Origin of the sequence: Aquabacterium sp. (assembly GCF_035476535.1) — a bacterium.
Lineage (GTDB): Bacteria > Pseudomonadota > Gammaproteobacteria > Burkholderiales > Burkholderiaceae_C > Pseudaquabacterium.
The window spans coordinates 1-41,690 of sequence record NZ_DATILJ010000221.1 but is presented as its reverse complement, the minus strand read 5'-3'; the positions used below and the strand labels follow the sequence as shown (position 1 = coordinate 41,690).

General features: G+C 69.0%; 41 protein-coding genes. 8 read left to right on the top strand and 33 right to left on the bottom strand.

The annotated features are described in order from the left end of the window. Positions 1-45: 45 nt before the first annotated feature. From VLK61_RS21880 to VLK61_RS21800, 17 genes are all read right to left on the bottom strand, one after another. Positions 46-546, bottom strand: a complete 501-nt coding sequence (locus VLK61_RS21880) for a CvpA family protein (RefSeq protein WP_325423908.1) — start codon at positions 544-546, stop codon at positions 46-48. A 6-nt stretch (positions 547-552) separates the two neighbouring features. After that, positions 553-1,332 carry an SPOR domain-containing protein gene (locus VLK61_RS21875; protein WP_325423905.1) on the bottom strand — a complete coding sequence of 260 codons (780 nt, stop codon included), beginning with the start codon at positions 1,330-1,332 and terminating at the stop codon, positions 553-555. Between the two features lie 72 nt (positions 1,333-1,404). Continuing rightward, complete coding sequence (gene folC / locus VLK61_RS21870; protein WP_325423903.1) at positions 1,405-2,700, bottom strand: bifunctional tetrahydrofolate synthase/dihydrofolate synthase; 1,296 nt, start codon at positions 2,698-2,700, stop codon at positions 1,405-1,407. A gap of 54 nt (positions 2,701-2,754) precedes the next feature. After that, positions 2,755-3,627 (bottom strand): acetyl-CoA carboxylase, carboxyltransferase subunit beta, encoded by an 873-nt coding sequence (gene accD, locus VLK61_RS21865; protein WP_325423901.1) that lies wholly within the window; start codon positions 3,625-3,627, stop codon positions 2,755-2,757. After that, complete coding sequence (gene trpA / locus VLK61_RS21860; RefSeq protein WP_325423899.1) at positions 3,627-4,454, bottom strand: tryptophan synthase subunit alpha; 828 nt, start codon at positions 4,452-4,454, stop codon at positions 3,627-3,629. The genes accD and trpA overlap by 1 nt, the downstream gene beginning before the upstream one ends. Beyond that, positions 4,451-5,728 (bottom strand): tryptophan synthase subunit beta, encoded by a 1,278-nt coding sequence (trpB, locus tag VLK61_RS21855; protein WP_325423897.1) that lies wholly within the window; start codon positions 5,726-5,728, stop codon positions 4,451-4,453. The genes trpA and trpB overlap by 4 nt, the downstream gene beginning before the upstream one ends. Positions 5,729-5,782: 54 nt before the next feature. Next, a complete protein-coding gene (locus VLK61_RS21850; protein WP_325423895.1) occupies positions 5,783-6,430 on the bottom strand; it encodes a phosphoribosylanthranilate isomerase in 648 nt (215 codons plus the stop codon). Between the two features lie 6 nt (positions 6,431-6,436). Next, the gene (gene truA, locus VLK61_RS21845) at positions 6,437-7,225 is read right to left on the bottom strand and encodes a tRNA pseudouridine(38-40) synthase TruA (protein WP_325423893.1); all 789 of its coding nucleotides are present in this window, start codon (positions 7,223-7,225) and stop codon (positions 6,437-6,439) included. Beyond that, positions 7,222-9,795, bottom strand: coding sequence for a FimV/HubP family polar landmark protein (locus VLK61_RS21840; RefSeq protein ID WP_325423891.1), 2,574 nt, complete (start codon positions 9,793-9,795; stop codon positions 7,222-7,224). The genes truA and VLK61_RS21840 overlap by 4 nt, the downstream gene beginning before the upstream one ends. 213 nt (positions 9,796-10,008) lie before the next feature. Beyond that, the gene (asd, locus tag VLK61_RS21835) at positions 10,009-11,136 is read right to left on the bottom strand and encodes an aspartate-semialdehyde dehydrogenase (protein WP_325423889.1); all 1,128 of its coding nucleotides are present in this window, start codon (positions 11,134-11,136) and stop codon (positions 10,009-10,011) included. A 95-nt stretch (positions 11,137-11,231) separates the two neighbouring features. Next, complete coding sequence (leuB, locus tag VLK61_RS21830; RefSeq protein ID WP_325423887.1) at positions 11,232-12,335, bottom strand: 3-isopropylmalate dehydrogenase; 1,104 nt, start codon at positions 12,333-12,335, stop codon at positions 11,232-11,234. 15 nt (positions 12,336-12,350) lie between these two features. Further along, positions 12,351-12,641: a hypothetical protein gene (locus VLK61_RS21825; protein ID WP_325423885.1), complete on the bottom strand. Its 291-nt coding sequence runs from the start codon at positions 12,639-12,641 to the stop codon at positions 12,351-12,353. 11 nt (positions 12,642-12,652) lie between these two features. Continuing rightward, entirely contained in the window at positions 12,653-13,300 is a 648-nt protein-coding gene (gene leuD / locus VLK61_RS21820; RefSeq protein ID WP_325423883.1) for a 3-isopropylmalate dehydratase small subunit, read from the bottom strand. Between the two features lie 12 nt (positions 13,301-13,312). After that, on the bottom strand, positions 13,313-14,737 hold the full coding sequence (leuC, locus tag VLK61_RS21815; RefSeq protein WP_325423881.1) for a 3-isopropylmalate dehydratase large subunit: 1,425 nt from the start codon (positions 14,735-14,737) through the stop codon (positions 13,313-13,315). A gap of 6 nt (positions 14,738-14,743) precedes the next feature. Then, complete coding sequence (locus VLK61_RS21810; protein ID WP_325423879.1) at positions 14,744-15,715, bottom strand: LysR substrate-binding domain-containing protein; 972 nt, start codon at positions 15,713-15,715, stop codon at positions 14,744-14,746. A 100-nt stretch (positions 15,716-15,815) separates the two neighbouring features. Next, entirely contained in the window at positions 15,816-16,604 is a 789-nt protein-coding gene (locus tag VLK61_RS21805) for a LytR/AlgR family response regulator transcription factor (protein ID WP_325423876.1), read from the bottom strand. Continuing rightward, the gene (locus VLK61_RS21800; RefSeq protein ID WP_325423874.1) at positions 16,604-17,776 is read right to left on the bottom strand and encodes a sensor histidine kinase; all 1,173 of its coding nucleotides are present in this window, start codon (positions 17,774-17,776) and stop codon (positions 16,604-16,606) included. Before VLK61_RS21800 ends, VLK61_RS21805 begins: the two co-directional genes overlap by 1 nt. A gap of 72 nt (positions 17,777-17,848) precedes the next feature. Between VLK61_RS21800 and argH the strand changes: the two genes are divergently transcribed. After that, the gene (gene argH, locus VLK61_RS21795) at positions 17,849-19,249 is read left to right on the top strand and encodes an argininosuccinate lyase (protein ID WP_325423872.1); all 1,401 of its coding nucleotides are present in this window, start codon (positions 17,849-17,851) and stop codon (positions 19,247-19,249) included. Positions 19,250-19,300: 51 nt separating this feature from the next. Here argH and VLK61_RS21790 read toward each other — a convergent pair whose 3' ends face one another. Together VLK61_RS21790 and VLK61_RS21785 are read right to left on the bottom strand one after the other, a co-directional pair. Then, positions 19,301-19,750, bottom strand: coding sequence for a YybH family protein (locus VLK61_RS21790; RefSeq protein ID WP_325423870.1), 450 nt, complete (start codon positions 19,748-19,750; stop codon positions 19,301-19,303). Position 19,751: 1 nt separating this feature from the next. After that, positions 19,752-20,081, bottom strand: a complete 330-nt coding sequence (locus VLK61_RS21785) for a hypothetical protein (protein WP_325423868.1) — start codon at positions 20,079-20,081, stop codon at positions 19,752-19,754. A gap of 117 nt (positions 20,082-20,198) precedes the next feature. On the opposite strand from VLK61_RS21785, the gene dinB reads away from it, so the two are divergent. Further along, entirely contained in the window at positions 20,199-21,311 is a 1,113-nt protein-coding gene (gene dinB, locus VLK61_RS21780; RefSeq protein ID WP_414636843.1) for a DNA polymerase IV, read from the top strand. Between the two features lie 65 nt (positions 21,312-21,376). On the opposite strand, the gene VLK61_RS21775 is transcribed toward dinB, so the two are convergent. After that, positions 21,377-21,790 carry a YbaN family protein gene (locus tag VLK61_RS21775; protein ID WP_325423865.1) on the bottom strand — a complete coding sequence of 138 codons (414 nt, stop codon included), beginning with the start codon at positions 21,788-21,790 and terminating at the stop codon, positions 21,377-21,379. A 78-nt stretch (positions 21,791-21,868) separates the two neighbouring features. On the opposite strand from VLK61_RS21775, the gene VLK61_RS21770 reads away from it, so the two are divergent. Then, positions 21,869-22,780 (top strand): LysR substrate-binding domain-containing protein, encoded by a 912-nt coding sequence (locus VLK61_RS21770; RefSeq protein WP_325423863.1) that lies wholly within the window; start codon positions 21,869-21,871, stop codon positions 22,778-22,780. A 65-nt stretch (positions 22,781-22,845) separates the two neighbouring features. Further along, positions 22,846-24,009 (top strand): alpha-hydroxy acid oxidase, encoded by a 1,164-nt coding sequence (locus VLK61_RS21765; protein WP_325423861.1) that lies wholly within the window; start codon positions 22,846-22,848, stop codon positions 24,007-24,009. Here the strand turns inward: VLK61_RS21765 and VLK61_RS21760 are convergent, their stop codons facing one another. Continuing rightward, the gene (locus VLK61_RS21760; RefSeq protein WP_325423859.1) at positions 24,010-24,948 is read right to left on the bottom strand and encodes a LysR family transcriptional regulator; all 939 of its coding nucleotides are present in this window, start codon (positions 24,946-24,948) and stop codon (positions 24,010-24,012) included. A gap of 75 nt (positions 24,949-25,023) precedes the next feature. Here VLK61_RS21760 and VLK61_RS21755 point away from each other — a divergent pair, with 75 nt between their 5' ends. Continuing rightward, positions 25,024-25,677, top strand: coding sequence for an NAD(P)-dependent oxidoreductase (locus tag VLK61_RS21755; RefSeq protein ID WP_325423857.1), 654 nt, complete (start codon positions 25,024-25,026; stop codon positions 25,675-25,677). Between the two features lie 79 nt (positions 25,678-25,756). On the opposite strand, the gene VLK61_RS21750 is transcribed toward VLK61_RS21755, so the two are convergent. After that, entirely contained in the window at positions 25,757-27,709 is a 1,953-nt protein-coding gene (locus tag VLK61_RS21750; RefSeq protein ID WP_325423855.1) for an acyl CoA:acetate/3-ketoacid CoA transferase, read from the bottom strand. A 111-nt stretch (positions 27,710-27,820) separates the two neighbouring features. Here VLK61_RS21750 and VLK61_RS21745 point away from each other — a divergent pair, with 111 nt between their 5' ends. Continuing rightward, positions 27,821-28,093, top strand: coding sequence for a hypothetical protein (locus VLK61_RS21745; protein ID WP_325423853.1), 273 nt, complete (start codon positions 27,821-27,823; stop codon positions 28,091-28,093). A 23-nt stretch (positions 28,094-28,116) separates the two neighbouring features. Here VLK61_RS21745 and VLK61_RS21740 read toward each other — a convergent pair whose 3' ends face one another. Both VLK61_RS21740 and dcd read right to left on the bottom strand, forming a co-directional pair. Next, positions 28,117-28,407 carry a hypothetical protein gene (locus VLK61_RS21740; protein WP_325423851.1) on the bottom strand — a complete coding sequence of 97 codons (291 nt, stop codon included), beginning with the start codon at positions 28,405-28,407 and terminating at the stop codon, positions 28,117-28,119. Between the two features lie 87 nt (positions 28,408-28,494). Then, the gene (gene dcd, locus VLK61_RS21735; RefSeq protein WP_325423849.1) at positions 28,495-29,064 is read right to left on the bottom strand and encodes a dCTP deaminase; all 570 of its coding nucleotides are present in this window, start codon (positions 29,062-29,064) and stop codon (positions 28,495-28,497) included. 129 nt (positions 29,065-29,193) lie between these two features. Between dcd and VLK61_RS21730 the strand changes: the two genes are divergently transcribed. Together VLK61_RS21730 and VLK61_RS21725 are read left to right on the top strand one after the other, a co-directional pair. Next, on the top strand, positions 29,194-29,730 hold the full coding sequence (locus VLK61_RS21730) for a DUF962 domain-containing protein (protein WP_325423847.1): 537 nt from the start codon (positions 29,194-29,196) through the stop codon (positions 29,728-29,730). A 32-nt stretch (positions 29,731-29,762) separates the two neighbouring features. Next, positions 29,763-30,770 (top strand): 2-dehydropantoate 2-reductase, encoded by a 1,008-nt coding sequence (locus VLK61_RS21725; protein ID WP_414636844.1) that lies wholly within the window; start codon positions 29,763-29,765, stop codon positions 30,768-30,770. Here VLK61_RS21725 and VLK61_RS21720 read toward each other — a convergent pair. The 9 genes from VLK61_RS21720 to VLK61_RS21680 all read right to left on the bottom strand — a co-directional run. Beyond that, complete coding sequence (locus tag VLK61_RS21720) at positions 30,709-33,546, bottom strand: CHASE2 domain-containing protein (RefSeq protein WP_325423844.1); 2,838 nt, start codon at positions 33,544-33,546, stop codon at positions 30,709-30,711. The two genes, VLK61_RS21725 and VLK61_RS21720, sit on opposite strands and share 62 nt — an antisense overlap. 58 nt (positions 33,547-33,604) lie before the next feature. Further along, entirely contained in the window at positions 33,605-35,260 is a 1,656-nt protein-coding gene (locus VLK61_RS21715; protein ID WP_325423842.1) for a FecR domain-containing protein, read from the bottom strand. Between the two features lie 626 nt (positions 35,261-35,886). Then, entirely contained in the window at positions 35,887-36,495 is a 609-nt protein-coding gene (locus tag VLK61_RS21710) for a nitroreductase family protein (RefSeq protein WP_325423840.1), read from the bottom strand. Beyond that, positions 36,492-37,097, bottom strand: a complete 606-nt coding sequence (gene mobA, locus VLK61_RS21705; protein ID WP_325423838.1) for a molybdenum cofactor guanylyltransferase MobA — start codon at positions 37,095-37,097, stop codon at positions 36,492-36,494. Before mobA ends, VLK61_RS21710 begins: the two co-directional genes overlap by 4 nt. Continuing rightward, positions 37,097-37,732 (bottom strand): TorD/DmsD family molecular chaperone, encoded by a 636-nt coding sequence (locus VLK61_RS21700; protein WP_325423836.1) that lies wholly within the window; start codon positions 37,730-37,732, stop codon positions 37,097-37,099. The genes mobA and VLK61_RS21700 overlap by 1 nt, the downstream gene beginning before the upstream one ends. 3 nt (positions 37,733-37,735) lie before the next feature. After that, the gene (locus tag VLK61_RS21695; RefSeq protein WP_325423834.1) at positions 37,736-39,946 is read right to left on the bottom strand and encodes a 4Fe-4S binding protein; all 2,211 of its coding nucleotides are present in this window, start codon (positions 39,944-39,946) and stop codon (positions 37,736-37,738) included. Next, positions 39,852-40,451, bottom strand: coding sequence for a DUF3306 domain-containing protein (locus VLK61_RS21690; RefSeq protein WP_325423832.1), 600 nt, complete (start codon positions 40,449-40,451; stop codon positions 39,852-39,854). The genes VLK61_RS21695 and VLK61_RS21690 overlap by 95 nt, the downstream gene beginning before the upstream one ends. A gap of 12 nt (positions 40,452-40,463) precedes the next feature. Continuing rightward, positions 40,464-40,943 (bottom strand): DUF3305 domain-containing protein, encoded by a 480-nt coding sequence (locus tag VLK61_RS21685; protein WP_325423830.1) that lies wholly within the window; start codon positions 40,941-40,943, stop codon positions 40,464-40,466. A gap of 43 nt (positions 40,944-40,986) precedes the next feature. After that, positions 40,987-41,690: sensor histidine kinase (locus VLK61_RS21680; RefSeq protein ID WP_325423828.1), on the bottom strand; the 704-nt coding region annotated here is incomplete at its 5' end.

Sequence of the window (41,690 nt, the reverse complement as noted above, 5' to 3'; positions counted from 1 at the left end):
ATGCCGCACATGGGATGGACCTGTCTGTGAACTGAAGATGAAGGATCAAGCTGCCGGCAGGTGCCGCGCCACCTCGGCCGGCAACATCGGTTTCAGGCCTTGCAGCGCCACGCCGAGCCAGACGGCACCCTGCGACGCCGTCCACTCGGGCGAGCGCGCCGCCGGCGTGAAGGCGATCAAGGTCGCGGCGACGAGCAGCAGCACCACGCCGCGCAGCACACCGAAGCCGGCGCCGAGCACCCGGTCGATGAAGGTCAAGGGCGTGGCATGGATCACCAGGCGCAGCAGCCGCGCCAGCAGCGACCAGACCACCAGCACCAGGATGAAGGCCACGACGAACGCTGCGCCCTGGTTCAGCGCTGAGCCGGGTTCGCCGATCCGCACGTACCCGCTCATCTCGGGCGTGTAGACATTGGCCAGCACATAGGCCACCACCCAGCCGACCAGCGACATCAGCTCGAACACCAACCCGCGCCACAGGCCCACGATCACCGACAGCAGCAGCACGCCCAGCAACACCATGTCGACCCAGCCGAGTGCTGCCATGGCCGCTCACAATGTCAGGATGGCAACCGGCAAGCCGGTGGCCTTGATGCGCGCCGCGGCCTTGTCGGCTTCGTCGCGGGTGGCGAACGGACCCACCCGCACACGGGTGCGTTTGCCGCCATCGGCATCGACCACTTGCGTGTAGGTCTTCATGCCGAGTTTCTCGACCTTCTGCCGGGCTTCACGCAGCTTGTCGACGTCGGTGTACGCGCCCACCTGCACGACGATGCGGGCCTCCGCGTTGTCGGAGGCCGCGGCGGGCGGCTTGCCCTCGAGCAGCGCCTGCGCACGCTGGCCATCGGCGGGCCGCGGCGACACCGCGGCAGCGGCCGATGCGGGCTTGGGCGCCGAAGCCAGCGAGGCTGGTTTGGGCGCCGAAGCAGGCGCGGAGGGCTTGGCGGCCGAAGCTGCTGCCGCCACGCGCGGCGCGGGCGGCGCCACTTCACGGCCCTGTTCGGCTTCACGCTCGGTGATCACGGCCGGCATCGGCGTCGCGGGCACCGGTTGCGGCGGCGGCGCCATGGCAGCGGAGGCCGACCGGACGGCCGGCGGCAGCGCCAGCGGCGGCGCGGCTTCGCGGCGCGGGATCTCGATCGGGATGTCCACCGGAATCGGCCGCGGCTGGGTTTCGAACAGCAGCGGAAAGCCGATCACGCCGATGCCCAGCAGCACGGTGGCGCCGATCAGCCGGCGCCGCGCGCGGGTGCGGGCATGGGCCACCGCATCGGGCGCAGCGGCTTCGCCGGTGGACTCGTCGTGACGCTTGAAAAAGGACAGCAAACCCATGCGAGCCAGGTAGGGCCGCCGCGGTGCTTCAGAAGGGGCTTGCGGCGGAATCGGGCCGCCGGGCAACCGGGCTCAGCCCAGGTGCCGGGCCGTCAACCGGGGCAGGCCGTCCTTCAGTACACCACCGACGGTGGAGAACGAGCCGAAGACGACGATTCTATCAGCCGGGTCTGCCGCGGCGGCCGCGGCGCGCAGCGCCAGCTCGGGCGAAGCATGCTCGCTGACAGGCACTGGGCGCGAACCACTGGCCACGCGCACTTCGGATGCTAGCTCCGACGCCTTGGCGGCGCGCGCCGGTGGCAGGTCGGTCAGGTACCAGCGGTCGACCAGCGGCGCCACATGCTTGAGAAGCGCCGTGATGTCCTTGTCGCGCATCGCGCCGAATACCGCATGCGTCACCGGGAAGAAGCCCATCTGGTCGAGGTTCAGCGCCAGCGCCGCCACGGCCTGCGGGTTGTGCGCCACATCCAGCACCAGGGTCGGCTGGCCCGGGATGATCTGGAAACGGCCCGGCAGCTCGACCATCGCCAGGCCGTTGCGCACGGCCTGCGCGGTGATCGGCAGGCGATCGCGAATGGCCTCGAATGCGGCCAAGGCGCCGGAAGCATTCAGCAACTGGTTGGCACCGCGCAGCGCCGGGTAGGCCAGGCTGTTGAAGCGCCGGCCGCGGCCGCTCCAGGACCATTGCTGCTTGTCACCCTGGAAGTTGAAATCGCGGCCGATCAGCCACAGCTCGGCGCCGATCTCGGTGGCCCGCTCCGCCAGACTGGCCGGCGGTTCCGGATCGCTAACGATCACCGGCCGGCCGGTGCGCATGATGCCGGCCTTCTCGCGGCCGATGGCTTCGCGGTCCGGTCCGAGAAATTCGGTGTGGTCCAGTGCGATGCCGGTGATCACCGCGCAATCGGCATCGACGGCGTTGACGGCGTCCAGCCGGCCGCCCATGCCCACCTCCAGGATCACCAGGTCCAGTGACGCCTGGGCCAGCGCCCGCATGATCACCAGCGTGGTGAATTCGAAGTAGGTCAGCGTGACGCCCTGGCGCGCCGCTTCCACCGCCTCGAAATGCGGCAGCAGCGAGTCGGCCGAAGCCATCTCGCCATTGATGCGGCAGCGTTCCTCGAAATGCACCAGGTGCGGCTTGATGTACAGGCCGACGCGGTAACCTGCCTGTAGCGCGATGCATTCCAGCATCGCGCAGGTCGAGCCCTTGCCGTTGGTGCCGGCAACACTGATCACCGGCACGTCGAAGCGCAGGCCCAGGCGGTCGCGAACGGCCGCCACCCGGTCCAGCGTCATGTCGATGGTCTTGGGGTGCAGGTGCTCGCAGCGCGCGAGCCAATCATCGAGGGTTTGCGGCGGGCTCATGAAGGCAAACCGGGCCGCGAGGGCCCGGCGTGGAGGAGGAAGGCAAAGTCCGCGTCAGGCCACCGCATCCGCGCTTTGACGCTGAAGCATGGCCAGCATCGAGGCGATGCGCGGCCGCAGCTGGCGTCGATCGACGATCTGGTCGATCGCGCCCTTCTTCAACAGGAACTCGGCGCGCTGGAAGCCTTCGGGCAACTTCTCGCGCACGGTGTTCTCGATCACCCGTGGGCCGGCAAAGCCAACCAGCGCCTTGGGTTCGGCCATCACCACATCGCCGACGAAGGCGAAGCTGGCCGAGACACCACCCATGGTCGGGTCGGTGAGCACGCTGATGTAGGGCAACCTGGCCTTGGCCAGGCGCGTCAGCGCGGCATTGGTCTTGGCCATCTGCAGCAGGCTGAACAAGCCTTCCTGCATGCGTGCGCCGCCGGTGGCGGTGTAGCAGACGAAGGGCACCTTCTGCTCGATGGCGGTCTCGACACCGCGCACGAATCGCTCGCCGACCACCGAGCCCATCGAGCCGCCCATGAAGTCGAATTCGAAACAGGCAGCGACCAGCGGCACGCTCATCACTGCGCCGCCCAGTACCACCAGCGCGTCGGTCTCGCCGGTGGCTTCGAGCGCGTCTTTCAGCCGCTCGGGGTACTTGCGACTGTCCTTGAACTTCAGCGGATCGACCGGCACCACTTCCTGGCCGATTTCGTAGCGGCCCTCGGCATCGAGGAAGGCATCGAGCCGGGCCCGCGCACCGATGCGGTGGTGGTGGTCGCACTTCGGGCAGACGTTCAGGTTCTGCGCCAGATCGGTGTTGTACAGCACCGTTTCGCAGGCCGGACACTTGACCCACAGGCCTTCCGGCACCGAGCGGCGCTCGGTCGGATCGGTCTGCTGGATCTTCGGCGGAAGGAGTTTTTCAAGCCAGCTCATCAGGATGCTCCGGTTGGCAAGGCATCGAGCGCCGCGCGGATCTCGGCCATGAAGGCCTTGCCGGCGGCGGCGACCGATTCGCGCGGCTGCTCGTGCAGGATCTGCACCAGCCGCGTTCCGATCACCACCGCGTCGGACACCCGGGCCACGGCCTGGGCGGTCAACGCGTCGCGAATGCCGAAGCCTACACCCACCGGCACCTTGACATGCTGGCGAATGCGTGGCACGGCTTCGGCCACCGCGCTGGTGTCCAGGTGACCGGCGCCGGTGACGCCCTTCAGCGACACGTAGTAGACGTAGCCAGTGGTCAGGCGGCCGACATCGCACATGCGCTGCTCGGTCGAGGTGGGCGCCAGCAGGAAAATCAGATCGAGACCGGCGGCCTTCAGCGCCGCGGCGAAGTCTTCGCACTCTTCCGGTGGATAGTCGACCACCAGCAGGCCATCGACGCCCGCTTCACGCGCCGCGGCGACGAAGCTGCCGGCGCCGTGCTTCTGGTCGTAGCGCTCGATCGGGTTGGCGTAGCCCATCAGCACCACCGGCGTGCTGTTGTTGCCGCGCCGGAAGGCCTTCACATAGCCCAGCACCTGCGTCATGCCGACGCCCTGGGCCAGCGCCCGCTCGGAGGCCTGCTGGATCACTGGGCCATCGGCCATCGGGTCGGAAAACGGCACGCCCAACTCAATGATGTCGGCACCGCCATCGGCCAGCGCCTGCATCACTTCGACCGTGGCATCGGGATAGGGGTCGCCGGCAGCGATGTACGGGATCAGCGCCTTGCGGCCGCTGTCCAACAGGGCCTGCAGCGTGGGAGCGATGCGGCTCATGACTTGTCTCCCGTCATGTGCACCGCAACGGGTTGTGCACCCTTGACCGACTGGCCCTGGCAGGACGGTCGACAGTAGAAGCCCGCGCCGGACAAGTCGGCGACGGTGCCGATGTCCTTGTCGCCGCGTCCGGACAGGTTCACCAGCAGGTGCTGGTCGGGCGTCATCGTGGCCGCGAGCTTCATCGCGTAGGCCACCGCATGGCTGGATTCCAGCGCCGGGATGATGCCTTCGGTGCGGCACAGGCGGTGGAAGGCGCTCAAGGCTTCCTCGTCGGTGATGCCGACGTATTCGGCGCGGCCGATGTCCTTCAGGAACGCGTGCTCGGGGCCGACGCCGGGGTAGTCCAGGCCGGCGGAGACAGAGTGCGTTTCGGTGATCTGGCCGTTGTCGTCCTGCAGCAGGTAGGTGCGGTTGCCGTGCAGCACACCGGGCGAGCCAGCCGACAGGCTGGCCGCATGCTTGCCGGAATCCAGGCCATGCCCGGCGGCTTCTACGCCGATCAGGCGCACCTTGTCGTGCTGGATGTAGGGGTAGAAGATGCCCATCGCATTGCTGCCGCCGCCGACACAGGCGATCACCGCGTCGGGCTGGCGGCCGATCTGCGCCGGCATCTGCACCATGCATTCGTCGCCGATCACGCGCTGGAAGTCGCGCACCATCATCGGGTAGGGGTGCGGGCCGGCCACCGTGCCGATGATGTAGAAGGTGTTCTCGACGTTGGTGACCCAGTCACGCAGTGCTTCGTTCAACGCATCCTTCAGCGTGCGGCTGCCGGACTCCACCGGCACCACGCGCGCGCCGAGCAGGTTCATGCGGTAGACGTTGGGCGACTGGCGCTTGACATCCTCGCTGCCCATGTAAACCACGCATTCCATGCCGTAGCGCGCACAGATGGTGGCGGTGGCCACACCATGCTGGCCGGCGCCGGTCTCGGCGATGACACGCGGCTTGCCCATGCGCTTGGCTAGCAGCGCCTGGCCGATGGTGTTGTTGACCTTGTGCGCGCCGGTGTGGTTCAGGTCCTCGCGCTTGAGGTGGATCTGCGCGCCACCGATCTCGCGCGACATGCGGGCAGCGTGGTAGACCGGGCTGGGCCGGCCGACGAAGTGCTTCAGTTCGTTGCGGAATTCGGTCTGGAAGGCCGGATCGATGCGGTACTTCTCGTAGGCTGCTTTCAGCTCATCGAGGGCATGCACCAGGGTTTCGGCGACGAAGGTGCCGCCATACGGTCCGAAATGCCCGCGGGCATCGGGTTGGTGGTAATCGAACATCGGGGTCTTTCTGGAGAAGCCTGCCGCGGCACGGCAGCGCGCAAGGCAGGTGGGTCAGGCGTCGGCATCGGCCATGCGCGCATCGGCTTCGCACACCGCCTCGCAGAACCGGCGCATCAGCGTGGCATCCTTGATGCCTTTTGCGCTTTCCACGCCGGAACTCACATCAACGGCCCAAGGCCGGATGTGCATGACCCCATCGATCACGTTTGCAGGATTCAACCCACCAGACAAAACGACCGGACGGGGCACGTTGGGTGGCACGAGTGACCAATCGAACGCCTTTCCACCACCGCCGTAGCCTTCGACATGGGCGTCGAGCAGGATGCCGGCGGCACTCGCATATGCGGTGGCGAAGTCTAACAAAGCGAAGCCGGGCGTCATGCGCGCGGCCCGCAAGTAGGGGCGTTCAAAGCGCTCGCAATCAACGCGCGTCTCGTCACCGTGGAACTGCAGCAGTGCATTCGGAATGGCCTGCAACAGCTCAAGCACCTGTTCCGGCGGCGCATTGACGAACAGGCACACCGGCGTCACGAACGGGGGCAGGCGCCGCGCCAGTTCGGCCGCGCGGGCGATGCTGACGGCGCGCGGGCTGCGTTCATAGAGAACCAGGCCGATCGCGTCAGCACCGCACTCGACGGCGGCATCGACATCGGCCTCGCGTGTGAGGCCACAGATCTTGATGCGGGTACGGGTTGTCATGCGTGGTCACACGAACCAGTCCATGGCCGCAGTGTGCTCGGGAATGTGGTGGTGGGCATCGTACTGCGGGCCGACGAAATACAGGCCATCGGGCGCAAAGGTCGGCGCCGCGGCGTCGCGGTTGCGCGCGGCGAGCACCTCGGTCAGCCAGTCCGCCGGCTGGCGGCCGCTGCCCACCGCGACCAGGCAGCCCATGATGTTGCGGATCATGTGGTGCAGGAAGGCGCTGCCATGGAAGTCGAAGCACCAGTAGGCCGTGCGGCGGCTGACGGTGATCGCATACAGCGTCTTCACCGGGCTCGCCGCCTGGCATTCGGACGATCGGAACGAACTGAAGTCGTGCTCACCGACCAGCAGCGCCGCAGCGCGCTGCATCGCATCACCGTCCAGGGGGCGAAACACCCAGCCGACCTGCCCGGCTTCCAGCGCCGGGCGCACCGCCGATTCCAGCAGCAGGTAGCGGTAGCGGCGGCTGCGCGCGCTGTTGCGGGCGTGGAACTCGTCGGCCACCGGCTGGCACCACTGCACCGCGATGTCACGCGGCAGGTAGCGGTTGGTGCCACGGATCCAGCTGAAGGCATCACGCTGCACCGGACTGTCCAGGTGCACCACCTGGTTCAGGCCATGCACGCCGGTGTCGGTGCGGCCGGCACACAGGGTGCTGACAGGCTGGTCGACGAAGGCGGAAAGTGCATGCTCCAGCTTGTCCTGCACCGTGCAGCCGTCCGGCTGGCTTTGCCAGCCGTGGTACGCGGTACCGCGGTAGCTGATGCCGAGTGCGACGCGTGAACTCACCCGAGTTGGTCGAGCATCCCCTGCGCTTTGGCTTTCAGCGAACCGGTGCTCTTGCCGATCACTTCTTCCAGCAGATCGCGTGCGCCTTCCATGTCGCCGATCTGGCGGAACTCTTCGGCCAGTTCCAGCTTGCGGGCGATCGGGTCGGCATCGTCGGACGGCAGCTCGCTGTCGTCATGCAGGGGTGCCGAGCCTTTGCCTGGCAAGGTCGCCGGCTCGGACAAGGCAAACTCGCCGAAATCCAGCAAGGCGTCGTTGCGCGCCGGTGCCGGCGCGGTGGTCATTGGCAGCGTCGCCTCGGAGGTCGGCAGCGTGGCCTCCGTATCGTCGAGCGACAGGTCATCGAGGTTGAAGTCCATCGACACCCCCGACGGTGCCGGCGCGGAGACCTTGCGCTGGGAGATCGTCGTCGGCTCGGCCGAAAAGTCGAAATCGATGTCGCCGCCGCTGGCCGCCGGCACGGCACTGGTGGCCAGCGGGCGGGTCATGTCCATCGTGCCTTCGGCTGGCTCCAGGTCGAAGTCGAGGTCCAGATCCACCGGATGCGGCTCGGCCGGCAGGGTGGGCGCGCCACCATCGGTCGGGAACATCGACGGCGTGGGCATCACCGACTGCGGCAAGGTCGTTGCACTGATCGGGTCGGGGATCACATGGCCGTCGCGAATGACCTCTTCCGGCCGGCCGCCTGGCTGGTACAGCGGGTTTTCGGGGTCGATCTGCCGACCCATCTCCTGCGCCTTCTCCCAATCCGCACCACTGCCCTGGGTGATGGCGAAGAGCTGCGTGGCCAGCAGCTCGAAGCCCTTGGTGTCGCGGCGCTTGGCGTAGACCTCGAGCAGCTTGGTGCGGATGGCCAGGCGATCCGGCGTCGTGCGCATCGCCTCCTTCAGGATTTCCTCGGCCTGCAGGTCACGGCCATAGGCCAGGTAGACATCGGCCTCGGCCACCGGATCGACATCGCCGATGGCGTCCAGCTGGCTCAGCGAGAAGCCCATCGAAGAGGAGCCGGCCGATTGGTCGCTGGTGTCGATGCGCTGGCCACCGCTGGCGCCGAAGAACGAGTCCGGTTGCACCCGGCTCTCGAGGAACGAGGTCTCGGTGCGATCCTTGCGGCCGCCCCGGCCACGGAACTTGTAGTAGCCCAGGCCGGCCAGCACGATTGCCAGCAAGCCGGCGCCCGGCAAGGCCAGCGGGTTGTCGAGGATCGAATCGAGGAAGCCGGGCTCCTGGGCCGGCGCCGCTGCTGGCGGGCGAGACGCGGGCAAGCGCGGTGCCGACGCCGCCGCGGCCGGCGCACTGGCCTGAACTGCCGGCGCGGGTGCGGAAGCCATCGCCGCCGGGGCCGGCGCGGGTGCCGCAGGCGGCGGCGCAACCGCGGCGGGCGCGGGTGCCGGCACTGGCACGGCCACCGCCGGTGCGGGGGCCGGCGCGGGCGCCGGTTGAGCGGCCGCCGTGCCCTGCTGCAGCTTCTTCAGTTCTTCGACGTTGCGCGTGAGTTCGGCCACCCGCGTGGCGTTGTCCTTGCGCTCGGCTGCCTTGGAGATCTGCGCTTCCGGAGCCGATGCCTTGGCCGCGGCGCCGGACAGCTTGAGCTTGTCGGCCGATGCTGCCGCGGCCTGCTTCTTGTCGTCGACCGCCGCCTGGACCTTGCCCTTGTCCTGGCGTGCCGGCTCGACCGTGCCGGCCTGCGGCGCGCCTTCGGCCAAACGGCTGCGATAGGCGCCGAAGTCGGCGCTCTGCGCGGCGATCACCTCACGCGCTTCGCTGGGTGCAATGCCCTTGACCGTGTCGGCCGACGGCACCGACAACACGACACCGGACTTCAGCCGGTTCATGTTGTTGCCGAGGAAGGCGTCCGGATTGGCGCGGAACAGGCCGACCAGCATCTGGTCCAGCGCCACACCCGGGCGCTGCGTGCGACCGGCAATGCGGGACAGGGTGTCGCCACTGCGCACGCGGTATTCACTGGCACCCGCGGCATCGGCCGCAGGCCTGGGTGCAGGCGTCGGCACCGCAGCAGGCGGCGGCGAGGCCGGCGCACGGGGTGCCGCAGCCACCGGCGGCGGCGCAGCCGGCGCAGCAGCGGGTGCGGGCGCCGGGGCGATGGCCGGCGCAATCGGCGCGGCGGCTTGCACCGGCGGCGCCACGCGGTTGCTCGGCGGGTCGAGCAGCAGCGTGAATTCGCGCACCAGCTTGCCGGTGGACCAGGAGACTTCGAGGATCACATCGATGAACGGCTCCTGCACCGCCCGGTCGCTGACCACGCGCAGGTAAGGGCGGCCGTCAGCGCGCCGCGCCAGCACCGCCTGGGTCGACGACAGCACACTGTTGTAGTCGACGCCGGCGGCGCGGTAGGACTCGGGCGACGCGATGCGCACCGCCAGCGTCGAGGCTTCTTCGGGCGTCAGACTGGTGATGTCGATCTCGGCGCGCAAACCCTCGCCCAGCGCAGACTGCACGTTCAGCCGCCCCAGACCCAAGGCCCAGGCGTCAACGGTGGTGGCGCCCAGCGCGGCGGCCGCGGCCAGCGCCAGGGTTGTGCGGGCGGTGAGGAACGAGCGTTTTTTCAAGGCGTCTCCACAATGGCGTCGGCAGGCCTCTTCAGGGCCCACCGCCAGGGGCAAAACTCAGGATCCGGCATCACGCCTGGCTGTCAGCTCAAATGCTCGAAACCACAATAGCATCAAGCATATAGGCTGACAAGCTCATGCAAAGCCTGACATTCGGTTGTATCTGATCCGTTGTAGCGACTGGTTGCCAATTGTTGCCGCCGGACAACGCGATCACTGCTCCAGCAGGATTCGCAGCATGCGGCGCAGCGGCTCCGCAGCTCCCCACAAAAGCTGGTCGCCGATGGTAAACGCTCCAAGGTAGTCCGGACCCATCGCCAGCTTGCGCAGCCGGCCCACGGGAATCGTCATCGTGCCGGTCACGGCCACCGGCGTCAGGTCGCGGATCGTTGCTTCCTTGGTGTTCGGCACCACCTTCACCCAGGCGTTGTCGGCGGCGATCATTGCCTCGATGTCGGCCAGCGGCACGTCCTTCTTCAGCTTGAAGGTCATTGCCTGGCTGTGGCAACGCATGGCACCGACGCGCACACAATAACCGTCAACCGGCACGGCGGCGCTGCCGAAACCTTCGCCCTGACCGAGGATCTTGTTCGTCTCGGCCATGCCCTTCCATTCTTCCTTCGACATGCCGTTGCCGAGGTCCTTGTCGATCCACGGGATCAGCGAGCCGCCCAGCGGCACACCGAAGTGCTGAACCGCGTCGGCCGGCAGATTGCGCTGCGTCGTGGTCAGCAGGCGGTCGATGTCGAGGATCGAGCTCTTCGGATCGTCCAGCAGCGCTTTGACCGATGCATTCAGCGTGCCGTACTGGACCAGCATTTCGCGCATGTGCTGCGCGCCGCCGCCGGAGGCCGCCTGATACGTCTGCGTGCTCATCCATTCGACCAGGCCAGCCTTGTACAGCGCACCGACACCCATCAGCATGCAGCTGACGGTGCAGTTGCCGCCGATCCAGTTGCGCCCACCCTTGGCCAACGCGTTCTTGATCACCGGCATGTTCACCGGGTCGAGGATGATGACCGCGTCATCCGCCATGCGCAGCGTCGACGCCGCATCGATCCAGTGGCCCGTCCAGCCCGCGGCGCGCAGCTTGGGGAAGACTTCGCTGGTGTAGTCGCCGCCCTGCGCGGTGATGACGATGTCGCAGCGCTTGAGCGCGTCGATGTCGAACGCGTCGTACAGCTTCGTTTCGTTCTTCGCCTGGCTCGGCGCGGCGCCGCCGGCGTTGCTGGTCGAGAAGAACATCGGCTCGATCAGGGCGAAGTCGTTCTCCGCCTGCATGCGCTCCATCAGCACGGAACCGACCATTCCGCGCCAGCCAACCAATCCTACGAGTGCCATTTCGGTACGCCTTTCCAGTTGTGTTCTGGACCCCCGGGTTCCCCGGCTCGTATCGCCGGGGTCCAGAGTGATGGGGCGAGACGATCCGGAGCTGACTAGCTCTTGGTAATCGTCTTGGTGGTGTTCAGGGCGGCAACAACCGCATCGCCCATCTCGCGCGTGCCCACCTTCCGGGTTCCCACTTGGCCCTCGGACCAGATGTCGCCGGTGCGCAGACCCGCGGACAGCACCGAACGCACCGCGGATTCGATCCGGTCGGCGGCTTCGGCTTGGTGGAGGGAGAAGCGGAGCATCATGGCAGCGGACAGGATTGTAGCCAAAGGATTGGCCACGCCCTTGCCGGCGATGTCCGGCGCGCTGCCGTGACTGGGTTCGTACAGGCCCTTGTTGTTCTTGTCCAGCGAGGCCGAGGGCAGCATGCCGATCGAGCCCGTGAGCATCGCCGCCTCGTCCGACAGGATGTCGCCAAACATGTTGCCGGTGACGACAACATCGAATTTCTTGGGCGCCTTGACCAGCTGCATTGCCGCGTTATCGACATACATGTGGTCGAGCTGAACGTCCGGGTATTGCGCATGCACCTCGGTGACCACGTCCTTCCAGAACTGGAAGGTCTCCAGCACGTTGGCCTTGTCGACGCTGGTCACCTTTTTGCCGCGCTTGCGAGCCGCCTGGAAGGCGACGTGGGCGATGCGCTCGATCTCGGGCTTCGAATAGCGCATCGTGTCGAAGGCTTCTTCGGCACCGGGGAAGTGACCGTCGGTTGCGATGCGACGGCCGCGCGGCTGGCCGAAGTAGATGTCGCCGGTCAACTCGCGGATGATCAGGATGTCCAGGCCGGCCACCAGTTCGGGCTTCAGGCTCGATGCGTGCGTCAGTTGCTCGTAGCAGATGGCCGGGCGGAAGTTCGCGAACAGGCCCAGGTGCTTGCGCAGGCCCAGGATGGCCTGCTCCGGCCGCAGCGGGCGGTCGAGCGTGTCGTACTTCCAGTCGCCGACGGCGCCAAACAGCACCGCGTCGGAAGCCTTGGCCAGATTCAGTGTGGCCTCGGGGAGCGGGTGGCCATGGGCCTCGTAGGCGGCGCCGCCGACCAGCGCGGTCTCCATCTCGAACGGCAGATCCAGGACCTTCAGTACCTTGACGGCCTCGGCCATGATTTCGGTGCCGATGCCGTCACCCGGCAGGATTGCAATCTTCATGTCATTTCTCTCGAATCAATGGGAATCTCGGGGGTCGCCCAGCCAATGCACCAGCCGGTACTCGCAGGCCTTGAACACAAGGTACGCGGCCATACCGAGCAGGCCATTGGTAAGCAGCTCGACCAACTGCGCCGCACCGCCGTCCATCAGCGCCTGCCATCCGTGGTCCAGCAGCAGGCTGCTGTTGGCGCGCAGCAGGTAGAACAGGTTCAGCGTGCCGATGCCGAAGGCGAAGAAGCTCAGCGTCATCACGATGAAAGTCAGCCAAAGCCGGCTGAGCACCACGCGATGGAACCAACGCTTCATCGCTCCGCGGCTCACAGCAAGCGTTGCGCAAGCCAGGGCATCTTGGCCAGACGCTCAGCCTCGAAGGCCTTGATCTTGTCGGCATGGCGCAGGGTCAGGCCGATGTCGTCGAAGCCGTTGACCAGGCAGAACTTGCGGAAGGCCTGCACTTCGAACGGCAGTTCGGTGCCGTCGGGCTTGATGACCACCTGGGCGGCCAAGTCGATCGTCAGCCGGTAGCCCGGGAAGCCCTTGACCTCGTCGAACAGCTGGGACACCTGGGCCTCCGGCAGCACGATCGGCAGGATGCCGTTCTTGAAGCAGTTGTTGAAGAAGATGTCGGCGTAACTCGGTGCAATCAAGGCGCGGAAGCCGTACTGGTCCAGCGCCCACGGGGCATGTTCACGGCTGGAACCGCAGCCGAAGTTCTGGCGCGCCAGCAGGATCGATGCACCCTGGTAACGTGGCTGATTCAGCACGAAGTCGGGGTTCGGCTTGCGTGTGCTCGGGTCCTGCCCGGGCTCGCCCTTGTCGAGGTAACGCCATTCGTCGAACAGGTTCGGGCCGAAGCCCGAGCGCTGGATCGACTTCAGGAACTGCTTCGGGATGATCGCGTCGGTGTCGACATTGTCGCGGTCCATCGGGGCCGCGAGGCCCTGGTGCACGGTGAATGCTTGCATGGTGGGTTCTCCTCAGCTGATACGGCGAACGTCGACGAAATGGCCGTTCAGCGCGGCCGCCGCGGCCATCGCCGGGCTGACGAGGTGGGTGCGGCCGCCGTTGCCCTGGCGGCCTTCGAAGTTGCGGTTGCTGGTCGACGCGCAGCGCTCGCCGGGCTCCAGCTTGTCGGCGTTCATCGCCAGGCACATCGAGCAGCCGGGCTCGCGCCATTCGAAGCCGGCGGCCTTGAACACCTCGTGCAGGCCCTCGGCCTCGGCCTGCGCCTTCACCAGGCCCGAGCCCGGCACCACCATCGCCAGCTTGACATTGCTGGCCACGCGGCCGCCGATGCGGCGCACTACCGCCGCGGCTTCACGCATGTCCTCGATGCGGCTGTTGGTGCAGGAGCCGATGAAGACCTTGTCGATGCGCACATCGGCAATGGCCTTGTTCGGCTCCAGGCCCATGTAGGCCAGTGCGCGCTCGATGGCACCACGCTTGACGACGTCCTTCTCCTTGTCCGGATCAGGCACGCGGCCGTCGATGGACAAGACCATCTCCGGCGAGGTGCCCCAGGTCACCTGCGGCAGCAACTGGCTGGCATCGAGCTCGACCACCTTGTCGAAGTGCGCGCCAGCGTCGCTGTGCAGCGTGCGCCACAGCGTCGCGGCCTGTTCGAATTCGACGCCCGAGGGGCTGAACGGCCGGCCCTTGACGTAGTTGATCGTCGTTTCGTCCACCGCCACCAGGCCAGCCCGGGCGCCGGCTTCGATGGCCATGTTGCACACCGTCATGCGGCCTTCCATGCTGAGTGCACGGATGGCCGAGCCGCCGAACTCGATGGTGTAGCCGGTGCCGCCTGCCGTGCCGATCTTGCCGATGATGGCCAGCACGATGTCTTTCGCGCCGCAGCCGCGCGGTGCCTGGCCATCGACCTTCACCAGCATGTTCTTGGCCTTGCGCGCCAGCAGCGTCTGCGTGGCCATCACATGCTCGACCTCGCTGGTGCCGATGCCATGGGCCAGCGCACCAAACGCGCCGTGCGTGCTGGTGTGGCTGTCGCCGCAAACAACCGTCATGCCCGGCAAGGTGGCGCCCTGCTCCGGCCCGATGACGTGCACGATGCCCTGGCGCTTGTCCAGGAACGGAAAGTACGCCGCCGCGCCAAAGGCCGCGATGTTCGAATCCAGCGTGGTGATCTGCTGCTTGCTGATCGGGTCGGCAATGCCGTCGTAGCCGCGCTCCCAGCCGGTGGTCGGTGTGTTGTGGTCGGCGGTCGCGACGATCGAGCTGACCCGCCAGACCTTGCGGTTGGCCAGGCGCAGCCCCTCGAAGGCCTGCGGGCTGGTGACTTCATGCACCAGGTGGCGGTCGATGTACAGCACTGCCGTGCCGTCGTCTTCGGTATGGACGACATGGTCGTCCCAGAGCTTGTCGTACAGGGTACGGGCGGTCATGGTGGGTCACCTCTTTCGAGCACGGGATTGTCGCGCCACGGGTGGCGCATCGGAAAGTGATTCGGGCGTGGCCGCCGGCACGTCGGGCAGCACCGCGGCCGGGCTCAGCGCATCGACAAAACGCTGCACCACCGTGGGCAGCACCTCCTGCCGGCGCACGGCCAGCAGGTAAGGCCGCTGCGCCCAGGGCTCCTGCAGCGTCAACGGCAGCACCGCGAAGATGCGGGCAAAACGTGCGGCGACGACCGCTGGCAGCACAGCCACACCCATGCCGGCCTCGACCAACTGCGCAATCGCGTCGAAGCCGTGCACCTGCACGCGGGTGTTCAGCGTGCGACCCAGCGCCTGGGCGCGTTCACGCATCTGCTCGTGCACGGCAGCGCCGCCGTGCAGGCCGACGATGTCGAAATCCAGCAGCGCATCAAACGGCACGCCGCGTCGCTTGGCCAGCACATGGCCCTGCGGCACCAGCACCGCCAGTTCGCCCTCGCGGTACGGCCGGCAATCCAGCGCCGCTTCATGCTGCGGCGGCACGAAGATGCCGACGTCGGCGTGTCCAGCAGCCACTGCTGCCTGCACCTCGGCGCTGGTCAGCTCTTCCAGGCTGATGCGGATGCCGGCGTGGGCGCGCGCAAACGCCGCCAGGTCCGCCGGCAGGTGTTCGGCAATCGCGCTGGCATTGGCGGCAATGCGCAGGTGGCCCTTGATGCCGCGCGCGAACTCGACCACCTCGCTCTCCAGCGCATGCAGCGAGGCATTCAGCGAGCGGATGTGCCTCACCAGCGCACGACCGGCTTCGGTGAGTTCAACGCCGCGCGCACGCCGCTCGAACAGGCCGACGCCCAGCCGCGACTCCAGATCGGACAGCCGCTTGCTCGCCGCTGCCAAGGCCAGATGCTCCCGTTCGGCGCCGCGCGTGATGCTGCGCGTCTCGGCAATCGCGAGCACGAGGTTGAGGCTGAGCAGATCGAAGCGCATGGTGAGCCCTGGATGATGCGCGAAGGCTGAGCCCAGCGTCCACGGCAATCATCAAGCAAGGCTTCGCATACCACGAAGCCTTGACCCCGATCGGCTTGGGTCAGCCCTCGGGGAGCGGCCGCCCGGCGGCCGGGGCAGCATCGGCCACCACCGCCACCGCCTCGCGCACCGCCGCCAATTGCCGGCGCGACACCGCCAGCCAGTCGCCATTGCTGACCTGCACGGCCCAACCCTCTTCGCCATCGTCATCGCCGCGGCGCTCCAGCGTGCGCACCGCTGTCAGCGCGACGACGGCATTGCGGTGGATGCGCAGGAAGCCTTCACCCAAGCGCTGCTCCAGGTCGGCCAGCGCGTCGTCCAGCACCCAGCGGCCGCGCGTGCTGCACAGGCTGACGTACTTCTGCTCGGCCTTCAGGTACAGCACCTCGGCGGCCGGCACCCGCAGCACGCGGCCCCGATCACTGACCACCAGCATCGGCCCTGCGGGTGCGCTGTCGACCCGGGTGCCGCGCCGCTCGTCCACGCGCATCAGCGCCGCCTGCAGGCGCTCGCGGCGCACCGGCTTGGTCAGGTAGTCGGTGGCATCGACTTCGAAGGCCTTCAGCGCATGGTCGGCATGCGCGGTGACGAAGACCACCCTCGGCGGCGCCGGCTGGCGGCGCAACTCGTCGGCCAGCTTCAGGCCGTCGCGGCCCGGCATGGCGATGTCCAGCAGCACGACGTCGCAGGCCGTCTGCGCCAGCAAGGCCAGGGCCTCCTCGGCGTCACCGGCCTCGCCCACCACCTGCGCCGGCGGCTCGCCGCAGGTCTCGACCAGCGAGCGCAGGCGCAGGCGGGCCAGCGGCTCGTCGTCGACGATCAGCACTTGCAGCGGCGCGCGCTCGGCCATCACAACGGCACACTGATGCGAGCCTGGAACTGGCCGTCGACCACGCCCGTTTCCAGCGTCGCGGCCAAGTCATGCAGCAGGTGCAGGCGTTCACGCACGTTCTCCAGCGCGATGCCGCTGCCGGGCGGGCCCGGCTCGTCGGGCAGGCTGTTGCTGACCAGCAGTTCCACCATGCCCAGGCGCGCGCGGCTGCGCACCAGCACACGACCGCCGCCCACGGCCGGCTCGATGCCGTGGCGCACGGCGTTTTCCACCAACGGCTGCAGCACCAGCGGCGGCACACGTGCGGCGGCGGCGGCCGGGTCCAGGTCCCACACCACTTGCAGGCGCTTGCCGAAGCGCAGCTGCTCGATCGCCAGGTAGCGCTGCGCCAGCTCGATCTCTTCGTCCAGCGACACCGCACTGCCGGTTTCGGCCAGCGCCACGCGGAACAGCTGCGACAAATCCTCGAGCACGCTTTCGGCCCGGGCGGGGTCGATGCGCACCAGCGCCAGCGCGGTATTCAGCGCGTTGAACAGGAAATGCGGCCGGATGCGCGACTGCAGCTCGACCAGCCGCGCGCTGGCCTCCACCGGCAACGCGGCCACCGAGCGCATCGTCAGCCATTGCCAGACCAGCGCCGCCAAGGCCGCGCCGCTGAGCGCCGCAGCCACGGCGGCAAACGGCGTGACCGGCGCGAGCGCCAGCAAGGTCATCAAACCCCAGCCGGCCAGCGACGCGAAGGCGCCCAGCATCACCACCACCGCCCGCACCACACCCGCCGGCCGACGGGACAGCACACCGCGCAAGGCGCAGACCGCCGGCACCCAGATCAGACCGCCGCCGAGTCCGGCAAAGGCCAGGCTCACCGCGCGGAAGGCCCAGTCGTACCAATGGTCGGACGCCGGCAGCGCCACCACCAGCACCACCAGCTGGATGAAGATCAACACGCGCAGGCCCACCGCGGGCCGGCACAGGTCGAACGGCGTGCTCAGGCGCTCGCGCTGGCGCTGCTGCTCGTCGTGCAGCGGGTCGAAGCGGCTGGGGTCGAAATGCGTGTTGGCATCCGCGTGCGGTTGGCGCGTGGTTGCCGGCCACAGGCTGGCCGGCCGCGTGTCGGCTTCAGCCGGCGCTGCGGGCACGGGCGCGCCCGGTGCGGTGGCAGGCGGTTCAGGCGTGGCGGGTGTGACCATGGGGATGCGGCCCGGATAATACGGTCTTCGGTGGCGCGCCCGTGCCGCCTTTGCTCTCCTTCTTTGCATCCCATGTCCGGCAACCAACTCGACAAGAAGTCCCAGGCCTGGTCGGCCCTGTTCTCCGAACCGATGAGCGAGCTCGTCAAGCGCTACACGGCCAGCGTGAACTTCGACAAGCGCCTGTGGCGCGCCGACATCGACGGCAGCCTGGCCCACGCGGCGATGCTGGCGTCACAAGGCATCATCGGCGCGCAGGACCTGGCCGACATCCAGCGCGGCATGGCGCAGATCCGGGCCGACATCGAAGCCGGCACGTTCGACTGGAAGCTGGAGCTGGAGGACGTGCACCTGAACATCGAGGCCCGGCTGACCCAGCTGGTCGGCGACGCCGGCAAGCGCCTGCACACCGGCCGCTCGCGCAACGACCAGGTGGCCACCGATGTGCGGCTGTGGCTGCGCGGCGAGGTCGATGCCCTCGCGCTGCTGCTGGCCGACATGCAGCGCGCACTGGTCGGCGTCGCGGCCCAGCACACCGACACCGTGATGCCCGGCTTCACCCACATGCAGGTAGCGCAGCCGGTGAGCTTTGCGCACCACCTGCTGGCCTATGTGGAGATGTTCGCGCGCGATGCCGAGCGCCTGGCCGATGTGCGCAAGCGCCTGAACCGCCTGCCGCTGGGCGCTGCCGCACTGGCCGGCACCAGCTACCCGCTGGATCGCGACGCGGTGGCGCGCGCGCTGGGCTTCGACGGGGTTTGCGAAAACTCGCTCGATGCCGTGAGCGACCGCGACTTCGCGCTGGAGTTCTCGTCCTTCGCCGCGATCACGATGGTGCACATCTCGCGCCTGGCCGAAGAACTGGTGCTGTGGATGAGCCAGAACTTCGGCTTCATCGACCTGGCCGACCGCTACTGCACCGGCTCGTCGATCATGCCGCAGAAGCGCAACCCCGATGTCGCCGAACTGGCGCGCGGCAAGAGCGGCCGCGTGGTCGGCCACTTGATGGGCCTGATCACCTTGATGAAGGGCCAGCCGCTGACCTACAACAAGGACAACCAGGAAGACAAGGAGCCTTTGTTCGACACGGTGGACACCTTGTCCGACACGCTGCGCATCATGGCCGAGATGGTGGCCGGCATCGTCGTGAAGAAGGAGGCGATGGAACGCGCCGCGCTGAAGGGCTACGCCACCGCCACCGACCTGGCCGACTACCTGACCAAGAAGGGCCTGCCCTTCCGCGATGCGCACGAGATCGTCGCCCATGCGGTGAAGCTGGGGCTGCAGCGTGGGTTGGATCTGGCGGCGCTACCGCTGGCCGAGCTGAAGGCCTTCCACCCGTCGATCGACGACGACGTGCTGCAGGTGCTGACGCTGCGCGGCTCGCTGGAAGCGCGCAATGTGCGCGGCGGCACGGCGCCGCAGCAGGTGCGGCTGCAGATCGAACGGCACCAGTCGCGCCTGGCGGGCTGAGTTCGCCGCATCCGATCTGGGGCCTGGCGCTGCTGGTGCGGCAGGCACGCGTCAGGGCAGCTTCTTGTCGGCCTCGGTGAGCGGCTGGCCCTTGTCGAAGATGATGCGCCAGACGCCCGGGCTTTCCTGGCGCCACACCGAATTGAAGCGCGAGATGCGCTTGCCGCTCTCATCACGCACCGGGCCGCTGGAATGGGCCAGCGTGCCGTCGGGCAGCACGTCCACTTGGTCGGGCTCCCACGAGAACGGCGCCTTCGGGCCGTCGTAGAAGCCCTTCCACGCGGCCAGCACCGCCGCCTTGCCGCGCAGCACGTCGCGGCCGTAGAAGATGGTCTGCTCGGACAAGTGCTTGCCGAAGGCCGCGAAATCACGCTCGGCCATCGAGCGGGCAAATGCGCGCTCGGTCTCGGTGACCTGCTTGCGCAAGGCCTCCAGATCCGCTTGCGCGAAGGCCGGGCTCATCAGCAGGGCCAAACCTGCGGCGAGCAGCGCGCTTCGCATGTCAATGGCTCGCCGCGGGCAGGCCTTGCGGCTCTTCATGCGCCAACCAGCTCAGCAGGATCAGCGCTGCCGCGCCGCCCACCGGGAACAGCAGCACCGCGCAGGCCACCCAGCCCACGACCGAGCGTTGCATGCGGTGCGCGGCCATGCCCAGCAGCACCCAGTGCAGCGGCAGCGCCACCGCGATGGCCAGGCCCAGCGCGACGATGCGCAGCACCGAGCTGACGGTGGACTCGAGCATCGGCGGCAGGAACATGGCGATCGCGCCGCAGCCAGCCGCCAGTGCAATCGCCGAATCGGCCAGCGCGCGCCTTGCAGTCTTGTGGGTCATCACCCGCTCCAGCAGTTGCTGCGCCTATCGTAGTACGAACCACGTCGGCGGCCCACAATGACCGGCATGAGCCGCCAGAACCGTCAAATTCAGAGACGCTGGATTGCGCACCTCGACATGGATGCGTTCTACGCCTCCGTCGAATTGCTGCGCTACCCGGATCTGAAGGGCCAGCCGGTGGTCATCGGCGGCGGCCGGCGGCACCAGCCGGAGTTGCTGGCCGATGGCACGCGGCGCTATTCAAAGCTGGCCACCTACACCGGCCGCGGCGTCATCACCACCGCCACCTACGCCGCGCGTGACCTGGGCGTGCATTCCGGCATGGGCCTGATGAAGGCCGCGCTGCGCGCGCCTCAGGCGGTGCTGCTGCCGGTGGACTTCGAGCAGTACCGCCACTATTCGCGCCGCTTCAAGGCCGCGGTGGCCGAGTTGACGCCGGTGATCGAGGACCGCGGCATCGACGAGATCTACATCGACCTCACCGAGCACCCCGGCGCCCAGGACAGCGTGGCGCACGACCCCTTCGGCGGCGTGCGCGCGATCGCGCTGGACATCAAGAACAACGTGCGGCGGGCCACCGGCCTGTCCTGCTCGATCGGCATCACGCCGAACAAGCTGCTGTCCAAGATCGCCTCCGACCTGGACAAGCCCGACGGCCTGACGCTGCTGACCCATGAGGACCTGCCCGATCGCATCTGGCCGCTGCCGGTGCGGCGCATCAACGGCATCGGCCCCAAGGCCGCCGCGAAGCTGGCAGCGCTGGAAATCCACACCATCGCCGAACTGGCCGCCTGCGAGCGGCCATGGCTGGTGGCGCATTTCGGCCGCAGCTATGGCAGCTGGCTGCACGACGCCGCGCATGGTGTCGACGAGCGGCCGGTCAGCACGCGCAGCGAGCCGGTGTCGATGAGCCGCGAAACCACCTTCGATCGCGACCTGCATGCCAAGCGCGACCGCAGCGAGCTGTCCGCCGTGTTCACGCAGCTGGTCGAGCAGGTGGCGGTGGACCTGCAGCGCAAGGGCTACGAGGGCCGCACCATCGGCATCAAGCTGCGCTTCGACGACTTCAAGACCGTCACCCGCGACATGACGATCGCGCTGCCCACCGCCGAAGCCACGACGATCCGCCTGGCCGCCGGGCTGTGCCTGAAGCGCGTGGACCTGAGCAAGCGCATCCGCCTGCTCGGCGTTCGCGTCAGTGCACTGCGGCGTGCGGCGGCCATGGCCTGAACTCGTCCGCGCTGAACGTCAAGCCCGCGCCGCCGTGCGGCCAGCCGCTACAGCGCCGACAAGGACTATTCCGGCCGCTGGCGCGTGGGCAGGCGCCACAGCCAGATGCCGACGACCAGGCAGCACAGCGCCGGCAGCCAGGCCACGCGCAGCGGCAGCGTGAAAGCGGCCCAGGCCGAGCCCACGGTCATCATCACCGCCGAGGCCTGCTTGGCGCGCAGCGGCACCGCACGGTGTTCACGCCAATCGCGCACCGTCGGGCCGAAGCGCGGGTGCGTGAGCAGCCAGCGCTCGCAGCGCGCACTGCTGCGAGAGAAGCAGAAGGCGGCCAACAGCACGAAAGGCGTGGTCGGCAGCAGCGGCACGAAGATGCCGACGATGCCGGTGGCCAGGCTCAGCACCCCCGCCACCAGCCACAGCATGCGCCGCCACAGCGGGCGGGTGAGCGGAGGCGATGCGGGGGGCTCGGGCAGCGTCATCGGCTGCATCGTAGCGGCGGTTGCCGCCGCTGAACCGGTCTCATGACCCGCCACCGTCAGCCGCTACAGTCGGCGGCCATGGCCGCTGACCCGCACGCGCTGCGTTTTCCGTCGATCGACGGCCTGCGGGCCTTCGAGGCGGCGTCGCGGCTGGGCACCTTCGAACGCGCCGCCGACGAGTTGGCGATCACCGCCAGTGCCGTCAGCAAGCGGGTCGCGACGCTCGAAGAACTGGTCGCCACGCCCTTGCTGCTGCGCACCGGCAAGACCCTGGCCCTGACCAGCGCCGGCAAGGAGTACCTGGGCCAGGTGAGCGCCGCACTGGGCCTGCTGGCGGCGATGCCGCTGCACCAGCGCGCAGTGCAGCGCATCGCGCGGCTGCGTGTGACGACACCGCCGACCTTTGCGCGCCAGATCCTGGTGCCGGCGCTGGAAAGCTTCACGGAAGCGCATCCCGAGATCGAGCTGGAACTGCTGCTGTCGATCCCCTTCCTCGACAGCTCGCCGCACGACGCCGACATCGAGGTGCGCACCGGCGCCGACAAGGGCCAGCCGCTGCTCGACGACCGCGTGCTGCCGGTGGCTGCGCCGGCACTGATCGCCCGGCTGCCACCGCTGCGCGAGCCCGCCGACCTGCAGCACGCGCCATTGCTGCGCAGCCCGCTGGAGCCGTGGACACCATGGTTCCGCGCCGCCGGCCTGGCCTGGCCCGAGCCGAGCAGCGGCCCGCGGCTGGTGGATCTGGGCATGACGATGGAGGCAGCCGTCTCTGGCCAGGGCGTGGCGCTGGCCCGGCCCACGCTGGCCCGCCACTGGCTGGCCACCGGCACCTTGCAGCCGCTGTTCACGCTGACCGTGCCAGCCGCCAATCCGTACTACCTGGTGCTGCACCGGTCCGAAGGCGCGGCCTCGGTGTTCGCGCATTGGCTGCAGGACGTCTGCCGGCAAGCGGAACAGCAATCGGCCGCCTGGCTTTCCGGCCTGGCCTGACGAAGTTTCCGGCTGCGCGCAACGACCCGCCGCTAGCATCGTCTCCGTTGAGGAGACACAACGACATGACCGTGATCACCACCATCGAAGACCTGCGCGTGCTGGCGGAAAAACGCGTGCCGCGCATGTTCTACGACTATGCCGATTCCGGCAGCTGGACCGAGAGCACCTACCGCGCCAACAGCGCGGACTTCCAGAAGATCAAGCTGCGCCAGCGCGTGGCGGTGAACTTGGAGAACCGCAGCACCGCGACGCACCTCGTCGGCCAGGCCGCCAAGATGCCGGTGGCCATCGCACCGGTGGGCCTGACCGGCATGCAGCATGCCGACGGTGAGATCCACGCTGCCCGCGCAGCCGAGAAGTTCGGCATCCCGTTCACGCTGTCGACGATGAGCATCTGCTCGATCGAGGACATCGCCGAGCACACCAGCGCGCCGTTCTGGTTCCAGCTCTACATGATGCGCGACCGCGAAGCGATGGCGCGCATGATCGAACGCGCCCGTGCCGCGCGCTGCAGCGCGCTGGTGCTGACGCTGGACCTGCAGGTCATCGGCCAGCGCCACAAGGACCTGAAGAACGGCCTCACCGCGCCGCCACGGCCGACGCTGCGCAACATCGTCAACCTGCTGGGCAAGCCGCGCTGGTGCCTGGGCATGGCCGGCACGCGGCGTCACACGTTCCGCAACCTGGTCGGCCATGTGAAAGGCGTCAGCGACATGAGCTCACTGGCCGCCTGGACCAACGAGCAGTTCGACCCGCGCCTGTCCTGGGCCGATGTGGCCTGGGTCAAGGAACGCTGGGGTGGCAAGCTGATCCTGAAGGGCATCCTGGACGTCGAGGACGCACGCCTGGCGGTGCAAAGCGGCGCCGATGCCATCGTCGTCAGCAACCACGGCGGCCGCCAGCTCGACGGCGCACCGTCGAGCATCGAATCGCTGCCGGCCATCGTCGCCGAGGCGGGCTCCCGGATCGAGGTGCACATGGACGGCGGCATCCGCTCCGGCCAGGACGTGCTGAAGGCCTGGGCGCTGGGCGCCCGCGGCTGCTGGATCGGCCGCGCCATGGTCTACGGCTTGGGCGCGATGGGCGAGGCCGGCGTGAGCAAGGCGCTGCAGATCATCCACAAGGAGCTCGACGTGACGATGGCCTTCTGCGGCCACACGCAGATCGGCACCGTGGACCGCGGCATCCTGCTGCCTGGCAGTTTCGTGGGCAGCTTCCCGGGCTGATCATTCGCCGGCGCCGGGCAGCGCGCGCAACGCGGTCTGCAAGGCCGCCAGCGCATGCCGCACCTTGGCCGGCTGGCTGTCACGCTGCGGCGTGACGCCCCACACCGGCGTCGCCGGCAGCTGCCAGTCGCTCAGCAGCGGCAGCACGCGGCCACTGCGCAAGTCGTCCTCGGCATCGGGCCGCACCAGCAGCGCCAGGCCCAGGCCGGCGGCGCACATCTGGCCGACCGTCAGCTGGTTGTTGCTGACGATGCGCGGCTCGACCCGCACACGCTCGAGCGCACCGTCGCCCGCGCTCAGCTCGATCGCCAGGCCAGCGGCGCCGGTTTCATGGGCGATCCATTCATGCATCAGCAAGTCAGCCGGCTGCCGCGGCGTGCCCTTGCGCGCCAGGTAGGCCGGGGCCGCGCACAGCGCCCAGTGAAAGCTGCACAGGCGCCGCGCGACCCAGCTGGAATCGGCCAGCTTGCCGGCCCGCAGCGCCAGATCGACGCGGGCATCGATCAGGTCGATCATGCGGTCGTCGACCAGCAGGCGCAGGCGCAAGGCGGGATGCTGGACCAGCAGCGGCGCCAACGCCGGCGCCACGTGGCGCGCAAACCCCACCGGGGCGGACAGGCGCAACTCGCCGCTCAGCGTGTCACGCGCCAGCTGCATCTGCTCGCGCGCGGCGTCGGCCGCCTGCACCACCGCTGCGCAATGCGCGTGCACACGCGCACCCACCTCGGTGAGCGTCAACTTGCGGGTGGATCGGTGCAGCAGCGTCACGCCATGCGCGGCCTCCAGCGCACGCACGCGCTGGCTCACCGCCGAGGGCGTCATCGCCAGCTGTCGCGCGGCGCCGCTCATCGAGCCCTGCTGCACCACCGCGGCAAACACCGCCATGGCCTGCAGATCATCGACTTTGGCGTCCGCTTTGAAGTCAGGCTTCAAAGACATAGTGATTCCGACCGTCTAGTCGTTCGATTGTGAAGCCAGCATCATTCGTTCATCCACCAACCCCCTGGAGTTCACATGAAGATCGCATTGATTGGCGCCACCGGTTTTGTCGGCTCGGCGCTGCTGGACGAATTGCTGCAGCGCGGCCACCAGGTCACCGCGCTGGTGCGCGACCCGGCCAAGCTGGTGGCACGCGATGGCCTGCGCACCGCCACCGCCGATGTCTACGACGCAACCCAGGTCGCGCAGGCCGTGGAAGGCCATGAGGTCGTGCTGAGTGCCTTCAACCCGGGCTGGACCGACCCGCAGCTGCATGACCGCTTCCTCGCCGGCAGCCGCGCCATCGTCGCCGCTGCGCAGAAGGCCCACGTAGCGCGGCTGGTGGTGATCGGCGGGGCCGGCAGCCTGTATGTCGCACCGGGCGTGCAGTTGGTCGATACGCCGGCCTTCCTGGACCATGTGCCGCCGAACATCGTGCCCGGCGCGCAGGCTGCCCGGCAGGCGCTGAACGAGCTGCGGCAAGAGACCGTTCTGAACTGGACCTTCGTGTCGCCGCCGGCGATGCTGCAGCCCGGCCAGCGCAGCGGCGCCTACCGGCTGGGTCAGGATCAGTTGCTGATGAACGGCGATCAGCCGGCCGGCATTTCGGTGCAGGACCTGGCCGTCGCGGTGGTGGATGAGCTGGAAACGCCGAAGCACCCACGCCAACGATTCACCGTCGCGAACTGAGCGCCGCAGACCTGTCGCTTCGCGTCAGGCCCCCCGAGGAGGTCAAGCAAAGTGGCAGAGCCACATGTGCTTGAGAAGCTCACCCAGCACTGCGCAACTGGGCCTGCGCTTCGCCGGCGCTTTCGAAGATGTGCGGCGCCACGCCGCGCGCCGCCAGCGCCGGCCCGAGCTTGGCCCGCAGGAAGCCCGAGGTGCTGTAGCGCACGACATTGAGGTAGAACCGGTCGACCAGCGCGCGCACCGTGGCAGCCCAGGCGTCTTCCACCTCCGGGTCGAGCACGAAGTGGTCGTAGTTCACCACCGCATACACCTTGCGGCCCAGCGGCACGAGATGGCGCTCGACCTCCTGGCGCACGGCCTCCACGTCGTCTGCCGTGCGCAGCGCCAGCCGCTCGAAATTGATGAACATGGTGTTCTGCGCCGCCAGGTAGATGAAGCGGTCGGCCAGCGGCAGCATCAGCAGCCGGGCACGCAGGCCCATGCTGTCCTGCCCGAAGATCGCAGCGTCCATCAGCGTGGGCGGCCGCTCGATGACCGGCATGAAGTCCATCAGCGCCAGGATATCGCGCTGCAGGTCCACGCCGGGCGCGATCTCGGAGAGCTCCAGGCCCTGTTCGTGCAAGCGGAACACGCAGCGCTCGGTCACGTAGAGCACCGGCTGGCCGCGCCGCCAGGCCTCGCGGCCGGAGAAGGTGCGGTGCTCGACCTCGCGCACGAACTTGGGCACGCACGAACCATCGGGGCCATTGGCCAGGAAGCTGCCGACGAAGACCACGCGCTTGGCGTTCTGGCTGATGTTGATGAAGCCGCCCGCCCCGGCCAGTCGCGGGCCGAACTTGCTGACATTCAGGTTGCCCTGCGCATCGGCCTGCGCCAGGCCGAGGAAGGCGATGTCCAGCCCGCCGCCATCGTAGAAATCGAACTGGTAGGGCTGGTCGATGATGGCCTGCGTGTTCACCGCCGCGCCGAAATTCAGGCCGCCGGCCGGGATGCCGCCGATCACGCCCGGCTCGGCGGTCAGCGTGATCAGGTCGATCACACGCTCTTCGGCTGCGACGGCCGCCACGCCCTCGGGCATGCCGATGCCGAGGTTGACCACGCTGTTGGGCTTCAACTCCAGCGCCGCTCGGCGCGCGATGGTCTTGCGGTCGCTGGGCGGCATGGTCGCCACATGCCCGGCCGGCACGCGGATCTCGCCGGCGAAGGCCGCGCTGTAGGGTTCGGCGAAGGTCTGCTGGTGGTATTCCGGTTTTTCGGCGACCACCACGCAATCCACCAGCACACCGGGAATCTTGACCTGCCGCGGGTGCAGCGACTGCGCCTGCGCCAGCCGCTCCACCTGCACGATGACGATGCCGCCGGAATTGCGCGCGGCCATCGCGATGGCCAGCGCTTCCAGCGTCAGCGCCTCGCGCTCCATCGTGATGTTGCCGTCGGTGTCCGCGGTGGTGCCGCGGATGAAAGCCACGTCGATCGGAAAGGCCTTGTAGAACAGGTAATCCTCGCCGTCGATGGGCATCAGGCGCACCCGTTCTTCGGTCGATCGATCGTTGATGCGGCCACCACCGAAACGCGGGTCGACGAAGGTGCCCAGGCCGACCCTCGACAGGTGCCCCGGCTTGCCCGCCGCGATGTCACGGAACAGGTGCGAGATCACGCCCTGCGGCAGGTTCCAGGCCTCGATCTCGCCGGCCACGGCCAGTTTCTGCAGCGCCGGCACCAGGCCCCAGTGGCCACCGATGACCTTGCCCACCAGGCCGGCATGGCCCAGATGGTTCAGGCCCCGCGTCTTGCCATCGCCCTGCCCCGCGGCATAGGCCAGGCCCAGCTGGCGCGGCGTGCCGGTGGCCAGGAAGCGCTCTTCCAGCGCCACCGCCAGGTTCTCAGGAAAGCCGATGCCGACGAAGCCGCCGGTCGCCAGCATGTCGCCGTCGGCCAGCAGTTGCACGGCTTCGGCGGCGCTGACCACCTTGCCCTTGTCGGCGGCGCGCATCGCGGTCATGCGCTCCTGGGCGCGGGATGCAGGGGTCATGGGCGTGTCTCCTCGGGCGTTCCACATGACGCCACTGATCCCCTCGATTTTGCTGACACGAAGCTGACAACAAGCCTAAGATCAGGGCAAGCCCTGATCCGTGAGGCCGCCATGACACTGCAGCAGCTGGTCACCGTCAAACGCTGGTATCAGACCCACCACCGGGAACGCACAGTGGAGTATCAGCTCTGGGACGCGATGCTGACGTGCTGGATCCTGGGCTGGATGGGCGTGCCGGCGGCCGTGCTGCTGGCGCCGGAATTCGGCGTGGCCACCTGTGTGGCGCTGTACTTCGTGCCGTCGCTGTACGTCACGCTGCGCAAGCGCCTGCACCGGCGCGGCGTGCTGCGCTGCGATTGGCTGGACAGCGCCTTGCGGCAGTGAACAATGCCCCGGGCCAGCGCCACTCAGGCGGGCGCGTTGCCCTGGTAGATCTCGAACAGCAGCACCGCGATGCGGCGCGCCACGGGATCCGACATCGCGTGGCCCATCGCGATACGCTCGATCGCGTAGATCCGGTCGTAGCGCATGCGCTGCACCTGCACCGGCTCACCGCTCGCTGCCATGCGGTCCTGGAAGCTGGCCAGCAGCCCCATGTCGACGCAGCAGGCCGGCACCAGCGCCGGCAGCTTGCGGCCGCCGCCGAAGAATTCGCGCGGCAGGCGGTCGAGTTCGGTGACTTCGGGGTTCGGGATCATCAGGGCACTCCCAGGAGGGAACGCTGCTGATCATCCGCTTCGGCCTGCCGCGCAAAGCCCCGAGAAGCGGCACGCGGGCAGCGCAGTTCAGGTCTTGGGCAAGGTAACGCCGCGCTGGCCCTGGTACTTGCCGCCGCGGTCCTTGTAGCTGGTCTCGCAGACCTCGTCGCTTTCGAAGAACAGCACCTGCGCGCAGCCTTCACCGGCGTAGATCTTGGCCGGCAGCGGCGTGGTGTTGCTGAACTCCAGCGTCACGAAGCCTTCCCATTCGGGCTCGAAGGGTGTGACGTTGACAATGATGCCGCAGCGCGCGTAGGTGCTCTTGCCCAGGCAGATGGTCAGCACGTTGCGCGGGATGCGGAAGTACTCCACCGTGCGGGCCAGGGCAAAGCTGTTGGGCGGGATGATGCAGACATCCGCATGGATGTCGACGAAGCTTTTTTCGTCGAAGTTCTTCGGGTCCACCACCGTCGAGTGGATGTTGGTGAAGACCTTGAACTCCGGCGCGCAGCGAATGTCGTAGCCGTAGCTGGAGGTGCCGTAGCTGACGATCTTCTGTCCATCCGCCGATTGCCGCACCTGGCCGGGCTCGAAGGGCTCGATCATGCCGGTCTGCTCGGCCATGCGCCGGATCCACTTGTCGCTCTTGATGGTCATTGCCGGTAGTCCCTGAAGTTGGGCAATTCTATGAAGCCCGGCATGACGCCATGGGGACAGCCCGCTTTGACAGAAGCAGGGCCCTGTGCTGAACTGTCCAACCATCGGCAAACACACTGGATGCACGCCATGGCCGCCACGCCTTTCCGCCCCGCCAACGACCTGATGGTGCAGTACGCGATGTACCACCGCGACCGCCGCAACATCGCCACCCACTTCCTCGGCATTCCAATGATCGTGTTCGCGATCGGCGTGCTGCTGGCGCGTGCCAGCGTGATGGGCGTGAGCGCGGCCTGGATCGTCTGGGCGCTTGCCACCGCCTGGTACCTGACGCGCGGCAACCTGGTGCTGGGGCTGGCCACCAGCCTGGTCAACGGCGTGCTGATCGCCGCGGCGCACCCGCTGGCGGCGGGTTCGATGGCCAGTTGGCTGGGCTGGGGCTTGGGCATCTTCGTCGTCGGCTGGATCCTGCAGTTCATCGGCCACTACTACGAAGGTCGCAAGCCGGCCTTCGTCGACGACCTCGTCGGGCTGCTGGTCGGGCCGATGTTCGTCGTCGGCGAATGGCTGTTTGCCGCCGGCTGGGGCCGCGAGCTGCTGGCCGAGATCGAACGCCGCGCCGGCCCGACGCACCTGCGTGACCTCGCCGCGCCACTGGCCCGGTGATCGATACAGGCCCGACACCCGGCATTCTGGTGATGGGCGCCGGCAGCATCGGCTGCTGGCTCGGCGGCCGCCTGGCCGCCGCTGGTACGGCGGTGCAACTGGTCGGTCGGCCGCGGGTGCTGGATGCCTTGCGCCGCAACGGCCTGACGCTGACCGACCGCGAAGGCGGCCGGACCGAGGTGCCCGCCGATCGGCTGCAACTCTTCGACGAGGTGCCTGCCGGCGCCAGGCCCTCGCTGGTGCTGCTGTGCGTGAAGAGCGGTGCCACCGCCGACGCCGCGCGCCAGCTGGGCGACTGCCTGCCGGCCGGCACGCCGGTGCTGTCGATGCAGAACGGCTTGTCGAACGTGGCCACCGCGCAGCAGGCGGCGCCGTCGCTGCAATGGCTGCCGGGCATGGTGCCTTACAACGTCGCCGAACTGGGGCCGGGCCGCTTCCACCGCGGCACCGAGGGCGTGCTGGCTGCGCAGGACCACGCGGCCTTGCGCCACTGGCTGCCGCGTTTCCACGCCGCCGGGCTGCCGATGGCCTTGCACGCCGACTTGGCACCGGTGCAGTGGGGCAAGCTGCTGCTGAACCTGAACAATGCCGTCAACGCGCTGTCGGGCCTGCCGCTGCGCGCCCAGTTGCTGGACCGCGACCTGCGCGGCTGCACGGCGGCCCTGATCGCCGAGACGCTGGCCGTGCTGGGCCGCGCCGGCATCCGGCCGGCAAAGATGTCGCCGCTGCCGCCGGCCTGGGTGCCGTCGGTGCTGCGGCTGCCGACGCCGCTGTTCCGCATCGTCGCGGCGCGCATGCTGCGCATCGACGACAAGGCCCGCTCCAGCATGGCCGACGACCTGGCGCTGGGCCGGACCACCGAGGTGGATGCCTTGCAGGGCGAGGTGATCCGGCTCGCGACTTCGTTGGGCCTGGCCGCCCCGCAGAACGCGTGCATCCGTGCACTGGTGCTGGACTGGCCGACGCGGCGCGAGCGCTTCACGGGTGTCGCCCTGCAACAGGCGATGGGGCTGGCCGCGGGACCTGGCACCAGCGGCTGACCACCGCCACCAGGTCGTCGGCGACCACCGGCTTGCTGAGGAAATCGTTCATGCCGGCGGCCAGGCAGGCCGCGCGGTCCTCCGCGAAGGCATTCGCCGTCAAGGCCACCACCGGCACGTGGCGCCCCGCCTCGCCGCCGTCGCCCGCGCGCAGCCGGCGCGTGACCTCGATGCCGTCCATGTCCGGCATTTGCCAGTCCATCAGCAGCACATCGAAGACCATCTCGGCGCAGCGCTGCAGCGCCTGCCGGCCGTCGGTCGCCAGCTCGGTGTAGAAGCCGGCCTGGCCGAGCATCGCACTGACGATGGTCTGGTTCACCGGATCGTCCTCGACGATCAGCACGCGGCCCACGGCGCGCGGTGCATCGGCAGCGGCCAGGCGCTGCGGTCCGGTGGCCGCGCCCTCGAGCCGAGCCGCGGCACCGAAGCGGCTGACCAGGGCCGAACGCAAGACCGGCTTGATCACGCTGCGCGGCAAGCGCACCCGCTCCCGCGCCGATTCGGCGGCGTACCAGCTGAGGCGGTTCATGCCGATCACCCGCTCGGGATCGACCCAGTCGACCGCGGTCTCCATCAGCGCCAATGCCTCGGGCGCATCGGTGGCGACCAGCAGCCAGGCGGGGCGGCCTTGCGCGTCGGGCCAGGTGCAGGCAGCGTGCAGCGCCTGCGCGGTGCTGCAGCGCAGGGCCTGGCAGCCCATGCGCTGCAGCAAGCACGTCAAGGCCTGTGCGCTGGCTTCATGCGGCTCGACGACGGCCACGCGGTAGCCCAGCGGCTCGGCCTCGGCATGCGGCTGCAGCGCCGCCGGCAGCGACAGGATCACCGTGAAGCACGCGCCCTGCCCCGCCGTGCTGTCCACGGTGATGCGGCCACCCATTGCCAGCACCAGCTTGCGGCAGATCGTCAGGCCCAGGCCGCTGCCGCCGAAGCGGCGCGTGGTGCCGCTGTCGGCCTGTGCGAAGGGTTCGAAGATGCGCTCCTGCGCCGCCGCATCGAGACCGATGCCGGTGTCGCTGACTTCGAAGCGCAGCTGCTCCGGCGCATCGCCGGCGGCCACGCGCAGCACCACCTCGCCTTGCGGTGTGAACTTCACCGCATTGCCCAGCAGGTTCAGCAGCACCTGGCGCAGCCGGGTCACGTCGCCATGGCGCCAGGACGGCAGCTGGGGGTCCGGCACGCAGGCCATTTGCAGCCCCTTGCTCCGCGCCGGTGCCGCGGCGGTGGCCATCACGGCCTCGATCGCGTCGATGAGGTTGAAGTCCTCGCGCACCAGTTCCAGCACACCGGACTCGATGCGCGCCAGGTGCAGCACGCCGTCGATCAGGCCCAGCAGGTGGTTGCTGCTGGCGCGGATGATGTCGAGCAGCTCGCCGCGCCGCTGCTCGTCGCCGCCATGGTCCTGCAGCAGCTGGCAGGCGCCGATCACGCCGTTCAGCGGCGTGCGCAGCTCGTGGCTCATGCTGGCCAGGAACTCGCTCTTCGCCGCGTTGGCGGCCTCGGCCACGGCACGCTCATAACGCAGGTGTTCAGCGGCCAGGCGGTTGTCGCGCTGCTGCGCGGCCAGCGCCAGCAGCAGGCCGGCGGCCAAGGTGGCCAGCGGCAGCAGCGCCGGCAGCTGGGTCTGCGCCAGCACCAGCGCGGCGCTGCCGCCGCCCAGCACCGCGGCTGCAGCCAGCAGCGTGGCCAGCGCATCGGGCAGCAGCACCGGGCGGCCGCGGCGCCACAGTGCCAGCGCCGGCAGCAGCGCCAGCCCCAGCGCGGCAGGCAGGCTCCAGCCCGGTGGCGGGCGGATCACGCGGCCGGCCGCCAGCACGGCATGGCTGGCCGCCAGCCATTCGGTGCCGGTGAGCTGGCCGGCCGGCGTCATCACGCGATTGCCGAGGCCGGCGCTGCTGCCGATGAACACCACCCGATCCGCCAGTTGTTCGCGCAGGCCCGGCACCGTGGGCTGGCCCAGCGCGGCGCCGGCCACGGCGTGGAAGGGCAGGCGCGGCAAGGCCTCGGCGGCCAGCGGCGGCAGGCGCAGTCGGCCCTCGGCATCGGCTGGCCAGCGGCTGCCGGCCAACTGGAATTCATCGTCCGACCCACGCCACGCCAGCGGCACCGCGCCGGCCAGCACCTGCTGCACGACGATGGGCAAGGCCGCCAGGCGCTGATCACCGGCCCGGTGCAGCACGGCCAGGCGGCGCAGCATGCCGTCGCCGTCCAGCGGCATCGAGACCAGACCGATCGGCGCGCCGCGCAGGCCTTCGGCCGGCAGCAGCCAGCCCGGCCACGCCGTGGCGGGAGCCTGGGCCGGCCAGGGCGGCAGCGCCGGGGCCGATGAGACCGGGTCGCGCGGAGTGACGGAAGCCGTCGGCATGGCGTCAGCCGGCGAGCGCCAGGCCGCCGCGGCCAGCACCACCGGCATCGCGCCCTGCACCAGCGCGCGCTGCAGCGCGGCATCGCCGTTGCGGCCGTCGGCCATCACCACGTCGATGGCCACCAGCCGGGCGCCGGCTTCGCGCAGGTAATCGATCACCAGCGCATAGGCATCGCGGCGCAGCGGCCAACCGCCCAGCGTGGGCGCCAGGGCGCGCAGCGAGGCCTCGTCGATGTCCAGCACCAGCACCGGGCCGGGCGGCACCGGTGGCGCCAGCCAGCGCAGCTGCGCGTCGGCGAGCGCATCGTCGGCGCGGCGCAGCACCGGCGCCTGGCTCATCGCCCAGGCCAGCAGCGCGCCGAGCACGGCGGTGAGCAGCGGCACCCAGGCCAGGCCCGGAGGGATGCCGCTCACCGGCCAACGCGCTGGGGCCGGCATCTGGGTAGGGGTTCCGGTGGCAGCAGGCCGGCGCTCAGAGCACCAGCAACAGCAGCAAGGCCGGCAGCAGCAGCCACCAGCGGCTCTGCGGCACGTCGATCAGCTGCACGCCGCCCCAGGGCCCGGCCTGGCCGTCGGCATCCACGGCCCGCACCCGCAGGTAATAGCGGCCGGGCGGCGGCAGCGCCAGCGTGGCCTCGGGCTGGGCGCTGGCCTGCTCCTGCACGAGATCGGTGAAGGCGGCGTCACGGGCCACCTGCAGCGCGTAGGTCTGGCCGGCCTCGCCGGCGGCCCAGCGCAGCACAACGCCGGCTTCCGACAGCCGCGGCGGCTGCAACGGCGGCGCGGGCGGGACCGGCCGCACGGTGAAGGCCTGGGCATCGCCGAAGGGGCCGGCGTCACCGTCGGCGCGCACGCTGGCCACGCGCCAGTGGTAGCTGCCGGGCGGCAGGGCGATGTCGTGCTCGGTGCCACTCAGGCCGGCGAGATCGGCGCGCGGCGCGCTGAAATCGGCGCTGTCGGCCAGTTGCAGACGGTAGCTGGCCACGCCTTCCGCGCGCGTCCAGGCCAGCCGGGTCGGTTCACCGTAGAGGCGGGCATCGGCCCGCGGCTGGCGGGTGAACGGCGGTTCGGGCCGCGCTTTCAGCACGAAGCTGCGACGTGCGTCGCGGCCTTCCAGACCTTGGGCGTCGACGCCGCGCACCCGCAGCTCGTAGCGGCCATCGGGTAGGTCGCGCCAGCGTGCGCCGGGCTCCTTGAATCGGCCGTCGAGCAGCAAGCGGCCAGCCGCATCCACGCCTTCGGCGGGGAAGACCTGGGCGCGGTAGTCGCTGGCCCCGGCCAGCGGGCTCCAGGCCAGGCGCAAGGGCACACGCTCCAGGCGGGCCGGCACGGGGCCTAGATCCGGCGCATCAAGCAGCCGGCGTGGCGCGGCCACCGGCTGGCCCAGCGCCACCACGGTGCCGAAACCAGCGCCAATGGCCGCCGCCGGGGTACCGGCCTGCGCCGCGTTGTCGGCGGCCACGCTGCCCTCAATGACCTCGACCCGCGTGGTGCGGGTTTGCGGCTCCACCTGCGTGCGGAACTCGGTGCCGCGCACGCCCAGGTTCACCGACGGCGTGCCGATGTCGTAGCGGCGCCCGGCGCCGGCCGGCTGCACGTGGGAATCGATGCTGCCGCTGTCCAGGCGCAGCCGCGTGTCGGGCACGCCGCTGGCACCGATCTGCACCAAGCGCTCGAAGCGCACCTGCGTGTCGGGCCGCACCAGCAGCCGCGAGCCGTCGGCGAACTTCAGCGCCAGCGCCGATTCGGGGCCGGCCAGCAGCAGGTCGCCGCTGCCCAAGGTGGCGCCGGCGGCCACCACCTCGCTCCCCGCGCTGCCGCCGCGCTGCACGCGCACATCGCCCTGCACATGCAGCACCTCGGCGCGCACCGGCTGCACGCGCAGCCAGGCCAGCGGAATGCGCAGCACCTGGCCCGGCTGCAGCCGGCGCGGGTTGGCCACGCGGTTGAGCCGCTGCAGCGGGCGCCAACCGGCGCCCGGGCCCAGCTGGGTGGCGGCCACGCCGATCAGCGTATCGCCGCGCACGATGCGGTAGGACCACATCGGCTGCGCCTGCGCCGGATCCACAGGCGGGGGTGCCGCCAGGCTGCCCAAGGCAAGGCCGCCGGCCAGCAGACCAGCGCCCATGCGCCGCATGTGGTTCAAACGCTGATCCCGGCAAGCACCGGATGCATCGGCAACACATGACGACGAAGCATGACGACGAGGCACAAGGGCCCTCCACTCCCAAGCGGTGCAGGTTGCCATCGCCCGGCAGCGTTGCCAAGCGCAACATTACGCAAGCGCACGTATCGCGTCACCGGAATGGATAAATACTGTACGCATTCACAGGCATCCAGTTCACAATGCTGCCAGTCAAGCCTTGCCACAGGAGCCTTGCATGATGAGCGCCGCCCGCCCCGGGATGCTGGCGGCGCGGGTACCGTCGAAATCGTTGTGCATGTGGCCGAGATCGATGCGCATTACCGGCACGCCGTGGCCGAAGGCGCCGAGATCGTGATCCCGATTGAGGACAAGTCATATGGCGGCCGCGGCTACGCCAGCCGCGACCTGGAAGGCCATGTCGGGGCCTTCGGTTCGTATGACGCCTGGGCACCTGCGGACGGCGGCCCGGTGCAGCGCGCCACAGGCACTTTCGAGGTCAAGATGCAGCCGCTGCCCAGCCGAGAGCAGGCAGCCAGCCCACTGTTCGGCCGCCGCAGCCTCGACAAGCTGTTCTTGGGCGACCTGGCGGGCACCGGCTGCGGCGAGAGTCAAGTGGGCAGAGCCCCACGGACTCCAGCGTCCCAATCACTCAGCACATCCACCGCGCGAGGCTTGTCCAGCCCACGCTGGGGGCTCTTCACCGGCGTGCCCAGCGCCACCCAGCCCAGCAGGGTTTCGCCGGGCCGGCAGAAGGCCTGCTGCACCGCCGGGTGCCGTACCTTGGCGCCGGATAGCATCTTGCCGGCGAAGCCCAGCGCATGAGCGGCGTTCAGCAGGTTGGTCAAGGCGCCGCCGACGCAGGCCCACTGTTCGTGCACCGGCACCTGCGGGTGGCCGCTGTCCAGCCGGGCCAGCACCGCGACTGTCACCGGCGCGCGCTGGGCGCGTTCGACATCGAGCGCGACGCTGGCCTCGTCCTTGCCCGCGTCCCGTGCGACTTGCGCAAACAGCTGCGCCAGCCGCTCGCGCGCCGCCCCCTGCACCACCGCAAAGCGGAACGGCACCAGCCCGGCATGGTCCGGCGCGCGCAGCGCGGCGTCGGCCATCAGACGCAGCTGCGCAGCGTCCGGCCCCGGCTCGGCCAAGTGCTTGATGCCCACCGACTGGCGCGACAGCAGCAGCGCCAGGCCTGCCGGCCATGCATCATGGCCGCTCATTTTGTCTGCAAGCTCCGCAACTCGTCCGGCGTGTTGGCATTGAAGAATGCGCCGGCGTCGTCGAACAGCACCTCGACACAGCGCTGCTCGCCGCACCAGCGGTCGATCTTGCGCTGACCGCTGTGGATGAAGGGAATCAGGCCCTCGATCACGCTGCTCTTCATCAGGCAGAACACCGGCTGGCGCTGCAGTGCATCGCCTTCACGCGTGACCGCGATGGCCAGCTCGGCATCGGCCTCGATCAGCGCTTGCGCCAGGCGCTCGACCAGGTCGGTCGGGAACAGCGGCGTGTCGCAGGGCACCGTCACCAGGTAAGGCGTTTCGCAATGCTCCAGCCCGGCCAGGAAGCCGGCCAGCGGGCCCGGGTAGTCGGCCGCCGCATCGGGCCAGACCGGGACGCCCATCGAGTCGTAAGCCCCGAGGTTGCGGTTGGCATTGATCATGATGCTGCCCACCTGGGTTTGCAGCCGCAGCAGCGCATGCATCGCCAGTGGCATGCCGTTGTGGTTCTGCAAGCCCTTGTCGACGCCGCCCATGCGACTGCCGCGGCCGCCGGCGAGCACCAAGCCGGTGATCTGTTCGGGAGGAATCGTTGTCGTCATCAGGCTTCCAGCATGTCGAAGGCTTGGGTTTCCACTTGCATGAAGACGCGCGTGAACGCAGCCACCGCGCGCCAGGTGTCGGCACGGGGATGGGCCTCGACGGCGTCGCAGAGTTTCTCGACCCAGGGTTGCAGGTGCTTGCGGAAGAAGCGCTGCTGCTGCGCCAGGTTGCACACCGCGGCCTCGTCGCCGGCGATCAGGTAGCGCATCACTTCGAAGCCGTAGGCCAGGTGGTCCTCGGTCTCGCCACGCTGCGCATCGCGCGTCAGGCCCAGCGCCGCGAGGTCCTCGCGCAAGTGCGCCAGCGGGCGTTCGTTCAGGAAGCCGGACAGGTAGAAGGAGCCATAGAGAAACACCTCCGGCTTGCCGACCCCCAGGAACAAGGCCTCGTACTCAGCCGCCGCAGCAACGGCATCGGTCGCACGCAAGGCACCGACCAGCGCCTGCCACGGCGCTTCGAGGTGCGCACCCGGCTCGGGCGCCTGCGTCACCGCCACCTTGAACTGCTGCAGCAGCGCGTCGTCCGGCGGGCCGATCCACAGCTGGGCCAGCAGGCCGTACAACTCGGCGCGGGCGAGTTCTTCGCTGTCGTCGGCGCTGGCGAAGTGCAGGGAATGAGTGGACGTGTCTTTCATGGCCTAGAGATCGGTGATGCGCACTTCATTCGGATTGCTGTGGATGTCGATCACGCGGCAGTCGCTGCACATCTTCAGCCGCTCGGCCGCGGCACCCTGGAAGGCCGAGTGGCTGGCCAGCTTGCTGACCATGTTCTCGATCGCGCGCAAGGTGCCGAAGGGTTTGCCGCAGCGAACGCAGCAGAAAGGTTCGGCTTCGTGCAGCACCCGGGTGGTCTTGCGGGCCTTGCCTTCGTTCGCCAGCCACAGCCGCGGTTCCAGCGTGATGGCGTTTTCCGGGCAAGTCGTGGCGCACAGGCCGCATTGCACGCAGTTCTTTTCGATGAACTTCAGCTGCGGCCGCTCGGGGTTGTCAGCCAGCGCCGATTCGGGGCAGGCACCGACGCAGCTCAGGCACAGCGTGCAGGCGTTGGTGTTGATCTTCAGGCTGCCGAAAGGGCTGCCAAAAGTGCCGCCATTCGCCGGCAAGGCGATGACGTCCGGCCGCGCGGGCGCCTGCGCCAGCAGGTGATCGAGCGCAATGTCCAGCGTGCCGCGTTTGTCGGCCATGGCATTGAAGCTGGCCGCCTGACGCACACCTTGTGCACCAGGAGATTGCAGCACCGCATCCAGCGCCGGCAGGTCGCGTGCGTCTTGCACTTCGATCACGCGGAAGTGTTCACCTGCGTAGCCCAGCCCGCTGAGGATGGCCTGCGCCACCGCCATCTGGTCGCGCAAGGCCTGGCGATATTCCGGTGCCTCTTCATCGGTGAGCAGCAGCCAGACCTGGGCGGCGCCCTGCGCAATGGCCGCCAGCCAGAGGTCCAGCCCGGTGCTGGCGGTGTGCCACAGCGGGGTCGGCAGCACGCGGGCCGGCACGCCGTGGAGCCGGCGATCGACACGCGCGGCGCGGCCCAGTTCGTTGAGCCAGCGGGTGCCGGCGGCTTCGCTGTGCAGCAGCAGCGCGGCGTCGCGTCCGCCGGCACGGGCGTAGGTGCCGAGCAAGGTGCGCCAACGCAGCGCCTGGTCCACGGCGCCAGGGTAGGCATAACTCAGCGCGCCGCTCGGGCACACCGTGCTGCAGGCGCCGCAGCCCACGCACAGGTGCGGCTCGACGACGATGCCGCCTGTCGCGCCGGTACCGCCGGCCACCGCGCCCTTGCCGGTGCGCTTGCCTTTCAAGGAGGCATCGCTGCGGATCGCCCGCGCCGAGCAGACATCGATGCAGGCGGTGCAGCCGATCTGCTGGTTGCGGCTGTGCGCGCACAGGCTGTGCTTGTACTGGAAGAACTTCGGCTTCTCGAACTCTCCGCTCAGTTCGCGCAGCTGAAGCACCGCGTCGATCAGCCGGCGCTCGTCGCCCCCCACATGAAAGTAGCCCTGCGGCGGCTGGTGCTGCGTGAACGCGCTGCGCTCGCGCAGGTCCAGCACCAGGTCGACCTGGTCGCTGAGCGTGCGTGCCGGGCGCTCGAAATCGATGGCACCGGCGGCATCGCAGACACGCACGCAATCCCGGTGGCTCTTGCAGGCGGCCAGGTCGATCTGGTAGCTGAAGTCGATCGCGCCTTCCGGGCAGGCCTCGAGGCAGGCATTGCAGCGTGTGCACAGCTCCAGGTCGATCGGATTGTTGGCTTCCCACTCGGCCTGGAAGGCACCGAGCCAGCCGCTCAGGGCCGTCAGCCGGCCGGCATGCACCAGGCGGTCGCGCTGCTGCGGCAGGGCTCCGCCATCACCGCGGCCCTCGGACTCGACCAGCTGGATCACGTCCAGCCGCTCGGCCAGCATCGCAGCCGCACGCTCGCCGCGCTCGGCCGGGCCGATCACCAGCACGCGGCCACCGGACTGGTAGCTGACGGTGGCCACCGGCGCCGGGTCGGGCAGCTGCGCGGCGGCAATCAGCGCGGCGATCTTCGGCGTCGCGGCTTTGGCATCGCGCGACCAGCCGCCGGTCTCGCGGATGTTGACGAAGCGGATCGGCTGCTCGGCCACCGGCCGCGCGCCTTCGGTCTGGTCGTTCAGCTCGACGAACAAGCGGCTCTCCTGCGTGCAGGCGACCAACAACTCGTCGCCTGATTTCGCCGCACGCTGGAACGCCGCGGCCTCACGCCGACACAGCAGAGTGTGCACGGTGTCCAGTCCCTCAGAGCTCGCGCCGGGCGTCTGGCTCAGCGCACGGCTCAGCGCCAGGGCATCCAGCGGCATCGTGCGGTTGCAGTCGCAGATCAGTGTCTTCATCGGGGGCGATCGGAAGGGGGACGATTGCTGCCGGGCTCGCGGGTGTGGCGTCGGTCGCGGCCGGGACGGGCTCGTCCGTGAAAAGGCCGAGGAACTGGGATTGCGCCATCTTGCGCAGCATGCCCTCGGGCAGGGGATCGGGCTTGCCGTAGTCGTCGATGTAAGTATCCAGGCCGTCCATCACATTGAAATGCGGATCGGTGAACAGCGTCTTCAACGCGGTGTTGCGGACCTGGCTGTCGACGCCAGGCGCGACGAAGCGCGTGAAGTCGGACTCGGTGGTCAGGGCCTGGGCCTCGGCCAGCGTGGGCGGCGGCGGAGGCGGTGACTCCAGGACCACGGGCTCCGGCGCGAGCGGGGCCGCGCCGGCGGCGACAGCCTGCGCCGGCGGCACGGCCACCGGCGCCAACGGTGCTGCTGGCGGCTCCGCCGGCGGCACGACACCCTGCCGCAGCTGCAGCTTGCGCTGCGACCAGCGGGAGAAGAACGAGCCGTCTTCGCTCATGCTCGCCGGCCTTCAGCGCTGCCCGGGCGAACGGAACGAGGCCGGCCGCTTGCGCTGCTTGGGCTCGGGCTTGTAGTGCTCGTCGGCAAAGGCCTGCAGCCAGGCGCAGACATCATCCGGCAGCGGCACGGTGTCGACACGTTCCTGCGCATCCAGCAGGCGGCCGGCTTCGTTGTACGACAGCGTGACGAACTCCGGCCAGGCGCGGGAGGGGTCTTCATCGTCGATGCGCCACATCACGAACCACACCGGCGCGCCCGAACTCAGGTTGAGGTAGTAGCCCTCGCCTTCATCGGTGTGCAGCGTGACACTCAGGCCCGGGTACAGCGTCTGGGCGTGGTGGCCGTCGTCGCGCAGCACCCGCGGGCTCTCGCCGAAGTCACCGTCGTCGCGAATCACATCGGCCACGACAAAGCGCCAGTCCTCCCACCGGTTGGGCTGGTGTTGCCGCTCGATCAGCACGGCAACCTGGAGCATGGGCTTGCTGGACATGGATGAGTTCAGTCTAGTCCCGCAGGGCGCGACAGCTTGTCGTTCAGGGTTTGTCCGGGTCTGCGGCTTCGCAGCGCAAATCCACCGTGAACACCGCGCCGGCGATGCCGTCGCTGCGGTTGGCCGCGTGGATGTCGCCGCCATAGCGCTCCACCAGGCTGCGGCTGATCCACAGGCCCAGGCCGGTGCCGTCCTGCTTGCGCGTGACGAAGGGGCGGAACAGCTCGGCCACCAGGTCGTCGGGCAGGCCGGCACCGGTGTCGGCCACCATGATCTGCACCCGCTCGTCGCCGGCATCGCGTGTCGACAGGCACAGCGTGCCGCCGTCCGGCATCGCGTGGATGGCGTTGACCATCAGATTCACCAGCACCTGCTGCAGCTCCTGCCGGTTGATCGCCACGCTGCGGCTCGCTGCGTAGTCGCGCTGCAGCGTGATGTGCGTGCGCGCCAGCAGGTGCGCGGTGAGCACCAGGCAGTCTTCCAGCGCGCGCGCCGGGGCGATGCTGTCGACGTAGCCGGCGTATTCGGTCGGCCGCGCGAACTGCAGCAGCTGGGTCACGATCAGCCGCATGCGCTCGATCTGCGCATCGACCAGCGTCAGCTCGACGGCCACCTTGCGGGCATCGTCGCCCAGCAGTTCACGCGCCAGATCGAGGTTGCCCTGGATCACCGCGATCGGGTTGTTCACCTCGTGCGCGATGCTGGCGGTGAGCTGGCCCACCGCGGCCATCTTCTCGCTGCGCAGCA

Coding starts and splice junctions, on each gene's coding strand:
- VLK61_RS21880 (WP_325423908.1), bottom strand. CDS start 546: ATGGCAGCACTCGGCTGGGTCGACATGGTGTTGCTGGGCGTGCTGCTG.
- VLK61_RS21875 (WP_325423905.1), bottom strand. CDS start 1,332: ATGGGTTTGCTGTCCTTTTTCAAGCGTCACGACGAGTCCACCGGCGAA.
- folC (WP_325423903.1), bottom strand. CDS start 2,700: ATGAGCCCGCCGCAAACCCTCGATGATTGGCTCGCGCGCTGCGAGCAC.
- accD (WP_325423901.1), bottom strand. CDS start 3,627: ATGAGCTGGCTTGAAAAACTCCTTCCGCCGAAGATCCAGCAGACCGAT.
- trpA (WP_325423899.1), bottom strand. CDS start 4,454: ATGAGCCGCATCGCTCCCACGCTGCAGGCCCTGTTGGACAGCGGCCGC.
- trpB (WP_325423897.1), bottom strand. CDS start 5,728: ATGTTCGATTACCACCAACCCGATGCCCGCGGGCATTTCGGACCGTAT.
- VLK61_RS21850 (WP_325423895.1), bottom strand. CDS start 6,430: ATGACAACCCGTACCCGCATCAAGATCTGTGGCCTCACACGCGAGGCC.
- asd (WP_325423889.1), bottom strand. CDS start 11,136: ATGGCACTCGTAGGATTGGTTGGCTGGCGCGGAATGGTCGGTTCCGTG.
- leuB (WP_325423887.1), bottom strand. CDS start 12,335: ATGAAGATTGCAATCCTGCCGGGTGACGGCATCGGCACCGAAATCATG.
- VLK61_RS21825 (WP_325423885.1), bottom strand. CDS start 12,641: ATGAAGCGTTGGTTCCATCGCGTGGTGCTCAGCCGGCTTTGGCTGACT.
- leuD (WP_325423883.1), bottom strand. CDS start 13,300: ATGCAAGCATTCACCGTGCACCAGGGCCTCGCGGCCCCGATGGACCGC.
- leuC (WP_325423881.1), bottom strand. CDS start 14,737: ATGACCGCCCGTACCCTGTACGACAAGCTCTGGGACGACCATGTCGTC.
- VLK61_RS21810 (WP_325423879.1), bottom strand. CDS start 15,715: ATGCGCTTCGATCTGCTCAGCCTCAACCTCGTGCTCGCGATTGCCGAG.
- VLK61_RS21805 (WP_325423876.1), bottom strand. CDS start 16,604: ATGGCCGAGCGCGCGCCGCTGCAAGTGCTGATCGTCGACGACGAGCCG.
- VLK61_RS21800 (WP_325423874.1), bottom strand. CDS start 17,776: ATGGTCACACCCGCCACGCCTGAACCGCCTGCCACCGCACCGGGCGCG.
- argH (WP_325423872.1), top strand. CDS start 17,849: ATGTCCGGCAACCAACTCGACAAGAAGTCCCAGGCCTGGTCGGCCCTG.
- VLK61_RS21790 (WP_325423870.1), bottom strand. CDS start 19,750: ATGCGAAGCGCGCTGCTCGCCGCAGGTTTGGCCCTGCTGATGAGCCCG.
- VLK61_RS21785 (WP_325423868.1), bottom strand. CDS start 20,081: ATGACCCACAAGACTGCAAGGCGCGCGCTGGCCGATTCGGCGATTGCA.
- dinB (WP_414636843.1), top strand. CDS start 20,199: ATGGATGCGTTCTACGCCTCCGTCGAATTGCTGCGCTACCCGGATCTG.
- VLK61_RS21775 (WP_325423865.1), bottom strand. CDS start 21,790: ATGACGCTGCCCGAGCCCCCCGCATCGCCTCCGCTCACCCGCCCGCTG.
- VLK61_RS21770 (WP_325423863.1), top strand. CDS start 21,869: ATGGCCGCTGACCCGCACGCGCTGCGTTTTCCGTCGATCGACGGCCTG.
- VLK61_RS21765 (WP_325423861.1), top strand. CDS start 22,846: ATGACCGTGATCACCACCATCGAAGACCTGCGCGTGCTGGCGGAAAAA.
- VLK61_RS21760 (WP_325423859.1), bottom strand. CDS start 24,948: ATGTCTTTGAAGCCTGACTTCAAAGCGGACGCCAAAGTCGATGATCTG.
- VLK61_RS21755 (WP_325423857.1), top strand. CDS start 25,024: ATGAAGATCGCATTGATTGGCGCCACCGGTTTTGTCGGCTCGGCGCTG.
- VLK61_RS21750 (WP_325423855.1), bottom strand. CDS start 27,709: ATGACCCCTGCATCCCGCGCCCAGGAGCGCATGACCGCGATGCGCGCC.
- VLK61_RS21745 (WP_325423853.1), top strand. CDS start 27,821: ATGACACTGCAGCAGCTGGTCACCGTCAAACGCTGGTATCAGACCCAC.
- VLK61_RS21740 (WP_325423851.1), bottom strand. CDS start 28,407: ATGATCCCGAACCCCGAAGTCACCGAACTCGACCGCCTGCCGCGCGAA.
- dcd (WP_325423849.1), bottom strand. CDS start 29,064: ATGACCATCAAGAGCGACAAGTGGATCCGGCGCATGGCCGAGCAGACC.
- VLK61_RS21730 (WP_325423847.1), top strand. CDS start 29,194: ATGGCCGCCACGCCTTTCCGCCCCGCCAACGACCTGATGGTGCAGTAC.
- VLK61_RS21725 (WP_414636844.1), top strand. CDS start 29,763: ATGGGCGCCGGCAGCATCGGCTGCTGGCTCGGCGGCCGCCTGGCCGCC.
- VLK61_RS21715 (WP_325423842.1), bottom strand. CDS start 35,260: ATGGGCGCTGGTCTGCTGGCCGGCGGCCTTGCCTTGGGCAGCCTGGCG.
- VLK61_RS21710 (WP_325423840.1), bottom strand. CDS start 36,495: ATGAGCGGCCATGATGCATGGCCGGCAGGCCTGGCGCTGCTGCTGTCG.
- mobA (WP_325423838.1), bottom strand. CDS start 37,097: ATGACGACAACGATTCCTCCCGAACAGATCACCGGCTTGGTGCTCGCC.
- VLK61_RS21700 (WP_325423836.1), bottom strand. CDS start 37,732: ATGAAAGACACGTCCACTCATTCCCTGCACTTCGCCAGCGCCGACGAC.
- VLK61_RS21695 (WP_325423834.1), bottom strand. CDS start 39,946: ATGAAGACACTGATCTGCGACTGCAACCGCACGATGCCGCTGGATGCC.
- VLK61_RS21690 (WP_325423832.1), bottom strand. CDS start 40,451: ATGAGCGAAGACGGCTCGTTCTTCTCCCGCTGGTCGCAGCGCAAGCTG.
- VLK61_RS21685 (WP_325423830.1), bottom strand. CDS start 40,943: ATGTCCAGCAAGCCCATGCTCCAGGTTGCCGTGCTGATCGAGCGGCAA.